Annotated in this window: 56 protein-coding genes and 4 riboswitches (1 of these 60 only partly in view); of the genes, 23 read left to right on the forward strand and 33 right to left on the reverse strand. The window is 65.4% G+C overall.

Annotation, left to right across the window (positions count from 1 at the left end; all coding sequences use genetic code 11):
• Positions 1-81: 81 nt before the first annotated feature.
• Genes DM872_RS24305 through DM872_RS24315 form a run of 3 tightly spaced genes read left to right on the forward strand, consistent with a single transcriptional unit; the run spans position 82 to position 3,187 of the window.
• Positions 82-1,860, forward strand: a complete 1,779-nt coding sequence (locus tag DM872_RS24305) for a phospholipase effector Tle1 domain-containing protein (protein WP_179059740.1) — start codon at positions 82-84, stop codon at positions 1,858-1,860.
• Between the two features lie 17 nt (positions 1,861-1,877).
• Positions 1,878-2,534, forward strand: coding sequence for a DUF2931 family protein (locus tag DM872_RS24310; RefSeq protein ID WP_179061827.1), 657 nt, complete (start codon positions 1,878-1,880; stop codon positions 2,532-2,534).
• On the forward strand, positions 2,534-3,187 hold the full coding sequence (locus DM872_RS24315) for a DUF2931 family protein (protein WP_179061828.1): 654 nt from the start codon (positions 2,534-2,536) through the stop codon (positions 3,185-3,187). The genes DM872_RS24310 and DM872_RS24315 overlap by 1 nt, the downstream gene beginning before the upstream one ends.
• A 364-nt stretch (positions 3,188-3,551) precedes the next feature.
• Here DM872_RS24315 and DM872_RS24320 read toward each other — a convergent pair whose 3' ends face one another.
• The 7 genes from DM872_RS24320 to DM872_RS24350 form a co-directional block, all read right to left on the reverse strand.
• Entirely contained in the window at positions 3,552-4,439 is an 888-nt protein-coding gene (locus DM872_RS24320) for a SphA family protein (protein WP_179061829.1), read from the reverse strand.
• A gap of 74 nt (positions 4,440-4,513) precedes the next feature.
• Positions 4,514-5,575: an NADH:ubiquinone reductase (Na(+)-transporting) subunit F gene (locus DM872_RS24325; RefSeq protein WP_179061830.1), complete on the reverse strand. Its 1,062-nt coding sequence runs from the start codon at positions 5,573-5,575 to the stop codon at positions 4,514-4,516.
• A gap of 10 nt (positions 5,576-5,585) precedes the next feature.
• A complete protein-coding gene (locus DM872_RS24330) occupies positions 5,586-5,945 on the reverse strand; it encodes a phenol hydroxylase subunit P4 (protein WP_179061831.1) in 360 nt (119 codons plus the stop codon).
• A gap of 56 nt (positions 5,946-6,001) precedes the next feature.
• Positions 6,002-7,528, reverse strand: a complete 1,527-nt coding sequence (locus DM872_RS24335; RefSeq protein ID WP_179061832.1) for an aromatic/alkene/methane monooxygenase hydroxylase/oxygenase subunit alpha — start codon at positions 7,526-7,528, stop codon at positions 6,002-6,004.
• Positions 7,529-7,563: 35 nt separating this feature from the next.
• Positions 7,564-7,833: an MmoB/DmpM family protein gene (locus DM872_RS24340; RefSeq protein WP_179061833.1), complete on the reverse strand. Its 270-nt coding sequence runs from the start codon at positions 7,831-7,833 to the stop codon at positions 7,564-7,566.
• Complete coding sequence (locus DM872_RS24345) at positions 7,830-8,825, reverse strand: aromatic/alkene monooxygenase hydroxylase subunit beta (protein WP_179061834.1); 996 nt, start codon at positions 8,823-8,825, stop codon at positions 7,830-7,832. The genes DM872_RS24340 and DM872_RS24345 overlap by 4 nt, the downstream gene beginning before the upstream one ends.
• Before the next feature lie 55 nt (positions 8,826-8,880).
• Positions 8,881-9,138 (reverse strand): phenol hydroxylase subunit, encoded by a 258-nt coding sequence (locus tag DM872_RS24350; RefSeq protein WP_179061835.1) that lies wholly within the window; start codon positions 9,136-9,138, stop codon positions 8,881-8,883.
• A 382-nt stretch (positions 9,139-9,520) separates the two neighbouring features.
• Between DM872_RS24350 and DM872_RS24355 the strand changes: the two genes are divergently transcribed.
• The 5 genes from DM872_RS24355 to ispA all read left to right on the forward strand — a co-directional run bounded on the left by DM872_RS24355 (position 9,521) and on the right by ispA (position 14,286).
• Positions 9,521-11,224, forward strand: a complete 1,704-nt coding sequence (locus DM872_RS24355) for a sigma-54-dependent Fis family transcriptional regulator (RefSeq protein ID WP_179061836.1) — start codon at positions 9,521-9,523, stop codon at positions 11,222-11,224.
• A gap of 90 nt (positions 11,225-11,314) precedes the next feature.
• Positions 11,315-11,749: a 3-isopropylmalate dehydratase gene (locus DM872_RS24360; protein WP_179061837.1), complete on the forward strand. Its 435-nt coding sequence runs from the start codon at positions 11,315-11,317 to the stop codon at positions 11,747-11,749.
• Positions 11,750-12,044: 295 nt separating this feature from the next.
• Positions 12,045-12,803 carry a sulfite exporter TauE/SafE family protein gene (locus tag DM872_RS24365; protein WP_179061838.1) on the forward strand — a complete coding sequence of 253 codons (759 nt, stop codon included), beginning with the start codon at positions 12,045-12,047 and terminating at the stop codon, positions 12,801-12,803.
• A gap of 356 nt (positions 12,804-13,159) precedes the next feature.
• The gene (locus DM872_RS24370; protein ID WP_179061839.1) at positions 13,160-13,402 is read left to right on the forward strand and encodes an exodeoxyribonuclease VII small subunit; all 243 of its coding nucleotides are present in this window, start codon (positions 13,160-13,162) and stop codon (positions 13,400-13,402) included.
• Positions 13,399-14,286 (forward strand): (2E,6E)-farnesyl diphosphate synthase, encoded by an 888-nt coding sequence (gene ispA / locus DM872_RS24375; protein ID WP_179061840.1) that lies wholly within the window; start codon positions 13,399-13,401, stop codon positions 14,284-14,286. The genes DM872_RS24370 and ispA overlap by 4 nt, the downstream gene beginning before the upstream one ends.
• A 30-nt stretch (positions 14,287-14,316) precedes the next feature.
• Here the strand turns inward: ispA and DM872_RS24380 are convergent, their stop codons facing one another.
• Entirely contained in the window at positions 14,317-15,216 is a 900-nt protein-coding gene (locus tag DM872_RS24380; RefSeq protein WP_179061841.1) for a phosphatase PAP2 family protein, read from the reverse strand.
• Between the two features lie 195 nt (positions 15,217-15,411).
• Here DM872_RS24380 and DM872_RS24385 point away from each other — a divergent pair, with 195 nt between their 5' ends.
• From DM872_RS24385 to dxs, 3 genes are all read left to right on the forward strand, one after another.
• On the forward strand, positions 15,412-18,681 hold the full coding sequence (locus tag DM872_RS24385) for an acetyl-CoA carboxylase family protein (protein ID WP_179061842.1): 3,270 nt from the start codon (positions 15,412-15,414) through the stop codon (positions 18,679-18,681).
• Positions 18,682-18,696: 15 nt separating this feature from the next.
• Positions 18,697-19,650: an alpha/beta fold hydrolase gene (locus DM872_RS24390; RefSeq protein WP_179061843.1), complete on the forward strand. Its 954-nt coding sequence runs from the start codon at positions 18,697-18,699 to the stop codon at positions 19,648-19,650.
• Between the two features lie 103 nt (positions 19,651-19,753).
• Positions 19,754-21,652, forward strand: coding sequence for a 1-deoxy-D-xylulose-5-phosphate synthase (gene dxs, locus DM872_RS24395; RefSeq protein WP_179061844.1), 1,899 nt, complete (start codon positions 19,754-19,756; stop codon positions 21,650-21,652).
• Between the two features lie 421 nt (positions 21,653-22,073).
• Here dxs and DM872_RS24400 read toward each other — a convergent pair whose 3' ends face one another.
• From DM872_RS24400 to nrdR, 13 genes are all read right to left on the reverse strand, one after another.
• Positions 22,074-22,871, reverse strand: coding sequence for a cobalamin-binding protein (locus tag DM872_RS24400; protein ID WP_179061845.1), 798 nt, complete (start codon positions 22,869-22,871; stop codon positions 22,074-22,076).
• Positions 22,871-23,290: an MFS transporter gene (locus DM872_RS24405; protein ID WP_179061846.1), complete on the reverse strand. Its 420-nt coding sequence runs from the start codon at positions 23,288-23,290 to the stop codon at positions 22,871-22,873. Before DM872_RS24405 ends, DM872_RS24400 begins: the two co-directional genes overlap by 1 nt.
• Positions 23,287-23,901, reverse strand: a complete 615-nt coding sequence (gene ribA / locus DM872_RS24410) for a GTP cyclohydrolase II (protein ID WP_179061847.1) — start codon at positions 23,899-23,901, stop codon at positions 23,287-23,289. Before ribA ends, DM872_RS24405 begins: the two co-directional genes overlap by 4 nt.
• A gap of 108 nt (positions 23,902-24,009) precedes the next feature.
• Entirely contained in the window at positions 24,010-24,684 is a 675-nt protein-coding gene (locus DM872_RS24415; RefSeq protein ID WP_179061848.1) for a retropepsin-like aspartic protease family protein, read from the reverse strand.
• Positions 24,671-25,426, reverse strand: coding sequence for a substrate-binding periplasmic protein (locus tag DM872_RS24420; RefSeq protein ID WP_179061849.1), 756 nt, complete (start codon positions 25,424-25,426; stop codon positions 24,671-24,673). The genes DM872_RS24415 and DM872_RS24420 overlap by 14 nt, the downstream gene beginning before the upstream one ends.
• Positions 25,427-25,471: 45 nt before the next feature.
• Positions 25,472-25,972 carry a phosphatidylglycerophosphatase A family protein gene (locus DM872_RS24425; RefSeq protein WP_179061850.1) on the reverse strand — a complete coding sequence of 167 codons (501 nt, stop codon included), beginning with the start codon at positions 25,970-25,972 and terminating at the stop codon, positions 25,472-25,474.
• Positions 25,965-26,933: a thiamine-phosphate kinase gene (gene thiL, locus DM872_RS24430; protein WP_179061851.1), complete on the reverse strand. Its 969-nt coding sequence runs from the start codon at positions 26,931-26,933 to the stop codon at positions 25,965-25,967. Before thiL ends, DM872_RS24425 begins: the two co-directional genes overlap by 8 nt.
• A gap of 13 nt (positions 26,934-26,946) precedes the next feature.
• Complete coding sequence (nusB, locus tag DM872_RS24435; protein ID WP_077522163.1) at positions 26,947-27,420, reverse strand: transcription antitermination factor NusB; 474 nt, start codon at positions 27,418-27,420, stop codon at positions 26,947-26,949.
• Positions 27,417-27,893, reverse strand: coding sequence for a 6,7-dimethyl-8-ribityllumazine synthase (gene ribH, locus DM872_RS24440; RefSeq protein ID WP_016490611.1), 477 nt, complete (start codon positions 27,891-27,893; stop codon positions 27,417-27,419). The genes nusB and ribH overlap by 4 nt, the downstream gene beginning before the upstream one ends.
• Before the next feature lie 62 nt (positions 27,894-27,955).
• On the reverse strand, positions 27,956-29,050 hold the full coding sequence (gene ribBA, locus DM872_RS24445; RefSeq protein WP_179061852.1) for a bifunctional 3,4-dihydroxy-2-butanone-4-phosphate synthase/GTP cyclohydrolase II: 1,095 nt from the start codon (positions 29,048-29,050) through the stop codon (positions 27,956-27,958).
• A 17-nt stretch (positions 29,051-29,067) separates the two neighbouring features.
• The gene (locus tag DM872_RS24450) at positions 29,068-29,730 is read right to left on the reverse strand and encodes a riboflavin synthase (protein WP_179061853.1); all 663 of its coding nucleotides are present in this window, start codon (positions 29,728-29,730) and stop codon (positions 29,068-29,070) included.
• Between the two features lie 219 nt (positions 29,731-29,949).
• Positions 29,950-30,096: riboswitch (FMN riboswitch) on the reverse strand.
• Positions 30,097-30,184: 88 nt separating this feature from the next.
• Positions 30,185-31,294 carry a bifunctional diaminohydroxyphosphoribosylaminopyrimidine deaminase/5-amino-6-(5-phosphoribosylamino)uracil reductase RibD gene (gene ribD / locus DM872_RS24455; protein ID WP_179061854.1) on the reverse strand — a complete coding sequence of 370 codons (1,110 nt, stop codon included), beginning with the start codon at positions 31,292-31,294 and terminating at the stop codon, positions 30,185-30,187.
• Positions 31,294-31,758, reverse strand: a complete 465-nt coding sequence (gene nrdR / locus DM872_RS24460) for a transcriptional regulator NrdR (RefSeq protein WP_069082018.1) — start codon at positions 31,756-31,758, stop codon at positions 31,294-31,296. Before nrdR ends, ribD begins: the two co-directional genes overlap by 1 nt.
• Before the next feature lie 112 nt (positions 31,759-31,870).
• Between nrdR and DM872_RS24465 the strand changes: the two genes are divergently transcribed.
• The 3 genes from DM872_RS24465 to trxA all read left to right on the forward strand — a co-directional run bounded on the left by DM872_RS24465 (position 31,871) and on the right by trxA (position 34,110).
• Positions 31,871-32,296, forward strand: a complete 426-nt coding sequence (locus DM872_RS24465; protein WP_179061855.1) for a YbaY family lipoprotein — start codon at positions 31,871-31,873, stop codon at positions 32,294-32,296.
• On the forward strand, positions 32,293-32,946 hold the full coding sequence (locus DM872_RS24470; RefSeq protein ID WP_179061856.1) for a class I SAM-dependent methyltransferase: 654 nt from the start codon (positions 32,293-32,295) through the stop codon (positions 32,944-32,946). Before DM872_RS24465 ends, DM872_RS24470 begins: the two co-directional genes overlap by 4 nt.
• A gap of 294 nt (positions 32,947-33,240) precedes the next feature.
• The gene (trxA, locus tag DM872_RS24475) at positions 33,241-34,110 is read left to right on the forward strand and encodes a thioredoxin (protein ID WP_179061857.1); all 870 of its coding nucleotides are present in this window, start codon (positions 33,241-33,243) and stop codon (positions 34,108-34,110) included.
• Between the two features lie 70 nt (positions 34,111-34,180).
• On the opposite strand, the gene DM872_RS24480 is transcribed toward trxA, so the two are convergent.
• Entirely contained in the window at positions 34,181-34,528 is a 348-nt protein-coding gene (locus DM872_RS24480) for a hypothetical protein (protein WP_179061858.1), read from the reverse strand.
• Between the two features lie 105 nt (positions 34,529-34,633).
• On the opposite strand from DM872_RS24480, the gene DM872_RS24485 reads away from it, so the two are divergent.
• The 5 genes from DM872_RS24485 to DM872_RS24505 all read left to right on the forward strand — a co-directional run bounded on the left by DM872_RS24485 (position 34,634) and on the right by DM872_RS24505 (position 38,557).
• On the forward strand, positions 34,634-35,200 hold the full coding sequence (locus DM872_RS24485) for a DUF2796 domain-containing protein (protein ID WP_179061859.1): 567 nt from the start codon (positions 34,634-34,636) through the stop codon (positions 35,198-35,200).
• Positions 35,201-35,240: 40 nt separating this feature from the next.
• Positions 35,241-35,948 (forward strand): ABC transporter ATP-binding protein, encoded by a 708-nt coding sequence (locus tag DM872_RS24490; RefSeq protein WP_179061860.1) that lies wholly within the window; start codon positions 35,241-35,243, stop codon positions 35,946-35,948.
• A gap of 1 nt (position 35,949) precedes the next feature.
• A complete protein-coding gene (locus DM872_RS24495) occupies positions 35,950-37,212 on the forward strand; it encodes an ABC transporter permease (protein WP_179061861.1) in 1,263 nt (420 codons plus the stop codon).
• Positions 37,213-37,219: 7 nt separating this feature from the next.
• The gene (locus DM872_RS24500; RefSeq protein ID WP_179061862.1) at positions 37,220-37,738 is read left to right on the forward strand and encodes a DUF3299 domain-containing protein; all 519 of its coding nucleotides are present in this window, start codon (positions 37,220-37,222) and stop codon (positions 37,736-37,738) included.
• Between the two features lie 144 nt (positions 37,739-37,882).
• Complete coding sequence (locus tag DM872_RS24505) at positions 37,883-38,557, forward strand: OmpW/AlkL family protein (RefSeq protein ID WP_179061863.1); 675 nt, start codon at positions 37,883-37,885, stop codon at positions 38,555-38,557.
• A gap of 148 nt (positions 38,558-38,705) precedes the next feature.
• Here DM872_RS24505 and DM872_RS24510 read toward each other — a convergent pair whose 3' ends face one another.
• The 6 genes from DM872_RS24510 to DM872_RS24535 form a co-directional block, all read right to left on the reverse strand.
• Positions 38,706-39,635, reverse strand: coding sequence for an NAD-dependent epimerase/dehydratase family protein (locus DM872_RS24510; RefSeq protein ID WP_179061864.1), 930 nt, complete (start codon positions 39,633-39,635; stop codon positions 38,706-38,708).
• Entirely contained in the window at positions 39,628-40,512 is an 885-nt protein-coding gene (locus DM872_RS24515) for a sugar nucleotide-binding protein (protein WP_179061865.1), read from the reverse strand. Before DM872_RS24515 ends, DM872_RS24510 begins: the two co-directional genes overlap by 8 nt.
• Positions 40,513-40,624: 112 nt before the next feature.
• Positions 40,625-41,380 (reverse strand): precorrin-4 C(11)-methyltransferase, encoded by a 756-nt coding sequence (gene cobM, locus DM872_RS24520; protein WP_179061866.1) that lies wholly within the window; start codon positions 41,378-41,380, stop codon positions 40,625-40,627.
• On the reverse strand, positions 41,377-41,787 hold the full coding sequence (locus DM872_RS24525; RefSeq protein ID WP_179061867.1) for a cobalamin biosynthesis protein: 411 nt from the start codon (positions 41,785-41,787) through the stop codon (positions 41,377-41,379). The genes cobM and DM872_RS24525 overlap by 4 nt, the downstream gene beginning before the upstream one ends.
• Positions 41,788-41,808: 21 nt before the next feature.
• Entirely contained in the window at positions 41,809-42,513 is a 705-nt protein-coding gene (locus DM872_RS24530) for a CbtA family protein (protein WP_179061868.1), read from the reverse strand.
• 11 nt (positions 42,514-42,524) lie between these two features.
• Positions 42,525-42,710, reverse strand: coding sequence for a CbtB domain-containing protein (locus DM872_RS24535; RefSeq protein WP_179061869.1), 186 nt, complete (start codon positions 42,708-42,710; stop codon positions 42,525-42,527).
• Positions 42,711-42,813: 103 nt separating this feature from the next.
• A riboswitch (cobalamin riboswitch) is annotated at positions 42,814-43,030 on the reverse strand.
• Between the two features lie 58 nt (positions 43,031-43,088).
• Positions 43,089-43,283: riboswitch (cobalamin riboswitch) on the forward strand.
• A 92-nt stretch (positions 43,284-43,375) separates the two neighbouring features.
• Here DM872_RS24535 and cobW point away from each other — a divergent pair.
• The gene (gene cobW / locus DM872_RS24540; RefSeq protein ID WP_179061870.1) at positions 43,376-44,428 is read left to right on the forward strand and encodes a cobalamin biosynthesis protein CobW; all 1,053 of its coding nucleotides are present in this window, start codon (positions 43,376-43,378) and stop codon (positions 44,426-44,428) included.
• A gap of 22 nt (positions 44,429-44,450) precedes the next feature.
• Positions 44,451-48,185 (forward strand): cobaltochelatase subunit CobN, encoded by a 3,735-nt coding sequence (gene cobN, locus DM872_RS24545; RefSeq protein ID WP_179061871.1) that lies wholly within the window; start codon positions 44,451-44,453, stop codon positions 48,183-48,185.
• A gap of 60 nt (positions 48,186-48,245) precedes the next feature.
• On the opposite strand, the gene DM872_RS24550 is transcribed toward cobN, so the two are convergent.
• Both DM872_RS24550 and DM872_RS24555 read right to left on the reverse strand, forming a co-directional pair.
• Positions 48,246-49,139: a YihY/virulence factor BrkB family protein gene (locus DM872_RS24550; RefSeq protein WP_179061872.1), complete on the reverse strand. Its 894-nt coding sequence runs from the start codon at positions 49,137-49,139 to the stop codon at positions 48,246-48,248.
• A 119-nt stretch (positions 49,140-49,258) separates the two neighbouring features.
• Positions 49,259-50,350: a 3-deoxy-7-phosphoheptulonate synthase gene (locus DM872_RS24555; protein WP_179061873.1), complete on the reverse strand. Its 1,092-nt coding sequence runs from the start codon at positions 50,348-50,350 to the stop codon at positions 49,259-49,261.
• 516 nt (positions 50,351-50,866) lie between these two features.
• On the opposite strand from DM872_RS24555, the gene DM872_RS24560 reads away from it, so the two are divergent.
• Together DM872_RS24560 and DM872_RS24565 are read left to right on the forward strand one after the other, a co-directional pair.
• The gene (locus DM872_RS24560) at positions 50,867-51,868 is read left to right on the forward strand and encodes an ATP-binding protein (protein WP_179061874.1); all 1,002 of its coding nucleotides are present in this window, start codon (positions 50,867-50,869) and stop codon (positions 51,866-51,868) included.
• Positions 51,850-52,524, forward strand: a complete 675-nt coding sequence (locus tag DM872_RS24565) for a vWA domain-containing protein (RefSeq protein WP_179061897.1) — start codon at positions 51,850-51,852, stop codon at positions 52,522-52,524. Before DM872_RS24560 ends, DM872_RS24565 begins: the two co-directional genes overlap by 19 nt.
• Positions 52,525-52,571: 47 nt before the next feature.
• On the opposite strand, the gene DM872_RS24570 is transcribed toward DM872_RS24565, so the two are convergent.
• Genes DM872_RS24570 through cbiE form a run of 3 tightly spaced genes read right to left on the reverse strand, consistent with a single transcriptional unit; the run spans position 52,572 to position 55,227 of the window.
• Complete coding sequence (locus DM872_RS24570) at positions 52,572-53,279, reverse strand: (2Fe-2S) ferredoxin domain-containing protein (protein WP_179061875.1); 708 nt, start codon at positions 53,277-53,279, stop codon at positions 52,572-52,574.
• Positions 53,276-54,007, reverse strand: a complete 732-nt coding sequence (locus DM872_RS24575) for a cobalt-precorrin-6A reductase (protein ID WP_179061898.1) — start codon at positions 54,005-54,007, stop codon at positions 53,276-53,278. The genes DM872_RS24570 and DM872_RS24575 overlap by 4 nt, the downstream gene beginning before the upstream one ends.
• Positions 54,008-54,024: 17 nt before the next feature.
• Complete coding sequence (gene cbiE / locus DM872_RS24580) at positions 54,025-55,227, reverse strand: precorrin-6y C5,15-methyltransferase (decarboxylating) subunit CbiE (protein WP_179061876.1); 1,203 nt, start codon at positions 55,225-55,227, stop codon at positions 54,025-54,027.
• 81 nt (positions 55,228-55,308) lie between these two features.
• A riboswitch (cobalamin riboswitch) is annotated at positions 55,309-55,314 on the forward strand (it continues 187 nt past the right edge of the window).

Genomic DNA, 55,314 nt, shown 5'->3' on the forward strand with positions numbered 1-55,314 from the left:
AGCCCGCATCACGCCGCCAGGGCATCACGCCTGTGCAAGCCTCGCTCCTCAACCATGGAGCCTCACAGGAAGCACAGCGCAATGGACAGGTTGGTCAAACGGTCGATCTTCGACCCCGTCAACGAGGACCAGGTGGAGGATCCTTTCTTCGCCGTCTCCAAAGTCGATCGGGCATTGGACGAGCCCTGGCAACTACCCGGGCTCGAGCGACTGCTCAGCGAATGCGGCATCGATCCCAACGACAGACAGGAGGAATACTGTCGGAACCGGATTCTCGAGCACGTTCGCAGCGGCGACTGGCTGCTGATCAGCCGGCGTCCATTCAAGCCCCTGAGCGGAAAACGGCCCTCCTTGGCCGACGACCTGGCCTGGTTTGGCGCGCCGGTTTCCGCCCCGCCCGCTCCCGCTGAGCCCAAGCTACCGCCCGACTGGAAGCCCTTCACGCATACCCCCAAGGCCAAACTTCGCATCGCCTTACGCATCGGCGTGTTCTTCGACGGCACCTACAACAATGCCGCCAACGCCGCCCTGGGCCTACTCTGCGGCGCCCAGCACGCCATCACCGAGGACGACCTGGACGCCAGCTGCAAGCCCTATATGCGCGACCCGGAGAGCAGCTATGGCAATGGCGTGACCAATATCAGGCTGCTCCATGACCTGTATCCCGAAACCCAGAAGCTGCCGGCCACAGCCAAACAGGGCTATCGACGTATCTATGTCGAGGGCAGCGGCACCCGCGTGGGTGAGGAGGACAGTCTGTTCGGCGCAGGCACTGGGCGTGGCGCCACTGGTGTGGCGGGAAAGGTGCAGCAGGCCTTTAAGGATATCCGAAGGGTTTGCTACGACTTCATCGACGAAAACACCGACTATGAAATTGAGTCGCTGACCTTCGATATCTTCGGTTTCAGCCGAGGCGCAGCAGCGGCCCGGCACTTCGCCAACCAGATCGCCAAGGGCCGCAATGGCCCCCTGGGCATGCTGCTCCCCGATACCAGCGGCACCTTCAGCCACGACCTGAGCGGCCGCTACGGGCAAGGAGTGCAGGTGGCCGTTATCGGCCTGTTCGACACCGTGGCCTCCACCGCTGGCCTTGCCAACCTGGGCAATGTGCGCAGTGCCAGTACCCCAGGCCTGCAACTCTACCTGGCACCTGCCCATTTCCCGACAGTGGTGCACCTGGTGGCGCGGGACGAATACCGCGCCAACTTCGCCCTCAACAGCACCGAGCCCGAGCACCGCGAAATCGTTCTGCCTGGCGTCCATGCCGACCTTGGGGGCGGTTACCTGGCCGAAGCAGAGGAAACCCTGCTGGTCAGCCCCATGCAGGCGCTGGACGTCCCCTTGCACACCGATGTGCGCAGCACCTCCATCCACCGCGATGCCGAGCGGGCCCGGGACGCCTGGCTGGCCAAAGGCTGGCCAGCCCACATGCTGACCATCGTTACCCCCGAGGCGCGGCCGCTGCCACTCGATCCGACTGACCGCCTGGCCCCTCCACGCAAACGCGTCTATGCCGCCCTGCAACTGAAGCGCTCCGTGCGGGGCGAACTGTCGCGGGTCTACCTGCGGCTGATGCATCAATTGGCCCGGCAAAAGGGCGTGAACTTCGACGATATCCCTGACCGCTCCGACACCCAATTGCCACTTGAACTCCAGCCGCTCTGCAACCGATTCATGGGAGACGACTACAGCACCACCCCCGCCGAAGAGCAGTTGTTGCGACTGCACTACATCCACTGCTCGGCCCACTGGAACCCGCCTGTAAGCCTGCAGGGCCGGACCCCACGCACGGGGGTCGCCCTGACCTTCATCAATGCCCCCACCGCCGATGGCCGGCGCGTGCGTCACCCCCATGCCTAGCACAGGAGCCTGATTCGATGCGCCATTTTCTTCTGATAGGCCTGCTGCTGGTCAGCGGCTGCCAGGCCATGGACCCGCTTTCCGGCGCTCATGACGATCACAACCCCTGGTGGAGCCTGGGTTTCGCTCATCCGGCCTATATGAAGGTCTGGGTCGAGGACAGTGCAGTCGTCGATATCCGCGGTCGGTTGTTCCGGAATACCGGCGGCGGCATTGCTGCTGGCGATGAGCCGGAGGATGGCACCGAAGCCGCCCGCGGCTGGCGGGGCGGCGCCGGCCCCAGCGGCGTCGCGGTGGTCGGCGCCGATCTGCCCCAGCGCATCTACGTGCGCTGGCAGTCCATCGTCGAGCCGCAGACCTACCGCGCCTGGGTGGACATCCCAGAGGAAGCGCGTCAGATCATGCGTGACTCCATTGCCTGGCGCTGCCCACAGAAGCCAGACAGAGTCTCACGTTACCGAGCGTCGCTCTATTTGGGCCTAGCTCCAGGCGGCATCATCCAGGTCTGGGTCTATAACCGCTGCTACCGGTCGGTCAAGGTGGCCCGCGCCCAGGCCGAGGTGGAGCCCCTCGGGCCGGACCAGGGACGTAACGAGGGACGCTATGCCTACAAGCCCAGCGAGAAGGCTAAACGCTATATCGAACGCTTCGGCATTCCTTACGGGAGCTGGTGATGCGCGCTCTCATTACCCTGCTGGGCCTGCTGCTGGTCAGCGGCTGCCAGGCCATGGACCCACTCTCCGGCGCCAATGATCCCCATGATCCCTGGTGGAGCCTGGGCTTCGCCCAGCCCAACTACATGAAGGTCTGGGTCGAGGACAGCGCGGTCGTCGATATCCACGGCCGGCTGTTCCGCCATACCGGCGGCGGCACGGCGATAGGTGGGGAGCCGGAAGATGGCACCGAAGCCGCTCGTGGCTGGCATGGGGCGGGGCCTCCTGGCGTCGCAGTGGTCGGTGCCGACCTGCCCCAGCGCATCTACGTCCGCTGGCAGTCCATCGTCGAGCCGCAGACCTACCGCGCCTGGGTGGACATCCCGGAAGAAGCGCGGCAGATCATGCGTGACTCCGTGGCCTGGCGCTGCCCGGAGAAACCCCACAGGGTCTCAAGCTACGATGCCACGCTGTACCTGGGCCTGGCGCCGGGAGGCATCATCCAGGTCTGGGTCTATAACCGCTGCTACCGGTCGGTCAAGGTGGCCCGCGCCCAGGCCGAGGTGGAGCCACTGGGGCCACATCTGGGAAAATCAGGCGGTCACTACTATCCCCAGTCGGACGCTTCCAAACGCTATATCGAACGCTTCGGCATTCCTTACGGGAGCTGGTGATGCGTGCTCTCCTTACCACCCCCCTGGGCCTGCTGCTCGTCGGCGGCTCCCAGGTCAAAGCCCTGTAGGGGCGAACTCATTCGCTAAGGGCAGCGCAGCTACCCATGGGGCTGTTCGCGAGCAAGCTCGCTCCTACCAATCAGAAATCGCTTTCCGGCACTTGCGAGGGTGGATAAAAAGAGCGTTATCCACCCTCCCAGCCGGCCTGAAGCCACCCGCACCCCGGCCCCCGCTCTGCGCCCCGGCCTTGTCGCTTCACGCTCAGGCGTTCATCGGCACCGGAAGCAGTGCTTCCGAAAGCGTGCCTCCGCTTTTTTTGTAGGGGCGAATTCATTTGCCAAGCAGACCGCAGGCCTGCCCTGACCTAGAACGGCACGGTCAGCTTCAGCCAATAGGCATCCCCTTCCGCGCGGTTGCGCACTTGGGTTTCCTGTTCCCATTTGGCGGTGAGGAACCAGCCGTCCTTGTTGCTGTACATGATCGACGGGCCGATGGAGAAGGCGCGGCCCTTGTTGTCGTCGATGCGGTCGCCGTCCTGGCGGTCGCCGGTGGTCTGGCGGTAGTAGTAGCCGCCCACGCCCAGCACCCAGCCATTTCCGAGGCCCCATCCGACGGCGTAGTCGAAGTGGAATTCCTGACCGGAGCGGTAGTCGGTGGCGGGGTTTTCCTGGTTGAAGTCGTACATCAGCTTAACGCTGGCGTTGAGGCCGGCAGGGTCGATGTAGGAGATCGCCCAAACCGGTTCGACGGTCCAGTAGTTGCGCCCGATGTTGGCCAGGTCGCCCCGGTCGTATTCGCCCGAAGGCGCGATGAAGTCCAGGGCGAAGATGCTGTGCAGCTTGTCTGTGTGATGAAAGCCCAGTGCCGGGCCGAAGATGATGTCGCCCAGGCCTTTCTTGCTCTGGGACTGGCCGTTCACTTCCACCTTGAGGTCGACGAAGGGAAACAGCGCCGCGAAGGCCAGGTTGCCGCCGAACAGTTGCTGCTCGCTCACCCAGATCAGGCGTGGGGCGATGACGCTGGCGCGGACGCGGAAGTCCACCGGCAGGCTGTCGCCGTCGTTGCCGCGCAGGGTGTCGGCCTCGTAGTGAGTGGAGAACACCTGGCCGTAGAAGCCGGGCGGCGGCATGGCGCCGGACATGTAGTTCTCGGCGCCCATCGGGTAGGTGGAACCGCCGCCTTCGGTGGCGTGAGCCACCTGGCCCAGGGCGGCGAGGATGCAGCAGGACAGGACACGCAGTTTGGCACTCATCAGCAATACCTTCTTGTTTTTATGGGCGTGAGCCGCCGTCCGCGCGAGTGGCGCGGAGCGGCGGATGAAGCGGGTCAGATGCGCTTGAACAGGGCTGAGCGGGTGCTCTCGCCGGCGCCGTCAGCGGCGGTGAGGAAGCGCTCCATGAAGATGTCGCGCTCGAACAACCGCCCCTGCATCAGCGCGGTAATGGCGGCGTCGATCATCGGCGGCGGGCCGCAGAGGTAAGCCTTGTTGCCGGTGAAGCGACCGTCGAAGTGCTTCTTCGCCGCGTCGTGCACATACCCCCGGAAACCGGTCCACTCGGTATCCTCGGCAGCCTGGCTGAGGGACGGCACGTAAGTGAAGTTCTCGTGCTCTTCGGCCAGGCGCTCGAAGAGTTCGCGGTTGTAGAGTTCGGCACGGGTGCGGGCGCCCTGGAACAGGGTCATGCGCCGCGTGTCCCCCTGCTCCAGCAGGTCGAGGATCATCGATTGCGGGCTGGACAGCCCCGAGCCGCCAGCGATGAAGATAAGGTCGCCAGCCTGCGACCCACGCACGAAGAACTGTCCGTAGGGGCCGGAGAGCTCCAGCGCATCGCCCGCCTTCAGCTCGCTGTGGATAAACCCGGTGGCCTGGCCGTCCTCGACCAGGCGCACGTGCAGTTCCACCTCGTCGGCACGGCTCGGTGGGTTGGCCAGTGAGAAGGCGCGCGTGCCTTCGATGCCGGGGATCTGCAGGTTGATGTACTGGCCAGCCTGGAAATCCATGGGGCGATCCAGTTTCAGGCGCAGGCCCTTGATGGTGGGCGAGAGGTCGTCCAGCGCGATCACCGTTGCGCGGTAATCCTGCACGGCGTGGCCGGCGAAGTCCGGGTCGACGTCGATGTCGGCCTCGATCACCAGGTCGCTCTGCGGGATGGCGCAGCACGCCAGCACCTTGCCTTCGTCGCGCTCCATGTCCATCAGGGCGAAGGGTGAGGCGGCACCGATGTCCACCTCGCCTTCCAGGACTTGCAGCTTGCAGGTGGCGCAGGTGCCATGGCCGCAGGCGAAGGGCAGCCAGACGCCCTGGCGCAAGGCGGCCTGGAGAATGGTCTGGCCCTCTTCGACTTCGATCTGTTCGCCGGTGGGTTCGATCGTGACCTGGTAGCTCATGGCGACCTCCTCAGTTGAAGCTGCCGTTGAGGCCATCCAGGCCGGGAGTGGAAAGGTGCAGCAGGCTCTTGTGGCCGATGCCGTTGGCGGCCAGGCCCGATTGCAGGTCGGGCTGGAAGTCGACGTCATCGAGGCGCCAGAGGGCCTTGGCGAAATCCACCTTCGCCGCGTCCGGGTGCGCTGCGATGGCCGGTTTGACCACGTTCTCGATGAAGTCGCCGAAGGGCATGTCCGGCGGCAGCGGCAGTGTGAAGGGGGCGCAGAACATCAGGTGGCGTTCCCAGCAGAGGTACACCAGTTGCAGGCCGTTGAAGTTTTCCTGGCGGTCCAGGGATTGCGCCGCATAGGCGCCGATGGCAGTCACGGGCATGACGCTGTCCTTCTTGTAATGGGGTGGAAGGCGGGCACGCGGTGCCCGCCGTGGACTCAGCCGGCCTTGGGGAGGTCGACGGGCTTGTCGCCCTGCCACTCTCGCCAGCGCTGATGCTCGGGCGAGTCCTGGTAGTCGAAGTTGTCCTGGCCGAAGGCGATGTTGTAGTAGTCGCGCACCACCGCCTCGACATCGGCGCCGCCGCAGTTGCCCTGGAGGATCTGGTGCACCGGCAGCCAGGCCTGGACGTACTTCTCCGGCTCGTACTGGAAGATGTCGCAGCAGCCGTCGGAGCAGAAATGGAAGCGCTCGCCGCCATGCATCACGCTGCGGTGGCTCAGCGTCGTATCCGCGTCCGGCTCGGTGAAGGACAGCGGGATCTGGCAGATCTGGCAGAGCATCGGCAGCGCGTTGTTGTAGAAGCGCTCGCCACGTGCCTGCATCTCGCGCCACTGCTCGTAGCGCGGACGGTAGATGCGGTCGAAGGTGTCCGGGTACTTGGCCGAGAGCCAGTCCAGTTCCTCGTCCGTGGGAATCCAGGTGTGGAAGTTGGTGGCCTGGCTGTACTGGTAGAAAATCGACCAGGCCTGGTGGCTGATGTGCTCCTTGCCGATGGTGGTCTGCTCGACGTACTTCGGCGGGCGAATGCCGTAGCGCTCCAGGTCCTTGAACAGCGCACCGCCGGCCTGCTCGTAGTACACCTCCCAGGCCTCGGCCCAGGACATGACTTTGTTCGGCAGCATGTAGTCCATCATCATCCCCACCAGCGTCAGCAGGCGGTATCCGCGCCAGAACCACTTGTCGATCCAGCGCTGGATGATCGGCACGTTGTCCTCGTGCTGCTCCAGCAAGAACTTGATCACCTCCAGCCCCAGGGTCATGTGCCGGGCTTCGTCGGACTGCGCCGAGAAGCCAAAGGTGACGGTGGCCATGTCGCCGTTATAGGCGGCACCGGACATGAAGGGCACGAACAGCAGGTTGGTCAGCACGTACTCGAACGAGAACGAGATGGCCGTCAGGAACTCGAACGGGCCGGCGGTGCGAGCATCCTCGAAGAAGGACTTGGGCACCGACAGGAACCACACCCGGTCGTGCATGTGGGCGAAGTCATGCAGGCCGTTGAAGTGCTTGTTGTAGTGGCTCATGGCGTGGATCTGGGTCTGCACGTGGCGCAGCTCGTCGATCGCCTGCATCTGGCAGGCGACCCGTGCACCGGCGCCGCCGAAGTGCCGGCCGACGCGGGCGAAGCCCTGATAGGCCTGGTACTCCAGCGGGGTCACGCCGCAGAGGAACAGCTTCAGCGCGTTGACGTAGCGCGCGTCGGACAGGTTGGTATGGCCGTTGTTCTGGGCGAAGGCATCGAAGATGGCGTAGAGCTTCTTCTCCTTCTCGGCCTGGTATTTCCAGTAGGCATCCATGGTCAGGCGGAAGGGGTCCTCCCACTTGTCCCAGTCGGTGATCTTGATGCCCTCGAAGCGCTCGTAGGGGTAGATGTCGTCCTTGCTCTGGTAGCTCGGCTCCCAGGCAAGGTCGCGGGTCAGGCAGCGGTATTTGTCTTTCTGGTTCAGGCGTTTGGCGGCCATGGTGGCTCTCCCGATTCTTGTCGTTATGCGCGGGTTCAGTTCCAGTGCAGGGCGAAGCGGTCTTCGTCTTCCTCGACGTTGCCGCCGAGGGTGATGACGTCGATAAGCATTTCCTGCACGTCCCATTCGCGGCCGAGCTTTTCCTCCACCGTGGCGCGGTTGATCTCCAGGCGGCCTTCGGCCTGGACGCGGATCATGGCCGGCTGGTGCTGGATCTCTGCGTGGGGGTTGTCCTGGACGATGGCCTCGACTATGTAGCGAGCGTTGTCGTTGTCCTGGAAGGCGATGTAGACGAGGGAAGTCATTGCGCGGCTCCTGCAAGGCCGAGTTTCTTCAGGCGGGCGGCGAACTCGCCGGCCACAGTGTCGAGGGCAACGCTGCCAGGGCCGATGTCAGCCAATGGCGCCAGGGCTTCCAGGGCACGGGCCTGCCACTGGCCGACCCAGCCTTCCACCAGCGTGCGGTTCTCGGCGCTTTCGCTGATGACAGTTTTCACCAGGGCATCGACCCAGCGTTGGGTCTCGGCGAACCAGAGGCGCATGAATTCGGTGAGCATCCCCACCTGACCGGCACCCTGGGCGCAGAGCTGCTCGTCGAACTTGTGGAACATGAGCGGGAAGAGCAGGCCGTCGCTGACCAGGTTCTGTGCCAGGGTCAGCTCGAACCAGTCACGCACTACCAACGTGTCTTCCACGTAGCGACGCAGGCCCTGCCAGGCCGGGTCCTGCAGCCACTGGTGCTTGGCCTCGGCGAGCAGGTCGGTGCCGCCGTCGTCGAGCATCAGGCCGATGCGCGACAGGTACTGGGCGATGCCGAGACGGTCCATGGCCTGGAACATGTGCAGCTGGGTCAGGCTGGTGCCGAAGCCATCGGCGGCGATGCCACTGTTGTTCATGTTGGCGCCGAGTTCCGCGTGGCGCAGGGGCAGCAGCAAGCGGGCGATCTGCTCGCGGCTGGCGGCATCGAGACTGGCCAGCAGGTTGCGCTTCTCGCAGAAGGCGTAATCGTGCTCGGCGTTCTCCTGCATCCTGGCGCGGGTCTGCACGTAGGCGCCGTAGTAGAACTGGCGCGGGTCGCTGACGGCGTACCAGTCGGCCATGCGCACGGCGGTGCGGGTGGCGTCGTTGAGCAGCTTGTCCGGCTGCCAAAGCGGGCGGTAGTGGAAGTTGGTGGCGGCCTCGATGTCGAAGCTGGCCTCCTGGTAGCGGCTGGCAGGCTTGTCGCCGAAACGCCGGCGGATGTGGCTGAAGGTCTGGCGGATCGGTTCGGCCGTTGCCGTCTTGATCTCGATGCTCATGCAGGGCGTCCTGTATTTGTTGTTGTGGGGAGGTCGGCGCGTCGTGGTCAGGCCATCAATCGGCCTGATCGCGGCTCTCGCCGTAACGCCACTTCTCCATGTCGGCGTCGATGGCTTCGGCCATCTGCGCATCCATGTGCTGAACCCGGTTCTGCTCGCAGAAGCTGGTGAAGGCGGCGCGCGGCAGAACCAGCTCGACGAAGAGGTCGGGATAGCCGATGGCGAAGTCGAACTCGACGAAGGTGGCGTCGGGCTCGCTGCGCACCCGGACGTAACGCGGCAGTTGATCGAAGCGGGTCTGTTGCTGGCTCATGCAAGGCAACTCCATGGGCGGGTTGCCAGGGCTAGAGCAACGCCTGTGCCAGGGCCTGGAATCCTCCCGACAAATAAGCGCAAGGTATTGTTATTAATGGTTTTTTATCGACAACTACGACTTCGGAAAGCCACGACAACAAGGGAATTTGCCTGAAGGCTTTTCACCATTTGCTCAATCGCCGGCGTGCACTTGAGCAAATCACCAATCCGCCTTACCCCGTTCTCGACGGCGATTGACATTTCACTGGCTTTCAGGCCGCTTAGAAAAAAGAGCGCGGCCCCCCTTGCGTCCATCGGCCGCCCGGTCGAACCGTCCAGACCGCCCGCCTGAGCGGTGGTTCGCCACCTCCCCGTACAAGAACAATCTGGGGTGCAACACGATGAAAGTTGATTACAAGGCGTCGGAGCACAGCCCGACGCTGAAAGACCTGACCGACCGGGTCCATTTCCTCGGCAACGAGGGCAAGATCTGGCTCGACGAGCAGCGCATGCTCCTGCTTCAGTCCGCCGCCATGGGCTCGTTCCGCCGCGAGCTGGTGGACATGCTTGGCGAAGAACGCGCGAAGGGATTTTTCCTGCGCCTGGGTTACCAGTCCGGCCTGAAGGACGCCGAACTGGCACGCAAGCTGCGCCCCGATGCTGACGCGGTGGAGATGTTCCTCACCGGCCCGCAGCTGCACTCGCTCAAGGGCATGGTCAAGGTCAACCCGCTGGAGATGAACATCGACATCGAGAACGGCCAGTTCTACGCCGACCTCGAATGGCAGAACTCCTACGAGGTGGAGAACTGCCGCGCCGAAGGCATGTCATCCGACCAGCCGGTGTGCTGGACCCTGCTCGGCTACGCCATCAGCTACTCGTCGTTCTTCCTCGGTCGCCAGGTGCTCTACAAGGAGGTCAGCTGCCGCGGCTGCGGTGACTCGCGCTGCCGCATCATCGGTAAGCCGGTGGAGGAATGGGAGGACGCCGAGGCGTTCATGCGCTACTTCCAGTGCGACCCCATCATCGAAGAGCTCCAGGCCCTGCAGGTGCAGGTCGCCAACATGCGCCAGCGCCTGCAGCAGGATGCCGGTCAGTACTACGGCATCGGCAAGGCGCCGCACTATCGCAAGGCGTGCACGCTGATCGACAAGGTCGCTCCAGGCAAGGCTTCGGTCCTGCTGCTGGGCGAGACGGGCGTCGGCAAGGAAGTCATGGCGCGTTCGCTGCACCTGCGCAGCGAACGCGCCAGCGGCCCCTTCGTGGCCCTGAACTGTGCCGCCATCCCGCCGGACCTGATCGAGGCCGAGCTGTTCGGTGTCGAGCGCGGCGCCTACACCGGCGCCCAGCAGTCACGCATGGGCCGTTTCGAGCGGGCCAACGGCGGCACCCTGTTCCTCGACGAAGTGGTGGAACTCACGCCACGCGCCCAGGCCAGTCTGTTGCGGGTGCTGCAAGAGGAAGAGCTGGAACGGGTCGGCGACTCGCAGACGCGCAAGGTGGACGTCCGCGTGATCGCCGCTACCCATGAGGACCTGGCCAAGGCCGTGAAGGAAGGCCGTTTCCGTGCCGACCTCTACTACCGGCTGAACGTCTATCCGGTATTCATTCCCTCACTGCGCGAACGCAAGGAAGACATCCCGCTGCTGGTGGAGCACTTCCTCGCACGCCTGCACACCGCGTACGGCAAGACCACCCTGGGACTTTCCGACCGGGCCCTGGAAGCCTGCATGCGCTACGACTGGCCGGGCAATATCCGCGAACTGGAGAACCTCATCGAGCGTGGCGTGATCATCACCGACGCCAACCAGAGCATCAGCGCGGATGCGCTCTTCCCGCACCTCTCCCACGAGGCCCATAGCATTGGCCTCTCCAGTGACGGAGTGCTGGTGGAAGCGACGCCGAGTGTCGAGCCCGACTGGGTGGAGCGCCTGATCGACAGCGGCGTCAGCCTGGACACGGTCGAAGAGGCGCTGATGCAGGGGGCGATGAAGCGTGCCCAGAACAATGTCTCGGAAGCCGCACGCCTGCTCGGCATGACCCGCCCGGCGCTCGCCTACCGTTTGAAGAAGTTGCCGACGGAGGATGCCGCGGGCCAGCGTTGATGTCCGCGCCGGTCTTTTCCATGGCAAAGCCGGAGCCATCCACTAGAGTTCCAGCATTGCTCGATGTTCGCTCCGCCCAAGGAGGGCTCCATGCGTCTGACCTGTGCCGCTGTTTCCCTGTTGCTGCTCGCCGGTTGCTCGTCCTACCGGGCCGAGCCGCAACACATCGTCCCGGTTCCGGCCGACCGCTTGCTGGCGTTCCAGCAGCCGGTGGAGGGCGGTGGGCAGATCGTGGTGAACCGCGACATGGGCGGGTTGGGCAGCGGCTGCTACATCGCCGTCCATGTGGATCGTCAGTTGGCGGCGCGCATCGGCATAGGCGAAGTTGCCAGCTTCCAGGTACCGCCGGGTGATCGCATCGTCGGCATCGGTATCGACGAAACCGACGACACACTCTGCTCCAAGGGCCGGCTACGTCGTGAGAAGGCCGCCCACGTGGAGGTCGGACAAAGCGAACATTTCCGTATCGTCAGCGACAACCGCGAAGGTTTTGCGCTGCTGGCGGATGATCCGAAGGCGCAATGAAAGAGGCCGGAATCGGGACGACTGAACCCGGTTCCGGCCTGACGCTAAAGCGTGGATCTCTGCCTTGTCACCTTCCGCAGTTACTGCCCGAGAAGGCTTGTGGAGTGGGCTTCCTTTCGCTTACCGCCCCCGCCCCATACGAGTTAGTGAAAGCATACTGCTCCCGCGAAAATGCGCGTCTCCATTTATCAGCGATTCGGCTCACTGGTCGGCGGCCAAAAGGGCGGTCGACCGTTCGCCCGTCCTTTGCCACCGTTCACTCCCGGGGGTAACCTGCCGCCTTTTGCGCGCGAACATGAGCCTCCACGATTTCTTCCTGCTATTGGTCGCCGGCTTCGCCGCCGGCGGCATGAATGCCCTTGCTGGCGGCGGTACGTTTTTCTCCTTCCCCGCCCTGCTCGCGGCCGGCCTGCCACCGGTGACCGCCAACGCCACCAATGCCGTCGCCCTGTGGCCTGCCAGCCTCGCCGCCAGTTGGGCGGCGCGCGAGCAGCTGCGACCATTGGGGCGCTACGTGGTACCGCTGGTGGTGGTGTCGCTCCTGGGTGGGCTGGGCGGCGGCCTCCTGTTGCTGGCGGGTGGCGACGAAACCTTTCGCCGGTTGATTCCCTGGCTGCTGCTGGCCGCGACCCTGCTGTTCGCTGCCAGTCCGTGGCTGAGCAAGTTGATCAACCGCCAGCGCAGCGCGGGTGAGCTGCCTCCCCACGGACTCGCCAGCCACCTGTCCCACAGCCTGGTGGCCATCTACGGCGGCTACTTCGGCGCGGGCATGGGCATCCTGCAACTGGCGGCCTTTTCCATCGAAGGCCATCCGCTGCTGCGCGCCAATGCGCTGAAGAACCTGCTGTCGAGCACGATCTACAGCGTGGCAGTGGTGACCTTCGTGGCGGCTGGCAGGGTGAGCTGGAGCGAGTTGGCGGTACTGCTGGGCGCGGCCAGTTGCGGCGGCTATGCAGGCGGCGCGCTTGCGCGGAAACTGCCGACTCGGTGGTTGAGGTGGCTGGTGATTGCGGTGGGGACGGGGATGACGACTTACTACTTCGTCGCCGCCTGATTCGGCCCTGGCTGGCGCGGCTGCATTTGTAGGATGGGTCGGGCGGCCTTCCGCGAGCTTGCGATACCCATCGATATCGTCGTGATGGGTATCGCTCCGCTCCACCACATCCTACGGGCTGCTACCTGATCCGGACTCCCTTGTAGGGTGGGCTACCTGTGGGGGCGAATTCATTCGCGATGGAACGCGCAGCGTTCCCCTGAGGCGGTCGGGCAACCCTGCGGGCTGCTTTGCGAATGAATTCGCCCCCACAATTGAATCCCGCCCACGCGGAGCAACCATCCGCCCCCTTCATTTGCCCGCAAGGTGCGCCTCTGCTAGTGTCGCGCCCGATTCGACCGCCGCGAGACAGCAACATGGCCCGCAAGAAAGCCGCCCCCGATTTCGAACAGTCCCTCGCCGAACTGCAGACCCTGGTGGAACGCCTGGAAAGCGGCGAGCTTTCGCTGGAGGACTCCCTCAGTGCCTTCGAGCAGGGCATCCGCCTGACCCGTGAATGCCAGGCCTCCCTGAACCAGGCCGAGCAGAAGGTGCAGATCCTCCTGGAGCGTGATGGCCAGTTGGAAGAAGCGCCCTTCGACGCGGACGAACAAGCATGATTTCCAGCTATCAGGCTCGCTGCCAGGAACGCGTGGACGCGGCCCTCGCCGAGCTGTTCATCGCCCCGCTCGCTCCGCTGGAACGTCTTTACCAGGCCATGCGCTACAGCGTGGTGAACGGCGGCAAACGTGTGCGCCCGTTGCTGGTCTACGCAGCCTGCGAAGCCCTGGGTGGCGACGTGGCGCGCGCTGATGCCGCCGCCTGCGCGGTGGAGTTGATCCACGCCTATTCCCTGGTGCATGACGACCTGCCGGCCATGGACGACGACGACCTGCGTCGTGGCCAGCCCACCACCCATATAGCCTTCGATGAAGCGACCGCCATCCTCGCCGGCGACGGCCTGCAAGCGCTGGCCTTCGAAGTGCTGGCCGACGCCCAACGCAATCCGCACGACGCCGAAACCCGCCTGGCGATGATCGCCAGCCTCGGTCAGGCCGCGGGTCCCGCCGGGATGGTGGGTGGCCAGGCGATCGATCTGGGTTCGGTAGGGTTGAAGCTCGACCAGGCGGCGCTGGAAACCATGCACCGGCACAAGACCGGCGCGCTGATCGAAGCCAGTGTGCGCCTCGGTGCCCTGGCGAGTGGCCGTGCCGATCCGGCGGCGTTGGCGGCACTGCGCATCTACGCCCGCGCCGTCGGCCTGGCTTTCCAGGTGCAGGACGACATCCTCGACGTGGAGAGCGACACCGCTACCCTGGGCAAGACCCAGGGCAAGGACCAGGCCCACGACAAGCCCACCTACCCTTCCCTGCTCGGCCTCGATAACGCCAAGGCCTATGCGCTGGAACTGCGTGACCAGGCCTTGCGCGCTACCGCCAATCTCGGCGACACCGCCGAGCCGCTGCGCGCACTGGCGCGCTATATCGTCGAACGGCGCAGCTAAGCGCGCCGTCCGACATTCACCTCGCGGTCATCAGGCGACCGGTTCGGCCACTGCTTCGCCCCGCGGCTTGCGAACGGCCTCCAGCAAGCTCATGCGCACCAGCACCCAGGGCATCGCCGCTGCCACGAACGACCCCATCACCAGCCCACGCAGGCCCTGCCAGAGTTGCGGGTCCAGCGGCCAGGCAGCGCCAGCGAGCTTCAGCGCTTTCTGCAGCAGGATGAAGCTCACCGCACCGATGGCCGCAGCCAGCAAGCGGCGCCAGACGGCGATCTCAGCGGAAAACGCGAACTGGCGATAGCCGCACAACACACCGACTATCAGCCCCGCCAGCAGCGGCACATAGCTGGGTGCGACTCCCGGCCAGGTCAGCCAGGCGGCGAGGAACACCAGCAGGATCAGCGCCAGGTGCCAGAGCCCATGAGCCTCGCGCCACCAGTTCCAGTTCCGCACCTGGGCGAACAGCAGCAAGGTCCCGATACCCAGCAGAGAGCCACCCAGCACGTCTTCCACATCGTGGGCGCCGAGGTAGAGCCGGCTGAAGATGATCCCTGTTACCACCACGCCACTGACCGCCCAGGCCCAGGCGCGGCGCAGCTCGAAGGCCAGCCAGAACCAGATCACCACGGCGATCTGCGCATGGCCGCTGGGCAGGCCAAAGCTATCGCCCACCTCATGGTCCATGCGCAGGGCGATGTCCGGACGCGGGTCCTGCCAGTAATCCTTGAGCCAGGCGTTGATCAACGCAGTCACGGCCACCAGCACCAGCAGGCGCAGGAATACACCGCGGTTCCAGGCCCAGTAGCCCAGCGGCAGGAAGAACAGGATGAACTTCTCGTAGCCCAGCAGCGTGAAGAAACGCATCACCGGGGTCAGCGCATCGCTGCGAAGGGGCAGCACCCAGTCCAGGCTGTGCAACAGCTCGTTCATGGACAGTCCTTGTGGAAGAAATGGAGGCGCAACAGATACTGCGGGCAACGGACTGCCACAAGGGCCGATTCGGACATTCCATGTCACTGAATCATCATCCGCCATGAGTGGTGGGTATTCGTCGCGACACAGTTGGCTGCGGCGATTGGCCCACGCTGCCTAAGATCACTGGATTGCACGCCAAGGACCCTCGCCGTGACCACAGCCATCCAGTCCCTGCTGATCGCCAACCGTGGCGAGATCGCCATCCGCATCGCCCGCGCCGCCGCCGAACTGGGCATCCGCAGCGTCGCGGTGTATGCCGAGGACGACAGCCAGTCCCTGCACCTGCGCAAGGCCGACCTCGCGGTACCGCTCGTGGGCCGGGGCGCGGCGGCCTATCTGGATGCCGCCCAACTGGTGGAGGTGGCGCTCAGGAATGGCTGCGACGCCGTGCATCCCGGCTACGGCTTCCTCAGCGAGAACGCCGATTTCGCCCGCCAGTGCGAAGCCGCCGGCATCCGCTTCATCGGTCCTTCGGCCGAAGCCCTGGAACTCTTCGGCGACAAGGCCCGCGCCCGCGAATTGGCCGCGCGTTGCGGCCTGCCACTGGCCGCCGGGAGCAATCGCGCCACGTCCTTAGCGGAAGCCAACGCGCTGCTGGAAAGCGGCCCGATCATGCTCAAGGCCCTGGCCGGCGGCGGTGGGCGCGGCATGCGCGCGGTACGTGACAAGACGGAGCTGGCACACGCTTTCGAGCGCTGCGAGTCCGAGGCCCGCGCCGCCTTCGGCAATGGCGACCTGTACGTCGAACGGCTGATCGAGAACGCCCGGCACATCGAAGTCCAGGTATTGGGCGACGGCAAACGGGTCACTCACCTCTGGGAGCGCGATTGCAGTCTGCAACGCCGCCATCAGAAGGTGATCGAGATCGCCCCGGCGCCCAACCTGACTGCAGAGCTGCGCCAGCGCATCCTCGATGCGGCGCTGACCCTGGCCGCCGCCGTGGGCTATCGCGGTATCGGCACGTTCGAGTTTCTGGTGGATACCCGCCGTGGCGATTTCGTGTTCATGGAGGCCAACCCGCGCGTCCAGGTCGAGCACTGCATCACCGAGGCCATCACCGGCATCGACCTGGTCCAGGCGCAGCTCCGCCTCGCCGCCGGTTCCAGCCTGGCCGAATTGGGCCTGCTGGAACCCGTCGCACCGCGAGGCTTCGCCGTACAGCTGCGGATCAATCTGGAAAGCATGCAGGCCGACGGCAGCGCCCGACCTGCCGGCGGGTTGATCAGCGCCTATGAACCACCCAGCGGCCCCGGTATCCGTGTCGATGGATATGGCTACGCCGGGTACGCCACCAGCCCCAGCTATGACTCGCTGCTGGCCAAGTTGATCGTCCAGGGAGATGACCTGCCCGCCGCCCTGCGCCGCGCTTATCGCGCCCTGTGTGAATTCCGCCTCGAAGGTGTGGCGAGCAATATCCACTTCCTGCAGAACCTGCTGCGTCACGAGGAACTGGCAAGTGGCGTCGACACCCGTTTCATCGAGCGGGAAATCAGCCAGCTCCTCGCCCCGCAACAGGCTGCCCATCCACACCTGTTCGTCAGCGGCACAGGCGCTGCCACGCTCGCTGGGACCGGGCAGGTTGAAGTGCCCGCCGGTTGCGTACCGCTGAACGCCCCGAGCCAAGGGGTGCTGGTGAGCCTCGATGTGCAGGAGGGCGACGCGGTCGCCGTCGGCCAGCCAGTGGCGGTGCTGGAAGCGATGAAGATGGAGTTCGTGGTCAAGGCGACCCAGGGCGGCATCGTCCGCGCCCTGGCCGTGGCACCCGGTGACAGCCTGTTCGAAGGCGCGCCGCTGCTGTTCCTGGAGCCGGCGGAAGTCGCTGGCGATGCGGTGCAGAGCGAGGAAAGCCTCGACCTCGCGCACATCCGCGCCGACCTTGCCGAAGTGCTGGAGCGTCACGTCATCACCCGCGACGAACGTCGCCCGCAGGCTGTGGCACGACGGCGCAAGACCGGCCAACGCACCACCCGCGAGAACCTCGACGACCTGCTCGATGAAGGCAGTTTCATCGAATACGGCGCACTGGCACTGGCGGCCCAGCGCCGGCGCCGGTCGCTGGAAGAGCTGATCGAACAGAGCCCCGCCGACGGGCTGGTGGCCGGTATCGGCACGGTCAACGCCACGCAGTTCGGCAGCGAGGCCGCCCGCTGCATGACCATCGCCTACGACTACACGGTGTTCGCCGGCACCCAGGGCGTGATGAACCACAAGAAGACCGACCGCATGCTCGGCCTGGCCGAACAATGGCGGTTGCCCCTGGTGCTGTTCGCCGAGGGCGGCGGCGGCCGGCCGGGGGATTCGGATTTCGTCGGTGTGGCCGGGCTGGACTGCCACACCTTTGTCGGCATGGCCCGACTGTCCGGCCTGGTGCCGCTGGTGGGCGTGGTTTCCGGCCGCTGCTTCGCCGGCAACGCCGCGCTGCTCGGCTGCTGCGACGTGATCATCGCGACGAGGAACGCGAGCATCGGCATGGCCGGCCCGGCGATGATCGAAGGCGGCGGACTGGGCAGCTTCGCGCCGGAAGAAGTCGGCCCCACCAGCGTCCAGGGCCCCAATGGTGTGATCGATGTGCTGGTGGAAGACGAGGCCGAGGCGGTACGAGTCGCCCGGCAGTACCTGTCCTACTTCCAGGGCGACCTGGCCGACTGGCAATGCGCCGATCAGCGCCTGCTGCGCCAGGCCATCCCGGAAAACCGCCTGCGGGTCTACGACATCCGCGCACTGATCGAAACCCTGGCCGACCAAGGCTCGGTACTGGAACTGCGCCGGCAGTTCGCACCGGGGCTGGTCACCGCCGTCATCCGCATCGAGGGCAAGGCGTTCGGCCTGCTGGCCAACAACCCCATGCACCTCGGCGGCGCCATCGACGCCCAGGCCGGCGACAAGGCCGCGCGCTTCATGCAGCTGTGCGATGCCTTCGACCTCCCCATGCTTTCGCTCTGCGACACCCCCGGTTTCATGGTCGGGCCGGAATCGGAGAAGCAGGCCACGGTGCGCCACGTTTCGCGCATGTTCGTCGCCGCAGCCGGTCTCTCGGTGCCCTTCTTCACCGTGGTCCTGCGCAAGGGCTACGGCCTGGGCGCCCAGGCCATGGCGGCGGGCAGCTTCCACTCACCGCTGTTCACCATCGCCTGGCCCAGCGGCGAGTTTGGCGCCATGGGCCTGGAGGGCGCGGTTCGCCTGGGCTACGCCAAGGAGCTGGCCGCGGTGGAGGACCCGGCCGAACGCCAGGCGCTGTTCGACAAGATGGTTGCCAAGGCCTACCAGAACGGCAAGGCGATCAACATGGCCAGCTTCCTGGAGATCGACGCCGTGATCGATCCGCAGGAAACCCGTTCCTGGCTGCTGCGCGGGTTGAATGCCACCCCCAGACCGGCGCCCCGTGCCGGCAAGAAACGCCCCTTCGTCGACACCTGGTAAGAATCGGAGCCCGTCATGCCGCCACTCGAACATCGCCTGCTGCCGGTCAATGGCATCACCTTGAGCCTCTACATGGCCGGCCCGGCCGAAGGGCGGCCGGTGTGGCTGCTGCATGGTTTTCCCGAGTGCTGGTATTCCTGGCGCCAGCAGATAGGCCCTCTGGTAGCGGCCGGCTATCGCGTGCTGGTACCGGAGATGCGCGGGTATGGGGAGACCAGCGCCCCTGAAGCGATCGAAGACTATGCGCTGCTGACCCTCTGCGGAGATATCCAGGCCGCCATGGACAGCCTCGGCCAGACCGATGCCTGCGTGATTGGCCATGACTGGGGCGCACCGGTGGCCTGGCACCTGGCGCTGCTGGAGCCAGAACGCATCGCGGCGGTGGGCACCATGTCGGTGCCTTTCGGCGGCCGCCCCAAGCGCCCGGCCACCGAGATCATGCGCGAGGCCAATGCCGGTCGTTTCAACTACATCCTCTACTTCCAGGAACCGGGGGTGGCCGAAGCCGAACTGGATGCCGACCTCGAGCGCAGCCTGCGCCTGCTGCTGAGCGACCTGGGCGACGCGGTATTGCGCGACAGACCCGCCGATGCCGGCCTACTGGACGGCCTCAGCGAATCGCCCTCCCTCCCCAGCTGGTGCGATGCCGAAGAATTCGCCGTTTACCGACGCACCCTGGCCCGGCAAGGCTTTCGCGGGCCGCTCAACTGGTACCGCAACTTCACCCGCAACTGGGAACAGACCGAACCGCTGGCGGGCAAGCAGGTCGAGCAGCCCGCGCTGTTCCTGGTCGGCGACCTCGATCCGGTCGCGCATCTGGAGGCCTACACGCTCAAGCGCATGGCCAGCCTGGTGCCACGCGTGGAGCAGACCCGACTGCCCGATTGCGGCCATTGGCTGCAGAACGAACGCCCTGACCGGGTGAATCCATTGCTGCTGGACTTCCTGGCGCGCCATTACCCGGCGTAGTCGATCACACAAGGCCGTACGAACGGACTGACAGCGCGTTTGGGCAGTTACGAGTGCATCAGGTAAACTTGCCCATCTTTTTTTGCCCATAACGATTAGCCTGATGCCCACGACGTTCCACGAGATTCCCCGCGAACGCCCCGTCACGCCCCTGCTCGATCGCGCGGCGACGCCGGATCAATTGCGCCGGCTTGGTGAGGCTGAGCTGGAAACCCTGGCCGACGAACTGCGCCAGTACCTGCTCTATACCGTCGGCAAGACCGGCGGACACTTCGGTGCCGGCCTGGGTGTGGTGGAACTCACCATCGCCCTGCACTACGTCTACGACACGCCCGACGACCGGCTGGTCTGGGACGTGGGCCACCAGGCGTATCCGCACAAGATCCTCACCGGGCGCCGTGAGCAGATGGGCACCCTGCGCCAGAAGGACGGCGTCGCTGCCTTCCCGCGCCGCGTGGAAAGCGAGTACGACACCTTCGGCGTCGGCCACTCCAGTACCTCCATCAGCGCTGCCCTGGGCATGGCCATCGCGGCCCGCATGCAGGGTTCCAGCCGCAAGTCGATCGCGGTGATCGGTGACGGCGCCCTGACCGCCGGCATGGCCTTCGAGGCGCTCAACCACGCATCGGACGTCCAGGCCGACATGCTGGTGATCCTCAACGACAACGACATGTCGATCTCGCGCAACGTCGGCGGCCTGTCGAACTACCTGGCGAAGATCCTCTCCAGCCGTACCTACGCGAGCATGCGCGAAGGCAGCAAGAAGGTGCTCTCGCGCCTGCCCGGCGCCTGGGAAATCGCCCGACGCACCGAGGAATACGCCAAGGGCATGCTGGTTCCCGGAACCCTGTTCGAAGAGCTGGGCTGGAACTACATCGGCCCCATCGACGGCCATGACCTGCCCACCCTGGTAGCCACCCTGCGCAACATGCGCGACCTCAAGGGCCCGCAGTTCCTGCATGTGGTGACCAAGAAGGGCAAGGGCTTCGCCCCGGCGGAAGTCGACCCCATCGGCTACCACGCCATTACCAAGCTGGAGCCGATCGATGCCCCGGCCGCGCCGAAGAAACCTTCCGGGCCGAAGTACTCCAGCGTGTTCGGCCAGTGGCTGTGCGACATGGCCGGGCAGGACCCGCGCCTGGTCGGCATCACCCCGGCGATGAAGGAAGGCTCCGACCTGGTGGCATTCAGCGAGCGCTTCCCGGACCGCTATTTCGACGTCGCCATTGCCGAGCAGCATGCCGTCACCCTGGCGGCTGGCATGGCCTGCGACGGCGCCAAGCCGGTGGTGGCGATCTACTCCACCTTCCTCCAGCGCGGCTACGACCAACTGATCCACGACGTGGCGGTACAGAATCTCGATGTGCTGTTCGCCATCGACCGTGCCGGCCTGGTGGGCGAAGACGGTCCGACCCACGCAGGCAGCTTCGACCTCTCCTACTTGCGCTGCATCCCCGGCATGCTGGTGATGACGCCGAGCGACGAGAACGAACTGCGCCTGCTGCTGACCACCGGCCACCATTTCGAAGGTCCGGCGGCAGTGCGCTACCCGCGCGGCAGCGGCCCCAACGCCATCATCGAGCGTGAGCTCAAACCCGTGGAAATCGGCAAAGGCGTGGTACGCCGCCAGGGCTCCAAAGTCGCCATGCTGGTATTCGGCGTGCAACTGGCCGAGGCACTGCAGGTCGCCGAAAGCCTGGATGCCACCGTGATCGACATGCGCTTCGTCAAACCCCTGGACGAAGCACTGGTGCGCGAGCTGGCCGGCAGCCACGAACTGCTGGTGACGATCGAGGAGAACAGCGTGATGGGCGGCGCCGGCGCCGCCGTCAGCGAGTTCCTCGCCCGCGAGAACCTGCTCAAGCCGGTGTTGCACCTGGGCCTGCCGGACTACTACGTCGAACACGCCAAGCCAGCGGAAATGCTCGCCGAGTGCGGACTGAATGCGGCGGGCATCGAAGCATCGGTGCGCGCGCGCCTGGCGTTGCTGGGGCTCGTCTGAACCTGTAGGAGCGAATTCATTCGCGAATGAATTCGCTCCTACAGGGCAGGACTGCGTCCTGCTTCGCGATTGAAATCGCCCCCACAGGAAAAGCAGACAACTGCCCGATTGGCACAGGCTGCTCCCTCTCCCTCTGGGGTGAAGAGGCACGCTTTCGGAAGCACTGCTTCCGGTGCCGATGAACGCCTGAGCGCGAAGCGATCGGGCTGGGGCGCAGAGCGGGGTTGGGGTGAGGGCTGCGTCAGGCTGGCTCGAAACCAGCTCTATTTGCGAATGAACTCGCCGTTGCTTTGATGGGTTGCCAACAGCCACGGCTGATTGACATGGAATCTCCCACAGCATGGGTTTCGCTACGCTCTACCCATCCTACAAAGGCAAATCTGCCGCTTTCGTAGGATGGGTTGAGGTACACCTCGTTCAGCTACCTCGCCGCGTCGAGCAACCGACACAGCTTTCCGGTCGCCGCCAGCATCTGGAAACTCGGGCGTTCCAGCCCCCGGTCCGGTACGGGCCAGACCTGCTTGTTCTTCACAGCCGCCAGCTGTGGCCAGGACGCCCACGCCCTGGCCTGGTCCGGTTCGCTCACCAGGATCACCGCTGGGTCACGCTGCAGCACTGCCTCGATTCCGACTTGTGGCGCCGGCAACGACAGGTCGGCGAAGACGTTTTCCGCGCCACAGACCTTCAGCGCATCACTGACGATCTGACGCCCGCCCAGGGTGTACAGCGGCTTGTCCCACACCTGATAGAAGACTTTCAGCGGCACACCGCGCTGGTGACGCTGGCGCAGCGCTGCCAAGCCCGACTCGAAACGCGCGGCCAACTGGCGGCCCTGTTCGGCGCGGCCCACGCGCTCGCCGATCTCGATGAAGGACTGCGCCAGTTGCGCCAGGTCCCGCGGCTCCACCACCAATTGGGGTACCGAGAGTTTCTTCAGCTGCTCACGGCCGGCAGCGCCGACGCTGTCCGGCCACAGCAGCACCAGATCAGGCTTGAGGCTGAGCAGGCTCTCGGCCTGGAGCTGGCCGTAACGTCCCACGGATGGCAGGCCGGCGAGGATGGCCGGGCGCTCGCCACCATCGAGCACGCCCACCAGCAGATCGCCGGCGCCGAGGTCGAGCATGGTTTCGGTCAGGGAAGGTGCCAGGCTGACCACCCGCAATTGCGCCGTGGCAGGCAGCGCCAGGCACAGCAGCAGACAGGCGAGCAGCCGGCGCATCAGCCGAGCTGGCGGGGGATTCGGTAGAGGTAGAGCATGACCAGGCTGCTCGTGGCCAGGAGGATCAAGGCCACCGCGTTGAGCCCGAATGGCACTGCCAGCGCGGCTATCCAGGCCGGAAGGCCGGCAGCGACAAAGGCTTTGCGGCGTTGACGGGCCAACGCCTGCCAGGCACCCGGCTCTTCGGCGCGGCCGAGGGCGGCTTCGGTCGCCACCAGGGCGCGCTTGTAGCCGGCGAACAGCGGCAGGCTGAGGAACATGGACGCCAGCCCGACAATGAACAGCGGCATCTGCAGGACCGGCAGTGCCGGCTCGCCGTCACCGAACAGGTAACCCATGATGAACAATGGCACCAGGGTGTAGCCCACCTGGAGCCACCAGGCCTGGGCCAGCCGGCGACGGACTTCCTTGCGGGTCACGACTCGGCTTCCGCCTGGTGCATATTGCCGAGCATATGCCCGAGCTTGCCCGCCTTGGTCGCCAGGTACTTGCGATTGTGCTTGTTCAGGCCGGTCTGCAGCGGCACACGTTCGGCCACGTTGAGGCCATAACTTTCCAGCGCCTTGACCTTGCGGGGGTTGTTGGTCATCAGCTTGATGGCGGTAATGCCCAGGTGCTCCAGCATCGGCTGGCACATGGCGTAGTCGCGCTGGTCGGCGCCGAAGCCGAGACGCTCGTTGGCTTCCACGGTATCGGCACCGCCGTCCTGCAGCTCATAGGCGCGAATCTTGTTCAGAAGGCCAATGCCACGACCTTCCTGGCGCAGGTAGAGGAGCACGCCGCAACCGGCATCGGCAATGGCGCGCAGGGCCGCTTCCAGTTGGAAGCCGCAATCGCAGCGCAGGCTGAACAGGGCATCGCCGGTCAGGCACTCGGAGTGCAGACGGCCCAGGACAGGTCCGCCATTGGCCACATCGCCCAGGGTCAGTGCGACATGTTCCTTGCCACTGGCCTCATCGAGGAAGCCGTGCATGGTGAACACGCCGAACGGAGTGGGCAGCTGGGAGGCGGCGACGAAAACGACAGACACCGTGTAACTCCTGGAAATTGGCAAGGCCGGCATTGTAGCAGCAGCGCTAACCGGCACGTCAGATTGAATAGTTGGGGATACGTATCGAATGGCTCGAAGCACGCGGCTTCAGAACTTGGACTCCAGCATCAGCACGCCTTGCTCCTCACGCCAGCGCACGCGGTTGAGGAAGCTCATGCCCAGCAGCACCTCCACCGGCGCTTCGCCTTCGATGACCGCGCCTTCCACGCCCAGCACTTCGAGGCTACCGACCTTGATGCGATCGAACTTCACTCGCCACGCGTTGACCGTGCCACCGGCGGTGCTGGCCTTCATCGGCAGCCCCTTCACCCGGTAGTCGATGCCCAGGCGACGGGCCTGACCCTCGTTCATGGCGACACTGGTGGCCCCGGTGTCTACCAGGAACTGCACCGGATGTCCCTCGATGGAGCCGGCCACCTGGTAGTGGCCGTTATTGCCGCGAGCAATGCTCAGCTGGGCTTTTTGGGGGGCCGACGGGCTGCCGGAACCCACGGAGTCGGCGCTGGACGAATTGTATTCGCGCGAGAGGCCATAGCTGCGCTCAACCCCATCGACCCGTAATACCGCGCCCTTGCTGTCGGCGCTGATCACCTGGACGCCGCCCGGACCGGTCTGCCCGACTTTTACCAGCTTGCGCTGGCCATCGACATTGAGCACTGCGGCACCGGGAAACAGCCCGACCACCTGCACCTGGGTAGCGTCGGCAAGCAGCGGGGCGAGCGCCAGCACGACGGCGGCGATACGCAACTCAGGGCGCGACATGGGGTTTCTCCAGTTCCTTGTCGAAGGCATAGGGTTGCTTCCAGCGCACGAACAGCGGGCGAAGCTCGCCACTGGCAACCAGTGCGTCCATACGGCGGTCGAACATGTCCGCCAGGCGGCGACCACGCGGCGTATTGGCGAAGCCCAGGTAAAGCGGCAGGCGCTTCAGCGGCGTAATGCGGTACTTGTCCGGCTCTGCGGAACTTTCCAGCACATCGTCGACTTCGGTGCGGGCATCGATGTAGAAATCCACGTGTCCGAGTTCGAGCATCGAGAGGATGCCGCTGCGCCGCTGGATTTCCTTGAAGTGCTTCAGGTTGGGCAGGTAGTCCTGGTAGTCGTAACCACGAATCCAGGCCAGGCGGTACTGGCCGAGGGTAGCGAGGGTGGGCACCGGGGTGGAACGCAGCGAGAGTGCAGTGACCTGGTCGGCATCGTAGTGCCAGCGCGGGTAGTAGGCGCTCTGCACCTCATTGCGGTAGGAACCCATCCAGGCGTCGGCTTCGCCACGTTCCACCAGGCCAATGGAGCGGGTATAGGGCACGGAGTGAATCTTGAGCTGGATGCCCTCGGGCTCGTAGACCTTGCGTAGGATGTCCCACCCAAGCCCCTTGCCGTCCGCTTCGGTGTGCTCGGGCCAGACCTCGCTGGCGAGGTGGATTTCGTTGGACGGGAGCTCGTCGGCCCGTGCTGCGGGGAGCAGCAGGCAACCGATCAGAAGCGCCAGGAACCAACTCCGCATGACTCGTCCTCTACCCGCTCATCGTGGCCACGGGTCCTTACAAGACTAGGCCACGCCCCAGACGATGAGTTGCATGGCCAGCCAGGCGAAGACGCCCGCCAGCACATCGTCGAGCATGATCCCCACTCCGCCGTGGACATGACGGTCGATCCAGCGGATCGGCCAGGGCTTGAGGATGTCCATCACGCGGAACACCAGGAACCCCAGCAAGAGCCATTGCCAGCCTTCCGGCACCAGCCAGAGGGTGATCCACATGCCGACCATTTCGTCCCATACGATCCCTTCATGGTCGTGTACGCGCAGGTCATCGGCGACCTTGCCGCACAGCCAGAAGCCGAACAGCATGGTCAGTCCCAGCATCAGCCAGTAGCCCCAATCCGGCAGCATCTGCCAGAGCGGAATGAAAGGCAGCGCCACCAGCGAACCCCAGGTGCCCGGCGCCTTGGGCAAGGTACCCGAGCCAAAACCGAAGGCGATGAAATGCCAGGGATTGCTCCACACCGAGTGGGGGATGGGTTGCGGCGTGGCCGATTCGCGATCAGTCACCTTGACTCCCGAAATGTTGATAGCCCAGGGCCGGCGGCTGCAATTCGATACCGGCGGCGTCCAGCAGGTGCACGCCCTGCCCGACTTCCACACGACCGATCACTGCCACTTCCGGCCAATCCGCCAGGATGGCGGCCAGCTCACTGGCGGGCAGGGTAAAGGCCAGCCGATAGTCGTCGCCACCGGACAGCGCACAATTGCGCGCGAATTCCCTGGAAAAGAGTCCTTCGAGGGCGGCAGACAGCGGCAGCTTGTCTGCATCCACCCACAGTGCGACGCCCGACGCGGCGGCGATATGGCCGCAGTCCGCGAGAAGGCCGTCGGATATGTCCAGCGCGGCGGTCGCGCGTCCGCGCAGCGCCTGGCCGAGATCCAGTTGAGGCTGCGGCGCCCAGTAGCGTTGCAGCAGGTAATCCGCTTCCGGCCCGCTGTGCTTCAGCTCGCCCAGCACCAGCGGCAACGCGCCGCCGCCATCGCCCAGGCTGCCACCCACGCAAAGCAGGTCTCCCGGACGCGCACCGGCGCGGGTCAGCGCCTGGCCGGCAGGCACACGTCCGAAGACGGTGAGGGTCAGGCTCAGCGGCCCGCGAGTGGTATCGCCACCGACCAGGCCGATTCCGCAGCCGCTCGCCATGGTGCAGAGGCCACGGGCGAAGCCGTCGAGCCATTCGGTGCGTGCGGCGGGCAGGGTCAGGGCAAGGGTGAAAGCGATGGGCTTGGCGCCCATGGCCGCCAGGTCGCTGGCGGAAACGGCCAAGGCACGCTGGCCAAGCAGGAAGGGGTCGGCGTCATCCGGAAAATGCACGCCAGCCACCAGGGTGTCGGTGGAGATCGCCAGCTGCTCGCCGGCCGGCAGCTGCAGCAGGGCGCAGTCGTCGCCAATGCCAAGGGCAATGCCTTCGCCTCCGGCCGCACAGGCGGCGGAGGCGAAGAAACGGCGGATCAGCTCGAACTCACCCACGCGCTAGCTGCAATCAGCGCTTGCCGCCGCGGACTTCCGCAGCACGCAGGCGCGGCGCCAGCTTGTCCAGGACGCCGTTGACGAACTTGTGCCCGTCGGTGGCGCCAAACACTTTGGCCAGCTCGATGCCTTCGTTGATCACCACGCGGTACGGCACGTCCTGGCGGTTCATCAGTTCGAAGGTCGACAGGCGCAGGATCGCCAGCTCTACCGGGTCCACTTCTTCGAGGGCACGGTCCAGGCAAGGCAGGAAGGCCGCGTCGATCTCGGTCTTCTGGCGCGGTACCCCGTGCAGTATCTCGTGGAAGTAGGCGCCATCGACGCTGCTGAAATCGTTGTCGACGCGGAACTGCGCCTCGATTTCGTTGAGCGGCTGACCGGCGATGTGCCAGGAGTAGAGCGCCTGCATCGCCAGGCTACGGGCCTGGCGACGGGCTGCGATCTTGCCTTTCGGTGCCTTGGGCGCCGAACCGTCTGCGTTGCTCACTTGGCCTCCAGGGCGGCCAGCAGGCTCACCATCTCCAGGGCGGACAGGGCAGCTTCGGCACCTTTGTTACCGGCTTTGGTGCCGGAACGCTCGATCGCCTGCTCGATGGAATCGACGGTCAGCACGCCGAAGGCGACCGGAACGCCAAACTCCATGGAAACCTGGGCCAGGCCCTTGGTGCACTCGCCGGCAACGTATTCGAAGTGCGGGGTGCCGCCACGAATGACCGCGCCGAGGGCGATGATGGCGGAGTACTCGCCTTGCTGGGCGACCTTCTGGGCTACCAGCGGGATTTCAAAGGCACCGGGAGCGCGGATGAGGGTGATGTCGCTTTCGCTGACACCGTGGCGGACCAGGGCGTCTACAGCGCCGCTCACCAGGCTTTCCACGACGAAGCTGTTGAAACGGCCGACCACCAGGGCATAGCGGCCTTTGGGGGCGATGAAGGTACCTTCGATGGTCTTCAGGGACATGGGCGAGTTCTCGTCAATTAAAGAGCGAGGGCCCCGGCCTTGATGGCCGGAGCCCTGCGGGATCATTCAGCGGGCAGGTATTCTACAACTTCCAGGTCGAAACCGGATATCGCGTTGAACTTCATCGGCGAGCTCATCAGGCGCATCTTGCGCACTCCGAGGTCGCGGAGAATCTGCGATCCGGCACCGACGGTGCTGTAGGTCGTCGGGTTGGTGACCTTGGTTTCCGCCCCCAGCTGACGCTCCAGGTGCGCCAGAAGCTGCGGACCGGTGAGCGGGGTGCCGAGCAGCAGTACCACGCCGCTGCCGGCGGCCGCCACTTCCTTCATGGCGGCGCGCAGGCTCCAGCGGCCAGCCTGGTTGACCATGAACAGGTCGCGCAGCGGGTCCATGTTGTGAACGCGCACCAGAGTCGGCTCTTCCGGGCAGATCTTGCCGAGGGTCAGGGCCATGTGCACGTCGCCTTCCACGGCATCGCGGTAGGTCACCAGGTTGAAGTGGCCCAGTTCGCTGTCCAGCGGCTGCTCGGCGATGCGCTCGACGGTGCGCTCGTGAATCAGGCGGTAGTGAATGAGGTCGGCGATGGTGCCGATCTTGATGCCGTGCTCGGCGGCGAAGGCCTCAAGCTCGGGGCGACGGGACATGGTGCCGTCGTCGTTCATGATCTCGCAGATCACGCCGCTGGCCTCGAAACCGGCCATGCGCGCCAGGTCGCAGGCCGCCTCGGTGTGGCCTGCACGGGCCAGCACGCCGCCCGGCTGGGCCATCAGCGGGAAGATGTGGCCAGGGCTGACGATATCGTCGGCCTTGGCACCCTTGGCCGCAGCCACCTGCACGGTGCGTGCGCGGTCGGCAGCGGAAATGCCGGTGGTCACGCCTTCAGCCGCCTCGATGGAGACGGTGAACTTGGTGCCGAACCCGGAACCGTTGCGCGGCGCCATCAGCGGCAGCTTCAGCAGTTCGCAGCGCTCGCGGGTCATCGGCATGCAGATCAGGCCGCGGGCGAAGCGGGCCATGAAGTTGATGTGCTCGGCCTGCACGCATTCGGAGGCCATGATCAGGTCGCCTTCGTTTTCGCGATCTTCGTCATCCATGAGGATGACCATCTTGCCCTGGCGGATGTCTTCGATCAGTTCGTCGATGTTGTTGAGAGCCATGGGCCCTCCTTCTGAATTCAGTGTTTGAGGTAGCCGTGTTCGGCGAGGAAGCTTTCGGTCAGGCCGGAGGACTGGGGCTCGGCCGCCTTGTCGCCCAGCAGCAGGCGCTCCAGGTAGCGAGCCAGCAGGTCGACCTCGAGGTTCACGCGGCGACCCGGGCGGTAGTCGACCATGATGGTCTCGGCCAGGGTATGCGGGACGATGGTCAACTCGAACTCGGCACCATTCACCGAGTTCACCGTCAGGCTGGTGCCGTCGACGGTGATCGAGCCCTTCAAGGCAATGTATTTGGCCAGTTCACGCGGTGAGCGGATCCTGAATTGCACGGCGCGGGCATTGTCTTCCCGCGCGATGACTTCGCCGATGCCGTCGACATGGCCGCTGACCAGATGGCCGCCAAGGCGGCTGGTGGGCGTCAGGGCCTTTTCCAGGTTGACCGGGCTACCGGGCTTGAGGTCGTCGAAGGCGGTACGCGCCAGGGTTTCGCGGCTGACGTCGGCCCAGAAGCCGTTGCCGGGCAGCTCCACGGCGGTGAGGCAGACGCCATTGACCGCAATGCTGTCGCCCAGTTTGACGTCACCGAGATCCAGCTTGCCGGTTTCCACCAGGACGCGAACGTCGCCACCCTTGGGGGTGATCGCGCGGATGGTGCCGATGGCTTCGATTATGCCGGTGAACATGGGACCTCCAGAGCTTGCAGCGAACCGGCCGAAGCCGGCGAAAGACGCATTATAGGCGCCCGCCCCTCGCCCGCGCGCAGGCAAGCCGCCGGCGCCGGAAGGATGTGGGCTGTTGCATGTGACATCGATGTAACTCCTGTTTCGTGAAAAACAGGGCATATCGGATCGAATGGGATCTGGCAGGCGCAGGCACGGACGTACCCTGGCACAGGCAGGCAATCCCGTTCTCTCTTCATCCGGACTGTTACCGTCGGCCTCGGAATCTCACCGGGTCTGCTGACCCTGCCAGAGGCAGGCGCTCGCGGGCTATGCACAAGGAGTGCAATTACCGCCGGTGGGGACTTGCACCCCGCCCTGAGAACGTTCCAGCCAGCGTTGAGCTGGCTGGCAGGCGTTTTATCACAGTCGTGGCGAACTTGCATCGGCCTGTTCGGCCATGTTGGCAGCGGGAAAATCAGGCAGTGGAGCGAGGTACCGCGATGACCCGCCAGTCGTCGCCCACGGCGCGCATCTCCAGGATATTCAATTCCTGGGCCTCGGCCATCCGTGCCAGCGGCCAGTCGAGCAGCGGGCGCGCACTGGAACCCAGGAACTTGGCAGCGATGAAAATCTGGTACTCATCCACCAGGCCGGCACGGGCAAAGGCCCCGGCGAGGCTCGGGCCGGCTTCCACCAGGATCTCGTTGACGCCACGGCTGGCCAGTTCTTGCAACAGCTGGTGCAGGTCGACACGGCCATCCGTCCCCGGCAACGGCAGCAGCTCGTGCCCCGGATAGCCATCCTGAGCAGCCGTGTTGGCGGTGGCCACCAACGTCGGCCCCGCCTGGAAGAACGGTGCCGACAACGGCACTCGCAGGCGCCCGTCCACCAGCACCCGCAGCGGCGGGCGACTGACCGCCAGCGCAGTGAGTTCGGAATCGAGACCCAACTCGTCAGCACGTACGGTCAGGCGTGCGGCGTCGGTGAGCACGGTGTCGGCGCCGGTCAGCACCACGCTGGCGCGAGCACGCAGGCGCTGCACCGCCGAGCGGGCCGCCGGGCCGGTAATCCATTGGCTTTCGCCACTGGCCATCGCCGTGCGGCCATCGAGGCTCATGGCCAGCTTGACCCTGACGAAGGGCAGACCCTGTTCCATGCGCTTGATGAAGCCGGCATTCAGTGCACGGGCCTCGGCCTCCAGCACGCCGCTCTCCACCGCGATGCCAGCATCGGCCAGGCGCTGCAGGCCACGGCCGGCGACCTGGGGATTGGGGTCCTGCATGGCCGCAACCACGCGCCCGACCCCGGCGGCCACCAGCGCATCCGCGCAGGGCGGCGTACGGCCATGGTGGCTGCAAGGTTCGAGGGTGACGTAGGCGGTCGCGCCGCGGGCCAGTTCTCCGGCCTGGCGCAGGGCATGGACTTCCGCATGGGGTTCGCCAGCGCGCACGTGCCAGCCTTCGCCGACGACCTGGCCATCACGAACGATGACGCAACCGACGCGGGGATTGGGATGGGTGGAGTAGATACCCTTGCGCGCCAGCTCCAGGGCGCGGGCCATGTAGGCCTGATCGCTGGCGGCCATCAGTCTTTCGACGGCTCGCGGGCCAGGCGTTCGATTTCCTCGCGGAACTCGTTGAGGTCCTGGAAGCGGCGATAGACCGAGGCGAAACGGATGTAGGCGACTTCGTCGAGCTTCTGCAGTTCGAGCATCACCAGTTCACCCAGCACCCGCGACTTCACCTCGCGCTCGCCGGTGGCGCGCAGCTTGTGCTTGATATGGGCAATGGCTGCTTCCAGACGCTCTACGCTTACGGGACGCTTCTCCAGCGCGCGTTGCATGCCGGCGCGCAACTTGTCCTCGTCGAAGGGCTGGCGACTGCCGTCCTGCTTGATCAGTCGGGGCATGACCAGTTCGGCGGTTTCGAAGGTGGTGAAGCGCTCTTCGCAGGCCAGGCATTCCCGGCGGCGGCGCACCTGGTCGCCCTCGGCGACCAGCCGCGAATCGATGACCTTGGTGTCGTGGGCGCCGCAGAATGGACAATGCATGGCGTTCGAGGGGCATCTGCAGAAAAGGGGGTCCATGGTAGCGCATCCCGGGGGCAAGACAAGCCGACGGCTTTGCGCTATAAGCCCCGCGCACCAGTATCAGGAAGCCCAGATGCGCCCACTCATCCCCCTGTTCCTCACCGCGCTGCTCGCTGCTTGCGCCAGCGAAGAACCCGCCCCGGAACTGCCGACTCCGGCACCGCAGGCCAAGGTGGAAGCCACGCCCGCCCATATGCGCGAACTGAGCGGCGTGCTGAATGCGCCACCTTCCGGCAGCGAGGTCGAACTGGCGCTGATGTCGATCGATTCCCGCGACCGCCCGCAGCGCCTGCTCGGCAGCCTGTTGCTGAACGGCAACGGCGGTCCACTGCCCTTCCGCCTTTTGTTCAACCCGGAAGCGTTCCCCCGGGGCGAGCGCGTGGAGCTCCGTGGGCGCGCGAGCCAGTCGGGGCAACTGATCCTGAAGCTGCAACCGCGCCTGATCCTGCAGCCTGAGAACCAGGTCCTCGGACCGTTGCAGATGGTTCCGGCACCATGAGCGCACCGGCAGCACTGCAGCAGGCACTGGTCCAATTGCTGGGTGACGCCAGCCTCAGCGCGGAAACCCTGCCCGGCACTGATCTCAAGCTCTGGCTGATCGATGCCAACAACATGGACCGCGCCTTCAGCCCCGAAGAAACCCGGCGCATCCTCGAAGAGCCTCCCTACTGGTGCTTCTGCTGGGCCAGCGGCCTGGCACTGGCGCGCTGGCTGGCCGAGAGGCCGGAGTGGGTCGCTGGCAAACGCGTGCTCGACTTCGGCGCGGGTTCAGGCGTTGCCGCCATTGCCGCAGCCAAGGCCGGTGCCGCCGAAGTGGTGGCCTGCGATCTCGATCCGCTGGCGCTGGAGGCCTGCCGCGCCAATGCCGAACTCAATGGCGTGGAGCTGAGCTATTCGGCGGACTTTTTCCAGGAAGAAGACCGCTTCGACCTGATCATCGTCGCCGATGTGCTCTACGACCGCGCCAACCTGCCGCTGCTCGACCACTTCCTCACGCGCGGCCGCCAGGCCCTGGTGGCCGACTCGCGGGTACGCGACTTCCAGCACGCGCTCTATACCCGTCTCGCCGTGCTGGACGCCTGCACCTGGCCAGACCTGGCAGAGCCGGCCGAGTTTCGCCATGTGAGCCTGTATCACGCGATTCGGTGAGCCTGGGCTAGTGCATTGCCCGTAGGAGCTGGCTTGCCAGCGAATGGCCCTTTTTCGCTAGCAAGCTAGCTCCTAAAAGGCTCCTGACTTCTGGCAGACACAGCCGATTCAGGTAACGAATCGTCCCGGTGAAGCTCGGCGTTGGGGCGCCCCTGCGGGTCGCTTGGCGAATGAATTCGCCCCCACAGGTGAAGCAGGCCGTGCCATCTGCAAGCTCCGAGCTCGTGCAGGCATATTCATCCCTGTTCGCCAGCCGTATGATTCGCCCATCCCTTCGTGCCTTCGAGTGCCCAGATGAGCGACATTCCCTACATCTTCGATACCACCGGTGCCGACTTCGACCAGGCGGTGATCCAGAACTCCTTCCAGAAGCCCGTGCTGGTGGATTTCTGGGCTGACTGGTGCGCGCCCTGCAAAGCGTTGATGCCGCTGCTGGCGCAGATCACCGAGTCCTACCAGGGCGAACTCCTGCTGGCCAAGGTGAACTGCGATATCGAGCAGGACATCGTGATGCGCTTCGGCATCCGCAGCCTGCCCACCGTCGTGCTGTTCAAGGACGGCCAACCCGTGGACGGCTTTGCCGGCGCCCAGCCGGAGTCGGCTATCCGCGCCATGCTCGAGCCCCATGTACAGATGCCCGCCACGCCCCAGGGCAACCTGCTGGATGCTGCCCAGGCCGCCTTCAGCGAAGGCCGTATCAGCGAAGCCGAGAACCTGCTCAAGCAACTGCTCACCGAAGACAACACCAACGCTGCCGGCCTGATCCTCTATGCCCGCTGCCTGGCCGAACGCGGTGAACTGGGCGAAGCGGAAACCGTGCTCAATGCAGTCAAGAGTGACGAACACAAGCAAGCCCTGGCTGGCGCCCGTGCCCAGCTGACCTTCCTCCGCCAGGCCGCCAGCCTGCCGGAAGTGGCTGACCTGAAGTCCCGGCTTGCACAGGACGCTGGCGACGACGAAGCGGTTTATCAGCTGGCGATCCAGCAACTCTCCCGTCAGCAGTACGAGCCGGCGCTGGACAGCCTGCTCAAGCTGTTCGTGCGCAACCGTGGCTATGAGAGCGGCCTGCCCCACAAGACGCTGCTGCAGGTATTCGACCTGCTGGGTAACGACCATCCTCTGGTCGGCACTTACCGCCGCAAGCTGTACAACGCGATCTACTGATCCGGCTCTGGGTCCGTTCTACCCTGCGGGAGCGACTTCATTCGCGATTGAAGTCGCTCCCACTGCCCCTTCAGCCCCGCCAGATATAAAGGGGCGCATCCTCCCGCACTTCGACATGCACCTGCTCACTGTGGCGCAGCCGCACCAGCAGGCGTTTGCCCGCGGCAATGCCACCGGCCAGGCCTTCCAGTTCCGCCAGCAGGCGAGGACCTTCCATTTGTCCGGCCTCCCGCAATAACTGCTGAGCGGTCTCCCAAAGCGCATCGCTGCGCGGCGCGCTCGGAACCTTCGGCACCACCGGAGCCGGGGCCGCCATCTCGGGCGTCAGGCGACTGGCCAACTGGTCCCAGTCCTCGGCATCCATTTCAACCGTCAGGTCGACCGGCCAGTCGCCGATCTGTCCGCGAATTCGCAGCATGTCCCACTCCTCCAGAAACGAATGCGCAATGCTCCCATGGTGTTGGCGGGCTGCCTACATTTGTTATAACGTAACGCAAATTTAGCCATCTCCCGGAGCCCCGTCATGCGCCGCCTGCTGCTCGCCCTGCCCTTCGCCCTGCTGCCCCTGGCCGTCGCCCAGGCCCACGAGCACGACCATGATCACGAACACGGCAGTCTCGGTGCCCATGAACACGGAGTGGCGCAGCTGAATGGCGTACTGGACGGCAAGACCCTGGAACTGGAGTTGGAAAGCCCGAGCATGAACCTCGTGGGTTTCGAGCACGAGGCCAGGAGCGATGCCGACAAGGCCAAGGTGGCGGCCGTCCGTGCAGAACTGGAAAAGCCCCTGGCGCTCTTCGCCCTCCCCGGGACGGCAGGCTGCAAGGTCGCATCCCAGGAACTGGAGAGTCCGCTCTTCGGCGCTGACGAGCACCATGACGAGCATGCCGAAGGTCATGACCACGATCACAGTGAAATCCACGCCCATTACCAGTTCGAGTGCGCGAACCCCAGCGCCTTGAAAACCCTGGATCTTGCCGGGCTGTTCCAGCGCTTCCCCGCCACCCTGAAAATTCAGGTACAACTGATCGGCCCCAACGGCCAGCAAGGCGCGGAACTCAGCGCCAGCAACGCCAGCCTGAGCTTCTAACCTTTCGCAGACACAGCCGGGGCAACCCGGCTGGAATCCCATGAGCCAGACACTGATCGACCTCCAGGGGCTGGGCTTTGCCTGGCCCGGCCATCCGGAACTGCTGGATATCCCCGAATTCCGCCTGCAACGCGGTGAAAGCCTCTTCCTCAAAGGCCCCAGCGGCAGCGGCAAGACCACCTTGCTGGGCTTGCTCGGCGGCGTGCAGAAGCCGGGCCGTGGCAGCATCCGACTGCTCGGCCAGGACCTCGCGTCGCTGTCGGCCAGCGCTCGCGACCACTTCCGCGTGGACCACACCGGCTACATCTTCCAGCAATTCAACCTGCTGCCATTCCTGTCGGTACGGGAGAACGTCGAGCTTCCCTGTCGCTTCTCACGCCTGCGTGCCGAACGTGCACGCCAGCGCCACGGCAGCGTCGATGCAGCGGCAGCAACCCTCCTGCGCCATCTCGGCCTGAAAGAAGAACTGCTGCAACGCCGCGCCGACGCACTGTCCATCGGCCAACAACAACGGGTAGCCGCCGCTCGCGCACTGATTGGCCAGCCGGAACTGGTGATCGCCGACGAACCAACCTCGGCCCTCGATGCCGACGCCCGCGAGGCCTTCCTGCAACTGCTGTTCGCCGAATGCCGTGAGGCCGGCTCCAGCCTGCTGTTCGTCAGCCATGACCAGAGCCTGGCCCCGCTGTTCGACCGCAGCCTGTCGCTGGCGGAACTGAACCACGCCGCGCGCATCGAGGAGGATTGAGATGTATCTGCTGCGCCTGGCCCTGGCCAGCCTCGCCAACCGCCGTTTCACCGCGCTGCTCACGGTCTTCGCCATTGCCCTGTCGGTCTGCCTGCTGCTGGCGGTCGAGCGCGTTCGGACCGAAGCCCGCGCCAGCTTCGCCAGCACCATCAGTGGCACCGATCTGATCGTCGGCGCCCGCTCCGGCTCGGTGAACCTGCTGCTCTATTCCGTATTCCGTATCGGCAACGCCACCAACAACATCCGCTGGGACAGCTTCGAAGCGATCAGCCAGGACAAGCGGGTGAAGTGGGCCATACCGATTTCGCTCGGCGATTCTCATCGTGGCTACCGCGTGATGGGCACCAACGCTGCCTACTTCGAGCACTATCACTACGGCCGCGGCCAGCCCCTGCAACTGGCCGAAGGCAAGCCCTTCGCCGATATGTTCGAAGTGGTCCTTGGCGCCGAAGTGGCCGAAGCCCTGCACTACAAGCTGGGGGACAAGCTGGTGCTGGCCCATGGCGTCAGCACCGTCAGCCTGATGCAGCATGACGACAAGCCCTTCAGCGTGGTCGGCATCCTCGCCCGCACCGGCACCCCCGTGGACCGCACCCTGCATGTTTCCCTGGCCGGCATGGAGGCCTTGCACGTCGACTGGCAGAACGGTGTGCCCGCCCGCGGCGCGGGCAAGGTCAGCGCCGATCAGGCGCGCACCATGGACCTGCAGCCCAAGGCCATAACGGCCTTCCTCCTCGGCCTCAACAGCAAGATCGCCACGTTCGCCTTGCAACGGCAGATCAACGAGTACCGGGGCGAACCCTTGCTGGCGATTCTCCCGGGCGTAGCCCTGCAAGAACTCTGGAGCCTGATGGGCACGGCGGAGAAGGCGCTTTTCGTGGTGTCATTGTTCGTCGTGCTCACCGGGCTGATCGGCATGCTCACGGCCATCCTCACCAGCCTCAACGAGCGCCGCCGGGAGATGGCCATTCTCCGCTCGGTCGGCGCACGGCCCTGGCATATCGGCAGCCTGCTGGTGCTGGAAGCCTTCGCCCTGACCCTGGCAGGTGCAGTGCTGGGGCTGGGTCTTCTCTATCTGGGGATTGCGCTCAGCCAAGGCTACGTGCAGGCCAACTATGGCCTCTATCTGCCACTGGCCCTGCCCAGCCCCTATGAGTGGACGCTGCTCGGCGCTATTCTGGCCGCCGCCCTGCTGATGGGCGTAGTGCCAGCCTGGCGTGCCTATCGGCAGTCGCTGGCCGACGGTCTGTCCATTCGCCTGTGAGATTTTCATGACGCGCATCCTGCTGGCCCTGTTGTTGACGCTTTCCTCCCCGCTCTGGGCCAGCGAGGTACGCGAACTCACCTGGGCCGAAATGATTCCGGAAGGTGCGCCGCCACCTGCACCGCCGGCCCCTATCCACGATCTGTCGCAGCTGTCGGACGCGCTCCAGGCCGAAGCCGGCCCGGCGGCCACACAACAGTCGCCGGCGGCTCCGGTGGTCCAGGCGCTGGATGGCCAGGAAGTGAAGTTGCCGGGCTATATCGTGCCGCTGGACGTGACGGAAGAAGGCCGCGTCACCGAATTCCTCCTGGTGCCCTACTTCGGCGCCTGTATCCACGTCCCGCCGCCGCCGTCGAACCAGATCGTCCACGTGAAGAGTGAACTCGGCGTACTGATGGATGCCCTCTACCAGCCCTTCTGGATCGAAGGTCCGCTACAGGTAAAGGCCAGCAGCAGCGACCTGGCCGAGGCGGGTTACCAGATGGATGCGAGCAAGATCTATCCCTACGAATCGCCTTCCAACTGAACCCTGGATGCGCCAAGGCCCGGGTTTCACCGGGCCTTTTTTGTATGCGCGTTCAGCGGCATTGCTCTGGATCAAGATACAAAGCTTCCTAATTACTGACACTGGCGCCAGCCCAACACATATAGAACTGACTGGAGCCTTTTCATGCGCAAGCATCTTCTCACCGCCTCCCTTCTCGCCCTTGCCATCGCATCGCCCCTGGCCCAGGCCCACAAGGCCGGCGATGTGATCATCCGCGCCGGCGCCGCCACCGTCGACCCGAACGAAGACAGTTCCAACCTTTCGCTTGCCGGTACCAAGGCGGGCGGTACCAAGGCCACCCTGGATAGCGATACCCAGCTGGGCCTGACTGGCGTGTACATGCTGACCGACCACGTAGGCCTTGAACTGCTGGCCGCGACACCCTTCCAGCACGAAGTGGGGGTGAAGGGCCTTGGCGGCGCACTGGACGGCAAACTGGCTGATATCAAGCACCTGCCGCCGACCCTGAGCCTGCAGTACTACCCGATGGACCCGAACTCGGCCTTCCAGCCCTATGTTGGTGCGGGCCTGAACTACACCCTGTTCTTCGACGAGGATTTGACCAGCTCGCGCAAAGCGCAAGGCTTCAGCAACCTGGACCTCGACGACTCCTGGGGTCTGGCCGCACAGGTCGGCATGGACTACATGCTGACCGACCACATCCTCCTGAACGCCGCCGTCTGGTACATGGACATCGACACCAAGGCCACGACCGATCTGGCGGGCGTGGGCAAGGTCAAGGTCGATGTGGACGTGGATCCGTGGGTCTACATGGTGGGCGTTGGCTACAAGTTCTGAGCGGGGAACACTCCCGCCAAAGGCGCCTTCGGGCGCCTTTTTTGTGCCTGTAGCTTTAGCGGGGTACAGGGTTCGACGGGGAGCCCGGATCAACCCCGCCGCTGCACATCACGCGCCCGGCTGGATTGGGTAAACAGGCGGTGGGGGCTCAGCGTCCCAACAGGCGTGCCACGCCCTGCTTGAGCGGGGTGTGCTTCGGGAAGTCGTAGCGCAGCAGCAGGCGGGCATTGCTGGCCCGGGAATGGCGGATATCCCCAGCGCGAGCTTCGGCATAGGTCACCGGCGGCAGATCGCCCAGCACTTCGCCGATGGCGGCGAGCAACTCCTTGAGACTGGTCGCCCGGTTCAGGCCCACGTTCACCGGACCGACCTCGAGCCACTCAGCTTCCAGCGCCTGCACCAGTACCTGCACCAGGTCGCCGACATAGACGAAGTCACGGGTCTGCTCGCCGTCACCGAACACGGTGATCGGCAGGCCGGCCATGGCACGCTCGGTGAAGATGCTGATCACGCCCGAATAGGGCGAAGACGGGTCCTGACGCGGACCGAAGATGTTGAAGAAGCGAAACACCGCCGGCTCCAGACCATGCTGGCGACGGTAGAAGTCCAGGTAATGTTCGCTGGCCAGCTTGTCTGCCGCATAAGGGGTCAGCGGTGCCTTCGGCGTGTCTTCATCGATGGCCGTGCCTTCGCCATTCTGGCCATATACCGCCGCACTGGACGCGAAGATCACCCGTTTCACACCCTCTGCCCGCATGGCTTCGCAGACATTCAGGGTGCCAATCAGATTGCTCTGGTGCGTCGCCACCGGGTCGTCCACCGAGGCCTGGACGGAAGCGACCGCCGCCAAGTGGGCGACCGCCTTGCAGCCGACCATCGCCCGCGCCACCAGCGCAGCATCGGCCACATCACCCTCGATCAGCTCCAGACGCGGGTTGTCCAGCGGCAGGTTGGCACGCTTGCCAGTGGACAGATTGTCCAGCACGCGCACGGCATGGCCCCGGGCGAGCAGCACGTCTGTGAGATGGGAGCCGATGAAGCCGGCGCCGCCTGTGATGAGGATGGGAGAATCAGCCATGACGGTAGTAACGGTCCAGTAGAGTCGGCAGGGCAGCACGCCAGGCGCGTGGTTTGATGCCAAAGGTATGAAGAATTTTCTTGCAGGCCAGCACCGCGTTCTGCGGCTCATCCGCGGCATCGGGGCGAGCGGCGTGAGCCTGCGGCGTGATGTCCTGCACCTTCAACTGATGCAGGCTACGAGCCTCGCTGAGCAGTGCCTGCCCGAGCGCCAGCGGCGTGGTGGCTTCGTGACCGCCGTAGTGATAGGTGCCCCAGAGCGGCGCCTGGCAATCCAACTGTTTGATCACGGCCAGCAACACACGTGCGGCGTCGTCCACCGGCGTCGGGTTGCCGCGACGATCGTCAGCCAGGCAAATCTCGTCGGCCTGTTCGGCGCGACTGAGGAAGCGCCCCAGTGAGCCATCACGGCTATCGTCCAGCAACCAGCCAAAGCGCAGCAGCACATGCTTGGGACAGGCGGCACGGACGCTCTGCTCCATCCGCCAGATAGCCTGGCCGCGTTCGCTGAGCGGGACGGTTTCGTCCTTTTCGCTGTAAGCAGTGGCGCGAGAACCGTCGAACACCCGATAACTGGAGGGCTGCAGCAGAATGATCCCGTGATGCTGGCAGAGTTCGGCAAGCCGTTCCACGCCACGTTCCTGGGCTGCCAGGCGCACATCGCTGACTTCATCGGCCTGGAACCAGTCGAAGTAGTAGGCGAGGTTGATCACGGCGTCGGGCCGGGTGTCATCGAGCAACTGGGTCAGGCTGGCGGCATCCCAGCCCTGTTCGGGCGGACGCGGAGCGAGAAAACCTATGTCTTCCTCGGCCCCCAGGCGAATCAGCGCCTGTCCGAGTGAATTGCCGCCACCCAACAGCATCAAGCGCATTCGCATAGAGAAAGAGGTCGCTTAAAGCCGGTTATAGGGAGTGGGCGGGCAGAATACCCGCCGCATAAGAGCCGCATTCTGCGGGTTTCACCGGCGTACGTCACTAGCCACGTGGCGGTTACGCCGTGCCCGGCCGGTAGAGATGCACGTGGTCTGCCCGGTACAGGGACGAATCGGCAAAGCCTTCGGCAGCCAGCACCTCCCCTACCAGGATCAACGCGGTGCGACGGAAATCCCGCGCCGCCACCTTGGGCAGGATGTCTCCCAGGGTGCCGGTGACCTGCTCCTGATCCGGCCAGCTGGCGCGATGGATCACCGCGATCGGGCAGTCGGCGCCATAGTGCGGCAGCAGTTCTTCGACGATCTTCGCCAACTGGCTCACGCCGAGATGGATGGCCATGGTTGCGCGGTGGCGGGCGAGATCACCCAGTGCCTCACCGTCGGGCATTCGGGTCTTGCTGGCGTAGCGGGTGAGGATCAGCGTCTGCGAAACCTCCGGCAGGGTCAGCTCACACCCCAGCAGCGCGGCGCAGGCGGCAGTGGCGGTCACCCCCGGCACCACTTCGTAGGGAATGTCCCGTTCACGCAGGTGACGAATCTGCTCGCCAATGGCCCCGTATAACGAAGGATCGCCGGAATGCACCCGCGCCACATCCTGGCCCTTTTCATGGGCTTGCGTCAGCAGGGCAACTATCTCATCCAGGTGCAGTTCGGCGGTGTTCACCACCAGCTCGGCGCTGTGCCCCGCCAGCACCGCTTCGGGCACCAGCGACCCCGCGTAGAGAATCACCGGGCAGGTGCGGATCAGCCGCTGGCCTTTGACCGTGATGAGTTCCGGATCGCCGGGTCCGGCGCCGATGAAGTAGACGGTCATGACCGTTTGGCCTCCAGATGAACACAGGCCAGCGCGCAAGTGGCGCTGGCGCTGCGGCGTTTGTCGATCAACAGGGTGGCGCGAACACCAAAGAGGGCCTCTGCCTGGGCCAGCGCGGCGGCCTCGGCCACTCCTGCGCTGCCAACGGCCTCGCGAACCTGCTCGGACGGCTGGCTCAGCTGATCCTCGAAGGAAGCAAGGACATCCACGGGCAGGCCATGCAGAGGCAGCCCCAGCCGCTCGGCTAGACCGACCAGCCCCGGCTCTGCGACTTTAGCTTTGCTGGTGGCCAGGGCGACTAGCTGATCGAGAGAGACATTGGCCTCGGCAAGGCACTGCATCAGCAGGCCCTGCAACTCATCCGGGGGGCAGCCGCGTCGGCAGCCCAGCCCGGCGACCAGTTTCATGGGACGCATCATCGAAGGTCGTCATGCCTGGGAGTGACGCTGGTACAGCCAGGCAGCGGCCCAGCCGAGCACCATCCAGAACGCGGCATTGGTGATCAGCGAAGCCGCAATGAACTCATGCCCCAGCGCTTCAGGCGCCAGGCTGGAGTGCACTTCGGGCTGTGGCGCGCCAATTACGTGCGGAATCACCAGAACGACGATTCCGACTACACGCAGCGCCCAATGACGGCCGAAGGCGATCAGGGCGAGACCCGCGGCAGTGGAGGCAGCGGTGCCGATCCACCAGGTCTGGCGCTGGGCCAGGTCGGCGGCTGCGGTACCGGGCAGTTCCGGTGGTAGGCCGAGGGACGGCGCGAGGGCAAAGGTGGCGAAACCGCCCAGGCCCCAGAGCAGGCCCTGCCAGGTACGGCTCGGGCCGCGCAGGCTGAACAGTCCGGCGAGGATCAGGGCGAAACCAACGGCTACCACCAGGTTGCTGCCCCCTGTGGAAAGGGTCCGCTGCCAGCCATCTTCCGGGGCCCAGGCCTCGTCGCTGTGTTCATGGGTGTGCGCGACAGCCGCGCCGCCATGCTCATGGTCGTGCTCCACCTGTGCGGCAGGCTCGGCGCTTTCATAGGTTTCCGCCTGGAGAATCAGCGGGGTTACCCACAGGGTCTGCAGCAGGGTCAGCACCAGGGCGGCGATCAGGCCTGCGAAACCGGCGGTCTGGGCGATGCGCTTGATCATCCGGAAATCACTCAATGGCAGGGGAAGGCGGCACTGTGGCGGGTGTCGTGCGCGGCGTTGTGCACAGCCTCGACATGCGAGAACCCGGCGAAATACACCAGGGACAGGCCGAGCAGGCTGGTGCCAATGGCCAACACCAGGCGCTGGGCCAGGGTCGAGGAGGAAGCGGCGGAATGGGACAGGGTGCGGCTGGACATGGAGGTTCCCTCTGCATTGATAACGATACCGGCAGAGGAACGCGCGCGAGGGAAGCGGGCGCAGGCGCACCCAGATTTCCGGCTTGCGCCCGCCCACCGCGGGTTGCCAAAACGTGATCAGGCCGGTCTCCGGGCTCGCGACGCCTGCCAGGGGCAGGATGGGCATGCCTTCCCATGCCGTGTCGGCACAGTGGCGTACTTAACCCTACGATCGCTTACCGTTGCGGGGGCAGCGTCGGACTAGTCCGCAAATGGACGCACCGACTTCCCGTTTCACCTCGCGTACGGCGACGCAAGGCACCTGAAAAAACCGTGCTAGGACATCACGAGTCCGATCAAGCGTCAACTGTCGCGATTGACCGCCTCCCGCCTGCTGCGTAGCCTTCGCCCTTTCGAGGTTCTCCGGTCGATGCGCCGGAGCTAAGAGGGAACGTGGTCAAGGCCACGGCTGCCCCCGCAACTGTGAACGCCCCCAAGGCCCTTCGATATGCCACTGCGCAAGCGGGAAGGCGAAGGTGCCGCGCAACGCGCAGGGTCGTGAGCCAGGAGACCTGCCTCGACGAATTTCCAGACAACCGGGCGGGGTGATCCGGTGGCGAATCCGTTGCGCGGGGCGAGTCCCGCTGCGTTCGTCATGCCCGCCGACCGACCACGCAGAGGCGCGCATGAAAACCCTGGCCAAGCTCCCCGTCACCATCGTTACCGGCTTTCTCGGCGCCGGTAAGACCACCCTCCTGCGCCACATGCTGGACAACGCGGAAGGTCGCCGTATCGCGGTGATCGTCAACGAGTTCGGCGAGCTGGGCATCGACGGCGAAATCCTCAAGCAGTGCTCCATCGGGTGCACCGAGGAAGAGGCCGTGGGCCGCGTCTTCGAGTTGGCCAACGGCTGCCTCTGCTGCACCGTGCAGGAAGAATTCTTCCCGGTGATGCGTGAGCTGGTGGCGCGTCGTGGTGACCTTGACCAGATCCTCATCGAAACCTCCGGCCTCGCCCTGCCCAAGCCCCTGGTGCAGGCCTTCCAGTGGCCGGAAATCCGCAATGCCTGCACCGTCGACGCGGTGATCACCGTGGTCGACAGTCCGGCCGTGGCCGCCGGCACCTTCGCCGCGCACCCCGAGCAGGTGGACGAACAGCGCAAGCAAGACCCGAACCTCGACCATGAATCCCCGCTGCACGAGCTGTTCGAAGACCAGCTCGCCAGCGCCGACCTGGTGGTGCTGAACAAGGCCGACCTGCTCGACGCCGAAGCCCTCGCCGCCGTGCGCGCCGAAGTGGCCGAGGAACTGCCGCCGGCCGTGAAGATCGTCGAAGCCAGCTCCGGCAAAATCCCGCTCGATGTCCTGCTGGGCCTGAACGCCGAGGCCGAATTGCACATCGACAGCCGCGCCACTCACCACGATCACGAAGGTCATGAAGACCACGACCACGACGAGTTCGACTCCTTCCATGTCGACCTTCCGGAAGTCGAAGAAGCCGCGCTGATCGCCGCCCTCGGCCAGCTTGTTGAGCGCCATGCCGTCCTGCGTATCAAGGGCTTCGCCGCCATCCCCGGCAAACCCATGCGCCTGCTGGTCCAGGGCGTCGGCAAGCGCTTCGACAAGCACTTCGACCGCAAATGGCTGACCGACGAGCCGCGTGGCACCCGCCTGGTGGTGATCGGTCAGGAGCTGGACCAGGCAGTGATCGTCAACGAACTGCGTACGGCACTCGCATGAGGCACGGACAGCAGTAAAGGCCATGCACCTCCTACGCACCCAGCCCGGCGGCTTCGTCCCCGACGACGGCATCGCCCACCTGGCCCAGACGCCCGCCGAACTGGTGATCCTCTGCAGCGGCGATTCGCATCTGGCGCTACTGGCCGAAGCCGCCCGCGAATTGCCCGAGGACTACCCGAGCCTGCGCCTGGCCAACCCCATGCAGCTGCAGAATCACGCCTCGGTGGACCTCTACGTCGACGAGGTGCTGCAGCACGCCAGGGTCATCCTCATCTCGGTGCATGGCGGTGTGGGTTACTGGCGCTACGGCATCGAGCAGCTGGTGGCATTGGCCGAGCGCGGTGCGAAGCTGATCCTGGTGCCCGGCGACGACCGTCCCGATCCGGAACTGGCCGGCCTGTGCAACGTCCCGACGGAAGATGCCGAACGCCTCTGGCAGTACCTGCGCCAAGGCGGCCTCGACAATGCTCGGCAGCTCTTCAGTTGCGTGGCCACCCGTTGGCTGGGGCGGGATTACCCCTGGACTGAACCAAGGGTTCTCCCACGCGTTGCCCTCTACCACCCTCGCATTCGCCCCGCGCAATTGGCGGATTGGCAGGCCGAGTGGCAAGCCGACCAGCCCGTGGCCGCCCTGCTCTTCTACCGCACCCACTTGCAGGCTGCGAATACCGCCTTCATCGACGCCTTCTGTGAGCGTCTGGCTAGCCAGGGCCTGAATCCCCTGCCCATCGCCGTCGCCAGCCTCAAGGAAGCCGAGTGCCTGGAGGCTGTGGAAAACTGGCTGGACGCCGCAAGTGCCGGGCTAATCATCAACACCACGGGATTCGCCCAGTCCAACCCCGACGCCCCCAGCCTGCGCCCCTTCCGCCGCGATATCCCGGTGCTGCAGGCCATCTGCTCGCTGGACAACGAATCGCTCTGGCGCGACAACCCGCAAGGCCTCGGCCCACGCGACCTGGCCATGCACATCGCCTTGCCGGAACTGGACGGCCGCATCATCACCCGGCCGATCAGCTTCAAGGGCATGGCCTGGCGCAGCGAGCGCAGTCAGAGCGACGTGGTCTGCTACCTGCCGCACGGCGAGCGCATGGACTTCGTCGCCGAACTGGGACAACGCTGGTGCACACTTTCGCGCAAGGCCAATGCCGACAAGCGTGTCGCGCTGATCCTCGCCAACTACCCCACTCGCGATGGCCGCATCGGCAACGGTGTCGGGCTGGATACCCCCGCCGCCGCGCTGAACATCCTTCGCGCACTGGAGGCCGAAGGCTATCCGCTCGCCGGACTGCCGGAGAGCGGCACCGCCCTTATCCACTGCCTGCTGGGTGGGGTCAGCAATGACCTGGACAGCCTCGATGCGCGCCCCTGCGCCCAGAGCCTGGCCCTCGCCGACTACCTCGACTGCTTCGCCCGGCTGCCCGAAGCCAACCAGCGTGCCGTGCGCGAACGCTGGGGTGAGCCGCAGCAGGACCCGATGTTCCGCAGCGGCCGCATGATGGTCGCCGGACTGCGTTTCGGCCTCGCCTTCGTCGGCATCCAACCAGCGCGCGGTTACCAGCTCGACCCAGCAGCCATCTACCACGACGCCGACCTCGTACCGCCCCATGGCTATCTCGCCTTCTACTTCTGGTTGCGCGAGGTGTTCGCCGCCGATGCCCTGATCCACGTCGGCAAGCACGGCAACCTGGAATGGCTGCCGGGCAAGGGCGTCGGCCTGTCCGCCGAATGCTGGCCGGATGCCGTAATGGGCCCGCTGCCGAACATCTACCCCTTCATCGTCAACGACCCCGGCGAAGGTGCGCAGGCCAAGCGCCGCGCGCAGGCGGTGATCATCGACCACCTGATGCCGCCGCTGACCCGCGCCGAGAACTACGGCCCCCTGCGCGACCTGGAGCGGCTGGCCGACGAGTACTACGACGCCTCCCTGCTGGACCCGCGTCGCGCCGTGCAGTTGCGTGGGGAAATCCTCGAGTTGGTGAAGGCCACCGCCCTGGATCGCGAGCTGAACCTGGTCATCAACGACGACCCGGAAAGCTGGCTGCCGCAACTGGATGCCTACCTCTGCGACCTCAAGGAATCGCAGATCCGCGACGGCCTCCATGTATTCGGCGAATCCCCGAGCGGACGCCTGCGGAACGATACCTTGCTGTCCCTGGTGCGGATTCCGCGCGGCGACGGCAAGGGCGCCAACGCCAGCCTGCTGCGCGCCCTGGCCAGCGACCTGCAACTGGGCCGCGACCCGCTCGACCTCAACTTCGCAGAGCCCTGGGATGGCCCGCGCCCGGCGGTGCTTGAGGCCGTCAGCGATGACCCCTGGCGCAGCAACGGCGACACCCGAGAACGCATGGAAATGCTGGCGCTAGGCCTGATCGAGACCCGCGACTTCGGCTCCATCGGCCCCGCCAGCGATGTGGTTATCCACAACCTGCGCGCAGTGATCGCCCCCAGCCTGGATGCCTGCGGCAGTGCCGAGATCGGCGGTGTGCTGTCCGCCCTGGAAGGCCGTTTCGTCCCGCCCGGCCCCAGCGGCGCACCCAGTCGCGGACGTCTCGACGTGCTGCCCACGGGACGTAACTTCTTCACCGTGGACGTACGCAACCTGCCCACGCCCACGGCTTGGCGCCTGGGCTTCCAGTCCGCCAACCTGCTGCTGGAACGCCACCTGCAGGACCACGGTGACTACCTGCGCCAGCTCGGCATTTCCGTCTGGGGCACCGCCACCATGCGCACCGGCGGCGACGACATCGCCCAGGCCCTGGCATTGATGGGCGTGCGCCCGGTTTGGCAGGCCGGCAGCCAGCGCGTGGAAGACTTTGAAATCCTGCCGCTGTCCCTCCTCGACCGCCCACGGGTGGATGTGACGCTGCGGGTGTCGGGCTTCTTCCGTGATGCCTTCGCCAACCTTATTCGCCTGTTCGACGCCGCAGTGCAGGCAGTGGCCGACCTGGACGAGCCTGAGGATATGAACCCCCTCGCCGCCCGCGTGAAGCAGGAAACCACGCGTCTCGCTGCCGAAGGCATCAGTTCCGAAATCGCCCGCCTGCAAGCCGGCTGGCGAGTGTTCGGTGCCCAACCCGGCGCCTACGGCGCAGGCGTGCAGGGCGCCATCGAAGAGCGCCAGTGGCAGGACCGTGCCGAACTGGCCGAGGTCTACCTCAACTGGGGTGGCTACGCCTACGGCGCCCAGGATGCCGGCACGCCGGCGCGAGAACGCTTCGCCCAACGGCTGCAACGCCTGCAAGCCGTGCTGCAGAACCAGGACAACCGCGAGCACGACATCCTCGATTCCAACGACTACTACCAGTTCCAGGGCGGCATGCTTGCCGCCGCCGAAACCCTGCGCGGCGAGAAAGTCGCCAGCTACCACGGCGACCACAGCCAGCCGGATCTGCCACGCATCCGCTCCCTCAAGGAAGAACTCGCCCGCGTGGTCCGCTCCCGCGCGGCCAACCCGAAGTGGATCGCGGGCATGAAGCGCCACGGCTACAAGGGCGCCTTCGAGCTGGCGGCGACGGTGGACTACCTCTTCGCCTTCGACGCCACCAGCGAACTGGTGGACGACCACCAATACCAGCTACTGGCCGATGCCTACCTGCTGGACGACGACACCCGCGAATTCATCCGCCAGCACAACCCCGAAGCCCTGCGCGACATCGCCGAACGCCTGGTGGAAGCGCAGCAGCGCGGACTCTGGGAAAACCCCGGCGACTACCGCGAAGCCATCGAAAACCTGCTGCTGGACAGCGAGGAAGGCTGAGGCCCGGAGCCCACGTGCAGACTGGCACTCCGCCTGTTGGGTTTCGTTCCTCTACCCAACCTACTGGGGCGCGTGTTCCTCGTCCGGGTTGCGCTCGCCGGGCTCCTTGCCCTCCCGCGACATGTGTTCGATCACTGCATTGAGCTCGGCGCCCAGCAACAGCACCGCCGATGAGATGTAGAGATAAAGCAGCAGGATGATGATCGCGCCGATGCTGCCGTACATGGCGTTGTAGGTGGCGTAGTTCTTCGCGTAATAGCTGAAACCCAGCGAGGCCAGCAGCCACACCAGCACGGACAGCACCGATCCCGGCGTAATGAAACGGAACTCCTGTTTCACATCCGGCAGCAGGTAGTACAGCGCGGCCACCACCATCATCAGCAGCAGTACCGCGACGGGAATGCGCAGCCACTCCCAGAGCACGACCATCACCGCCTCGATGCCCAACTGCCCGGCCAGCCAGTTGATCACCTGTGGGCCCGTCACCATCAACGCCGCGGCCGTCAGGAGGAAAATCGCAACCCCAATGGTGTAAAGCAGCGAGAGTGGAATGCGCTTCCATGCCGGACGCGATTCCTCGACGAAGTACGCGCGGTTCATCGCGTCCATGCTGAATCGGATGGCCGAGGAGGATGACCAGAGCGCCACCACCACCCCCACGGAAAAGAGCCCCGGTTTCTGCGTCTGCAGCAGTTCGATGACGGGTTGCACCATAGCCATGGCATCTGCGGGCAGCACCAGCGATGCCTGGATCTGCAGCCACTCGAAGAACTCCGGCAAATGAAGGAAGCCGATCAGCGCGATGAGCAGCAGCAGGAAGGGAAACAACGAGAAGAATGCCTGGAACGCCAGCGCCGATGCATAGGTCGGGAGTTCGTCACTCATGAACTCTTTCAACGTGCGAACGACGATGGTGCGCCAACTCACGTTGTCCAGCCGCAGGAAACGGAACATGGGTGGTCTCGCTCTTCCTCTCCCTTGTCAGCCAGTGGACGGGCGCGACCGCTGGGTAGTTCAAGTCGAAAGCTGGCGGGCCACTGAGCCCCCCCAGCTTGAGCGAGATTGTCGTGAGGTTATGACCGCAAACGGGCCGCCGCTTCGCGGAGGATGGCCTCGGTACCCTTCCAGCCCAGGCAGCCATCGGTGATCGAAACCCCGTAGCGCAAATCGCAGGACAGCGACTGCGCACCATCGAACAGGTGGCTCTCGATCATCACCCCGCGCAGGGCGTTCTGTCCGGCCAGACGCTGGTCGATCACGTCTTCCAGTACTGCCGGCTGGCGCAGCGGGTCCTTGCCACTGTTGGCATGACTGCAATCGACCAGGATGCGCGGCGCGATACCGAGCTTCTCAAGTCCCTCGCGAGCCGCCTGCACGCTGGCCGCGTCATGGTTGGGGCCCTTGTGGCCGCCGCGCAGTACCAGGTGGGTATCCGCATTGCCGGCGGTCTGCACCAGCGACGGACGCCCTTCGTCATTGATGCCGAAATGCTGGTGGGCATGGGCGGCCGAGCGCATGGCGTCGGTGGCGATGCCGAGGCTGCCGTCGGTTCCGTTCTTGAAGCCCACCGGCAGGTCCAGGCCGCTGACCATCTCGCGGTGGATCTGCGACTCGCTGGTGCGCGCACCGATGGCAGCCCAGCTCAGCAGATCGTCCAGGTAGCCGGCTACCAGCGGTTGCAGCAGCTCGGTCGCGACCGGCAGGCCCAGCTCGGCCATTTCCAGCATCAGCCGACGGCTTAGCGCCAACCCTTCCACCATGTCGCCACTGCCGTCCAGATGCGGATCGTAGACCAGGCCCTTCCAGCCCACGGTGGTGCGCGGCTTCTCGACGTAGGCGCGCATCACCAGCAGCAGCTGGTCACTGACTTCAGGCGCCAGGGCGGCGAGACGCCGGGCGTAGTCGAGGGCGGATTCCGGATCGTGGATGGAACAGGGACCGACCACCACCAGCAGGCGCGAATCCTCGCCATCCAGCACGGCTCGCACGGCCTCGCGCTGGGCGCGGATCTGGCGGGCGAGCTCATGGGTCAGCGGCAGGCGCTGGCGCAATTCGGCGGGGGTGGGCAGCGGCTGGGTGCTGCGCGATGGAGAAAGGGCGGCTTCCAGCGCAATGGCGTGGAGCGGCTGTACGGCAGTGGGCAGAACGGAAACGGACGAATTCATGACTGGCATCCTCAGCCGGCGCGGCTCGATCCGCGCGCGGCGCTATCTGGGTGTTCGATTCAAAGGTGTCTGAGCGGTGCTGGAACGGCTAAATCGCCAGTCGGAGTTGCGGTAATAGGTCTGGTAGGTGCGATAGCTGATCATGGTGCGATCCTCGAATTTCATGTGTTTGGCCTTGTGGGCCGGAAAATAAAAACCCCCGGTCGGGTTGCCGACCGGGGGTTTCGTGGAGCTTCGGTGGCGACCCTGCTGGAGTGGGCCGCCTGATTGGGTATCAGGCCAGCCCGTGGCTAAACCAATACCCATAGAAATAGCTGACCGCAGCGGCCACACGCACACGCGCCTGGGCCTTGGCCGGGCGAGCGATGAGCGAAGTGGAAGCGAGTTGCGGCATGACAATCTCCAAAGCGAATGCTGGCTAACCTACTGCATCGCCGCGTGCCGTTCAATCACTGATTTCTATCGGCTGCCCCAGGCTTTCGCTACCATGCCCGCCAGGCACCGCAGGACACAGCCATGACCGAGATCCCCCACTTCCCCTTGAGCGCCGTCGTCGGTTCCGACGAACTGAAGCTGGCGCTTTACCTGGCCGCCATCGACCCCGCCATTGGCGGTGTGCTGATCGAAGGCCCGCGTGGCATGGCCAAGTCCACCCTGGCCCGGGGCATCGCCGACCTGCTGCCGGACGCCGACTTCGTCACCCTACCCCTGGGTGCCAGCGAAGAGCGCATCGTCGGCACCCTGGACCTGGACGCCGCCCTCGGCGAAGGCCGCGCGCGCTTCTCCCCCGGTGTGCTGGCGAAGGCCCACGGCGGCGTGCTCTATGTGGATGAAGTAAACCTGCTGCCCGACCACCTGGTGGACCTGCTGCTGGATGTGGCCGCCAGCGGCGTGAACCAGGTGGAGCGTGACGGCATCTCCCATCGCCACCCGGCGCGTTTCGTACTGATCGGCACCATGAACCCCGAGGAAGGTGAACTGCGCCCACAACTGCTGGACCGCTTCGGCCTCAAGGTGCTGCAGAACGGCCAGCCGCAGCCGGCCGAACGCGCCGAGATCGTCCGTCGTCGTCTGGCCTTCGATGCCGATCCGCAAGCCTTCATCGCCCGCTGGAGTGGCGAGCAACAGGCCCTGGCCCAGCGCTGTCAGGATGCCCGCGCACGCGTGCCCGGCATTCCGTTGGACGACACCGCCCTCGACGAAATCGCCCGGCGCTGCTTCGCCGCTGGCGTCGACGGCCTGCGCGCCGACCTGGTCTGGCTGCGCGCCGCGCGTGCCCATGCCGCCTGGCGCGGCGCTGCTCAGATCGATGCAGTAGACATCGATGCCGTCGAGCACTTCGCCCTCGCCCACCGTCGTACCCACATTCCGCCGACCGCCGCGCAGCCACCGCAATCGCCGCCCGCCGGCTCGCAATCCGAGCCATCCGCTGGCGAAGGCCAGTGGGGCGAACTGCCTGCCCAGGCAGTCCCCATGGGAGAGCGGCGCGACCTGCCGCGCTGGCCAAAAAAGCCCTGAGCATCCGCCCACGCACGGTCACAGGGGCGGGTGCCCGGCCCAGACCCGGCACTCTCGGCAACGGTCGTAGTGGCGCTCGCCGTGCGGGTACCGATGGCGCCATCCAGTGGCTGCCCACGCTCCTGCGTGGCCGCCCGCGCAAGGCCGCCGACCTGGTGCGCGCGCCGCGCAGCCAGCGTCCTGACCAGCTCTGGCTGGTGGTGGTGGATGCCTCCGCCTCCACCCGCCGCCACGGCGCCCTGGCCCAGGCCAAGGGATTGCTGGCCGGTGTCTTCGAAGCCGCCTACCGCCAACGTGCTCGCCTCGCGGTGCTCCACGCCACCGGCTGCCAACCCCAATGGCTCTGGCAGGGCCAGAAAGCCTCTCCCTCCCTGCATTACTGGCTCGCCGAACTCGGCGCCGGCGGTGGTACGCCCGTCATCGAAGCGCTGCAGCAATCCGCCCACTGGCTGGCGCGCCGGCAGCGGCAGAAGCCGGCCGAGGAACAGCGTTTGCTGGTGCTCACCGATGGGCGAATGAAGGACTGGTCGTCATTGCAACCACCGGGTTGCCCGACGTTGCTGGTGGATATTGAAAGCGGGCCGATTCGACTGGGGCGGGCGAAGAAGCTGGCGGCAGAGTTGGGGGCGGAGTACCGGGTGATTTCCGAGCTGTGAGTCGATGGGTATCGTTTCACTCCACCCATCCTACGAAGTCGCCCCGGTCACGCCTTCATCAACATCTCCGGCACTTGCCGCTCTTCCACGATCCGCTCCTGCACCCAACGCAGCACCTCTTCTTCATCCCGAATGCGGTACCACTCCCCTTCCGGGTACAAGCTGGCGGAGGGGCCCTCGTCGCAGGGGAACTGGCACTGAGTGCGGGTGATGTGCACGCCACCTTCGCACTCCAGCTTGCCGGCAGCCTTGAGGGTTTCGCGTAGCTTTTTCCACAGCGGCAATGCACCCCGACGGGTGCAGCGCGGACCATTGCACAGCAGCAGGCGCCGGGCGTGGGGCGGGATGCAGGACCAGGAATGACTCTCCGGTAGCGCCGGCACATTCACGCAATCCAGATGCAGCTCACGGCGCTCGATCAGCGCACAGGCAGCGCCAGCCGGATCGCTGTCGAACTGGCCGAGCAGGCTGGCGACGAAGACGTGTTCGGGCGCCGCCAGAGCAGCCAGCTCGCTGCGCAGCCAATCCAAGTGCTGGGCCGAGGATTGCACTTCGAGATCGATCACCAGCAGCGAGCGCGGACTTTCCTGCGCTACCTGCCACAGGGCGTCGTGACCGGAAGCGGTGTCGACGATATCGGCCAGTGCCGACTCACCGCGCAGGGCCACTAGCTGGCGGCGAAACAGTTCAGCAAAGGAACCTTCGACAAGGTCCGGCCCGGCGAACAGCACGCGGGCGTAGGGTGTTGCAGTCATGGTGTTTCCAGGTAGGTAGCGAGGGCCTGCCAAAGGCCTTCGACGGAATCGAACTCCCGGGCCACGGTGGGCAGGTCCGGGCGTTTGAGGATCAGTACCGGCAGCCCGAGCTCGCGGGCCACCTGCAACTTGGGTTCGGTGGACTGGCTGCCGCTGTTCTTGCTGATCAGCACATCGCTTTGCAGCCGCGCGAACAACTCGCGCTCGCCTTCGAGGCTGAACGGTCCACGCGCGCCGATCACCTCGAAGCGTTCGCCGGCGGGTTGCCCTTGCAGGCAGCGCACGGTCCAGTGCTGCTGCGGCGGAATCTCGTGCAGGTGTTCCAGCGGCTCGCGGCCGAGGGTGAAAAAGGGGCGGCGAAAACCCTGCAGGGCTTCGATCAGTTCGGCCCAGTCGGGGACGTTGCGCCAGTCATCACCCGTGCCCGCCTGCCAGCCGGGACGGCGTAGCGCCCAGCAGGCAACACTGGCCAGCTCGGCAGCTGTCGCGGCGTTATGGCTGATCTGCGCGGCATAGGGATGGGTCGCGTCGACCAGCAGGCCGATGCCCTCTTCCTCGATGAAACGAGCCAACCCTTCCGCGCCGCCAAAACCGCCGACGCGCACCTGACAGTCGAGGTCGTCCGGCACCTTGCCAAGGCCAGCGAGGCTGTAGACATGCTCGGGGCCTAGACGTCGTGCCAGCGCCAGCGCCTCGGTGATGCCGCCCAGCAGCAGGATGCGCTTCATCGTACGAGGGGAGGCACTCAAGGCTTCACCACGTCGAGCAGCGTGATCGGCAGCGCCGAGCGCCAGGTATCGAAGCCACCCAGCGGCTGCGCCTGGGCAATGGCGATGCGCGTGAGCTCACCGCCGTGAGTCTCGCGGAAGGCCACCAGCATGGCTTCGCTTTGCAGGGTCACGGCATTGGCAATCAGACGGCCGCCAGGCTTGAGCTGGTTCCAGCAGGTCTCCAGCACGCCGGGTTCGGTGACGCCACCGCCGATGAAGATGGCATCCGGAATGGGCAGTCCATCCAGCGCCAGCGGAGCCTGACCCGCCACCAGTTGCAGGCCGGGTACGCCGAGGGCGTCGCGGTTGTGACGGATATGCGCCTGACGGCCTTCGTTGGCTTCGATGGCAATCGCCCGGCAGCTCGGGTGCGCGCGCATCCATTCGATGCCGATGGAACCGCAACCGGCGCCCACATCCCAGAGCATTTGGCCGGGGCGCGGCGCCAGGCGCGCCAGGGTGATGGCCCGGACGTCCCGCTTGGTGAGCTGTCCGTCATGGCGATAAGCGTCGTCCGGTAAACCGGTGGTCAGTGGCAGCGAGCGAGTGTCTTGGTCAGGTTGGACCTCGATGGCGACCAGGTTGAGCGCGGCAACCTCATCGAGGGACCAGTCGCTGGCGATGCCATCGAGGCGACGCTCCCGTTCACCACCAAGATGCTCCAGGACCACCAGGCGGCTGGGGCCATAGCCCGCCTCGACCAACAGGCTGGCAATGGCTGCCGGGCTACGGCCATCGTTGCTCAGCACCAGCAGGCGCGCCCCCTGATGCAGATGGGCATTGAGCGCCGCCAGGGGACGAGCGACGACCGAGAGCAAGGTCACGTCCTGCAATGGCCACCCCAGGCGAGCAGCTGCCAGGGAGTATGACGACGGCGCAGGAATCACCTGCATTTCTTCCGCCGCGACCTGTCGCGCCAGACTGGCACCGACGCCGAACAGCATGGGGTCGCCGCTGGCAAGGACGCAGACCGGCGTGCCGCGCTTCTCCAACACGGGCGCCAAGGAAAAGGGGCTTGGCCAGGGACTGCGGCGGGCGCTGATGCAACGCGGCAGCAGGTCGAGCTGGCGCGGTCCGCCGACCACCTCAACGGCTCCCAGCAAGGCACGGCGCGCAGCCTTGCCCAGGCCTGCGTAGCCGTCTTCACCTATCCCCACCACTGTCAGCCAGGGCTGCATTCGCTGTCCTCGATTCCGAAAAACGCCACAGACATTCCGCTCCCGACAGGCAGCCTTTTCATAGGTCCGGGCAAAGCGGGCATAATA

It is taken from the genome of Pseudomonas taiwanensis, assembly GCF_013393345.1.
GTDB lineage: Bacteria > Pseudomonadota > Gammaproteobacteria > Pseudomonadales > Pseudomonadaceae > Metapseudomonas > Metapseudomonas resinovorans_C.

Bases quoted from the DNA above. Each gene is read 5' to 3' on its own strand.
- DM872_RS24305 (WP_179059740.1), top strand. From the start codon at position 82: ATGGACAGGTTGGTCAAACGGTCGATCTTCGACCCCGTCAACGAGGAC.
- DM872_RS24310 (WP_179061827.1), top strand. From the start codon at position 1,878: ATGCGCCATTTTCTTCTGATAGGCCTGCTGCTGGTCAGCGGCTGCCAG.
- DM872_RS24315 (WP_179061828.1), top strand. From the start codon at position 2,534: ATGCGCGCTCTCATTACCCTGCTGGGCCTGCTGCTGGTCAGCGGCTGC.
- DM872_RS24320 (WP_179061829.1), bottom strand. From the start codon at position 4,439: ATGAGTGCCAAACTGCGTGTCCTGTCCTGCTGCATCCTCGCCGCCCTG.
- DM872_RS24325 (WP_179061830.1), bottom strand. From the start codon at position 5,575: ATGAGCTACCAGGTCACGATCGAACCCACCGGCGAACAGATCGAAGTC.
- DM872_RS24330 (WP_179061831.1), bottom strand. From the start codon at position 5,945: ATGCCCGTGACTGCCATCGGCGCCTATGCGGCGCAATCCCTGGACCGC.
- DM872_RS24335 (WP_179061832.1), bottom strand. From the start codon at position 7,528: ATGGCCGCCAAACGCCTGAACCAGAAAGACAAATACCGCTGCCTGACC.
- DM872_RS24340 (WP_179061833.1), bottom strand. From the start codon at position 7,833: ATGACTTCCCTCGTCTACATCGCCTTCCAGGACAACGACAACGCTCGC.
- DM872_RS24345 (WP_179061834.1), bottom strand. From the start codon at position 8,825: ATGAGCATCGAGATCAAGACGGCAACGGCCGAACCGATCCGCCAGACC.
- DM872_RS24350 (WP_179061835.1), bottom strand. From the start codon at position 9,138: ATGAGCCAGCAACAGACCCGCTTCGATCAACTGCCGCGTTACGTCCGG.
- DM872_RS24355 (WP_179061836.1), top strand. From the start codon at position 9,521: ATGAAAGTTGATTACAAGGCGTCGGAGCACAGCCCGACGCTGAAAGAC.
- DM872_RS24360 (WP_179061837.1), top strand. From the start codon at position 11,315: ATGCGTCTGACCTGTGCCGCTGTTTCCCTGTTGCTGCTCGCCGGTTGC.
- DM872_RS24365 (WP_179061838.1), top strand. From the start codon at position 12,045: ATGAGCCTCCACGATTTCTTCCTGCTATTGGTCGCCGGCTTCGCCGCC.
- DM872_RS24370 (WP_179061839.1), top strand. From the start codon at position 13,160: ATGGCCCGCAAGAAAGCCGCCCCCGATTTCGAACAGTCCCTCGCCGAA.
- ispA (WP_179061840.1), top strand. From the start codon at position 13,399: ATGATTTCCAGCTATCAGGCTCGCTGCCAGGAACGCGTGGACGCGGCC.
- DM872_RS24380 (WP_179061841.1), bottom strand. From the start codon at position 15,216: ATGAACGAGCTGTTGCACAGCCTGGACTGGGTGCTGCCCCTTCGCAGC.
- DM872_RS24390 (WP_179061843.1), top strand. From the start codon at position 18,697: ATGCCGCCACTCGAACATCGCCTGCTGCCGGTCAATGGCATCACCTTG.
- dxs (WP_179061844.1), top strand. From the start codon at position 19,754: ATGCCCACGACGTTCCACGAGATTCCCCGCGAACGCCCCGTCACGCCC.
- DM872_RS24400 (WP_179061845.1), bottom strand. From the start codon at position 22,871: ATGCGCCGGCTGCTCGCCTGTCTGCTGCTGTGCCTGGCGCTGCCTGCC.
- DM872_RS24415 (WP_179061848.1), bottom strand. From the start codon at position 24,684: ATGTCGCGCCCTGAGTTGCGTATCGCCGCCGTCGTGCTGGCGCTCGCC.
- DM872_RS24420 (WP_179061849.1), bottom strand. From the start codon at position 25,426: ATGCGGAGTTGGTTCCTGGCGCTTCTGATCGGTTGCCTGCTGCTCCCC.
- ribH (WP_016490611.1), bottom strand. From the start codon at position 27,893: ATGTCCCTGAAGACCATCGAAGGTACCTTCATCGCCCCCAAAGGCCGC.
- ribBA (WP_179061852.1), bottom strand. From the start codon at position 29,050: ATGGCTCTCAACAACATCGACGAACTGATCGAAGACATCCGCCAGGGC.
- DM872_RS24450 (WP_179061853.1), bottom strand. From the start codon at position 29,730: ATGTTCACCGGCATAATCGAAGCCATCGGCACCATCCGCGCGATCACC.
- ribD (WP_179061854.1), bottom strand. From the start codon at position 31,294: ATGGCCGCCAGCGATCAGGCCTACATGGCCCGCGCCCTGGAGCTGGCG.
- nrdR (WP_069082018.1), bottom strand. From the start codon at position 31,758: ATGCATTGTCCATTCTGCGGCGCCCACGACACCAAGGTCATCGATTCG.
- DM872_RS24465 (WP_179061855.1), top strand. From the start codon at position 31,871: ATGCGCCCACTCATCCCCCTGTTCCTCACCGCGCTGCTCGCTGCTTGC.
- DM872_RS24470 (WP_179061856.1), top strand. From the start codon at position 32,293: ATGAGCGCACCGGCAGCACTGCAGCAGGCACTGGTCCAATTGCTGGGT.
- trxA (WP_179061857.1), top strand. From the start codon at position 33,241: ATGAGCGACATTCCCTACATCTTCGATACCACCGGTGCCGACTTCGAC.
- DM872_RS24480 (WP_179061858.1), bottom strand. From the start codon at position 34,528: ATGCTGCGAATTCGCGGACAGATCGGCGACTGGCCGGTCGACCTGACG.
- DM872_RS24485 (WP_179061859.1), top strand. From the start codon at position 34,634: ATGCGCCGCCTGCTGCTCGCCCTGCCCTTCGCCCTGCTGCCCCTGGCC.
- DM872_RS24490 (WP_179061860.1), top strand. From the start codon at position 35,241: ATGAGCCAGACACTGATCGACCTCCAGGGGCTGGGCTTTGCCTGGCCC.
- DM872_RS24495 (WP_179061861.1), top strand. From the start codon at position 35,950: ATGTATCTGCTGCGCCTGGCCCTGGCCAGCCTCGCCAACCGCCGTTTC.
- DM872_RS24500 (WP_179061862.1), top strand. From the start codon at position 37,220: ATGACGCGCATCCTGCTGGCCCTGTTGTTGACGCTTTCCTCCCCGCTC.
- DM872_RS24505 (WP_179061863.1), top strand. From the start codon at position 37,883: ATGCGCAAGCATCTTCTCACCGCCTCCCTTCTCGCCCTTGCCATCGCA.
- DM872_RS24510 (WP_179061864.1), bottom strand. From the start codon at position 39,635: ATGGCTGATTCTCCCATCCTCATCACAGGCGGCGCCGGCTTCATCGGC.
- DM872_RS24515 (WP_179061865.1), bottom strand. From the start codon at position 40,512: ATGCGAATGCGCTTGATGCTGTTGGGTGGCGGCAATTCACTCGGACAG.
- cobM (WP_179061866.1), bottom strand. From the start codon at position 41,380: ATGACCGTCTACTTCATCGGCGCCGGACCCGGCGATCCGGAACTCATC.
- DM872_RS24525 (WP_179061867.1), bottom strand. From the start codon at position 41,787: ATGAAACTGGTCGCCGGGCTGGGCTGCCGACGCGGCTGCCCCCCGGAT.
- DM872_RS24530 (WP_179061868.1), bottom strand. From the start codon at position 42,513: ATGATCAAGCGCATCGCCCAGACCGCCGGTTTCGCAGGCCTGATCGCC.
- DM872_RS24535 (WP_179061869.1), bottom strand. From the start codon at position 42,710: ATGTCCAGCCGCACCCTGTCCCATTCCGCCGCTTCCTCCTCGACCCTG.
- cobW (WP_179061870.1), top strand. From the start codon at position 43,376: ATGAAAACCCTGGCCAAGCTCCCCGTCACCATCGTTACCGGCTTTCTC.
- cobN (WP_179061871.1), top strand. From the start codon at position 44,451: ATGCACCTCCTACGCACCCAGCCCGGCGGCTTCGTCCCCGACGACGGC.
- DM872_RS24550 (WP_179061872.1), bottom strand. From the start codon at position 49,139: ATGTTCCGTTTCCTGCGGCTGGACAACGTGAGTTGGCGCACCATCGTC.
- DM872_RS24555 (WP_179061873.1), bottom strand. From the start codon at position 50,350: ATGAATTCGTCCGTTTCCGTTCTGCCCACTGCCGTACAGCCGCTCCAC.
- DM872_RS24560 (WP_179061874.1), top strand. From the start codon at position 50,867: ATGACCGAGATCCCCCACTTCCCCTTGAGCGCCGTCGTCGGTTCCGAC.
- DM872_RS24570 (WP_179061875.1), bottom strand. From the start codon at position 53,279: ATGACTGCAACACCCTACGCCCGCGTGCTGTTCGCCGGGCCGGACCTT.
- DM872_RS24575 (WP_179061898.1), bottom strand. From the start codon at position 54,007: ATGAAGCGCATCCTGCTGCTGGGCGGCATCACCGAGGCGCTGGCGCTG.
- cbiE (WP_179061876.1), bottom strand. From the start codon at position 55,227: ATGCAGCCCTGGCTGACAGTGGTGGGGATAGGTGAAGACGGCTACGCA.